This window comes from Pantoea sp. RCC30.1 (assembly GCF_058148845.1).
This window is the reverse complement of sequence record NZ_JBXUHX010000025.1, coordinates 1-57,671: the sequence shown is the minus strand read 5'-3', so window position 1 is coordinate 57,671 and position 57,671 is coordinate 1. Positions and strand designations below refer to the sequence as shown.

The 57,671-nt window shown below is 57.3% G+C and carries 50 protein-coding genes and 1 pseudogene (1 of these 51 running past the window's edge); 41 read left to right on the top strand and 10 right to left on the bottom strand.

Annotated features, from left to right (window positions below; genetic code table 11):
• The 9 genes from AC2LB6_RS18810 to AC2LB6_RS18770 all read left to right on the top strand — a co-directional run.
• A protein-coding gene (locus tag AC2LB6_RS18810; RefSeq protein WP_490094655.1) for a 2-hydroxyacid dehydrogenase crosses the window boundary here: on the top strand, positions 1-892 show its 3' portion. It extends 35 nt beyond the left edge of the window; only the last 892 of its 927 coding nucleotides appear in the window; its start codon lies beyond the left edge, outside the window; its stop codon occupies positions 890-892.
• Position 893: 1 nt separating this feature from the next.
• Positions 894-2,027: a M20 aminoacylase family protein gene (locus AC2LB6_RS18805; protein ID WP_490094654.1), complete on the top strand. Its 1,134-nt coding sequence runs from the start codon at positions 894-896 to the stop codon at positions 2,025-2,027.
• Between the two features lie 113 nt (positions 2,028-2,140).
• A complete protein-coding gene (gene gabT / locus AC2LB6_RS18800; protein ID WP_490094653.1) occupies positions 2,141-3,457 on the top strand; it encodes a 4-aminobutyrate--2-oxoglutarate transaminase in 1,317 nt (438 codons plus the stop codon).
• A gap of 166 nt (positions 3,458-3,623) precedes the next feature.
• A complete protein-coding gene (locus AC2LB6_RS18795; protein WP_090959808.1) occupies positions 3,624-4,136 on the top strand; it encodes an Lrp/AsnC family transcriptional regulator in 513 nt (170 codons plus the stop codon).
• Positions 4,137-4,380: 244 nt separating this feature from the next.
• Complete coding sequence (locus AC2LB6_RS18790; protein WP_490094652.1) at positions 4,381-4,827, top strand: GNAT family N-acetyltransferase; 447 nt, start codon at positions 4,381-4,383, stop codon at positions 4,825-4,827.
• An 18-nt stretch (positions 4,828-4,845) separates the two neighbouring features.
• Entirely contained in the window at positions 4,846-6,891 is a 2,046-nt protein-coding gene (locus AC2LB6_RS18785; RefSeq protein WP_490094651.1) for a hydantoinase/oxoprolinase family protein, read from the top strand.
• Between the two features lies 1 nt (position 6,892).
• The gene (locus AC2LB6_RS18780) at positions 6,893-8,851 is read left to right on the top strand and encodes a hydantoinase B/oxoprolinase family protein (protein ID WP_490094650.1); all 1,959 of its coding nucleotides are present in this window, start codon (positions 6,893-6,895) and stop codon (positions 8,849-8,851) included.
• Positions 8,852-8,913: 62 nt separating this feature from the next.
• Complete coding sequence (locus AC2LB6_RS18775; protein ID WP_490094649.1) at positions 8,914-10,695, top strand: thiamine pyrophosphate-requiring protein; 1,782 nt, start codon at positions 8,914-8,916, stop codon at positions 10,693-10,695.
• A gap of 95 nt (positions 10,696-10,790) precedes the next feature.
• Positions 10,791-11,633 carry an oxidoreductase gene (locus AC2LB6_RS18770; protein WP_490094648.1) on the top strand — a complete coding sequence of 281 codons (843 nt, stop codon included), beginning with the start codon at positions 10,791-10,793 and terminating at the stop codon, positions 11,631-11,633.
• A gap of 92 nt (positions 11,634-11,725) precedes the next feature.
• Here AC2LB6_RS18770 and AC2LB6_RS18765 read toward each other — a convergent pair whose 3' ends face one another.
• Positions 11,726-11,947, bottom strand: a complete 222-nt coding sequence (locus tag AC2LB6_RS18765; RefSeq protein WP_490094647.1) for a hypothetical protein — start codon at positions 11,945-11,947, stop codon at positions 11,726-11,728.
• Positions 11,934-12,308, bottom strand: a complete 375-nt coding sequence (locus tag AC2LB6_RS18760; RefSeq protein WP_490094646.1) for a hypothetical protein — start codon at positions 12,306-12,308, stop codon at positions 11,934-11,936. Before AC2LB6_RS18760 ends, AC2LB6_RS18765 begins: the two co-directional genes overlap by 14 nt.
• Positions 12,309-12,513: 205 nt before the next feature.
• On the opposite strand from AC2LB6_RS18760, the gene AC2LB6_RS18755 reads away from it, so the two are divergent.
• From AC2LB6_RS18755 to biuH, 3 genes are read left to right on the top strand one after another with little or no spacing between them, the layout of a single operon-like run.
• Positions 12,514-13,950, top strand: a complete 1,437-nt coding sequence (locus AC2LB6_RS18755) for an amidase (protein ID WP_490094645.1) — start codon at positions 12,514-12,516, stop codon at positions 13,948-13,950.
• Positions 13,947-15,263, top strand: a complete 1,317-nt coding sequence (locus tag AC2LB6_RS18750) for a purine-cytosine permease family protein (protein ID WP_490094644.1) — start codon at positions 13,947-13,949, stop codon at positions 15,261-15,263. The genes AC2LB6_RS18755 and AC2LB6_RS18750 overlap by 4 nt, the downstream gene beginning before the upstream one ends.
• Complete coding sequence (biuH, locus tag AC2LB6_RS18745; RefSeq protein WP_490094643.1) at positions 15,244-15,930, top strand: biuret amidohydrolase; 687 nt, start codon at positions 15,244-15,246, stop codon at positions 15,928-15,930. The genes AC2LB6_RS18750 and biuH overlap by 20 nt, the downstream gene beginning before the upstream one ends.
• 108 nt (positions 15,931-16,038) lie before the next feature.
• Here biuH and AC2LB6_RS18740 read toward each other — a convergent pair whose 3' ends face one another.
• Positions 16,039-18,225, bottom strand: a complete 2,187-nt coding sequence (locus tag AC2LB6_RS18740; RefSeq protein ID WP_490094642.1) for a putative bifunctional diguanylate cyclase/phosphodiesterase — start codon at positions 18,223-18,225, stop codon at positions 16,039-16,041.
• Between the two features lie 417 nt (positions 18,226-18,642).
• On the opposite strand from AC2LB6_RS18740, the gene AC2LB6_RS18735 reads away from it, so the two are divergent.
• Positions 18,643-19,734 carry a mechanosensitive ion channel family protein gene (locus AC2LB6_RS18735; RefSeq protein WP_490094641.1) on the top strand — a complete coding sequence of 364 codons (1,092 nt, stop codon included), beginning with the start codon at positions 18,643-18,645 and terminating at the stop codon, positions 19,732-19,734.
• A gap of 187 nt (positions 19,735-19,921) precedes the next feature.
• On the opposite strand, the gene AC2LB6_RS18730 is transcribed toward AC2LB6_RS18735, so the two are convergent.
• On the bottom strand, positions 19,922-20,719 hold the full coding sequence (locus tag AC2LB6_RS18730; protein ID WP_490094640.1) for a GNAT family N-acetyltransferase: 798 nt from the start codon (positions 20,717-20,719) through the stop codon (positions 19,922-19,924).
• A gap of 436 nt (positions 20,720-21,155) precedes the next feature.
• Between AC2LB6_RS18730 and AC2LB6_RS18725 the strand changes: the two genes are divergently transcribed.
• Positions 21,156-22,109 carry a VirK/YbjX family protein gene (locus AC2LB6_RS18725; protein WP_490094639.1) on the top strand — a complete coding sequence of 318 codons (954 nt, stop codon included), beginning with the start codon at positions 21,156-21,158 and terminating at the stop codon, positions 22,107-22,109.
• A gap of 95 nt (positions 22,110-22,204) precedes the next feature.
• On the opposite strand, the gene AC2LB6_RS18720 is transcribed toward AC2LB6_RS18725, so the two are convergent.
• Both AC2LB6_RS18720 and AC2LB6_RS18715 read right to left on the bottom strand, forming a co-directional pair.
• On the bottom strand, positions 22,205-22,702 hold the full coding sequence (locus tag AC2LB6_RS18720; RefSeq protein WP_490094638.1) for a P-loop nucleotide/nucleoside kinase family protein: 498 nt from the start codon (positions 22,700-22,702) through the stop codon (positions 22,205-22,207).
• A 133-nt stretch (positions 22,703-22,835) separates the two neighbouring features.
• Positions 22,836-23,465 (bottom strand): Vat family streptogramin A O-acetyltransferase, encoded by a 630-nt coding sequence (locus AC2LB6_RS18715; RefSeq protein WP_490094637.1) that lies wholly within the window; start codon positions 23,463-23,465, stop codon positions 22,836-22,838.
• 227 nt (positions 23,466-23,692) lie between these two features.
• Between AC2LB6_RS18715 and phnF the strand changes: the two genes are divergently transcribed.
• From phnF to phnE (AC2LB6_RS18645), 14 genes are all read left to right on the top strand, one after another.
• Complete coding sequence (gene phnF / locus AC2LB6_RS18710; RefSeq protein ID WP_490094661.1) at positions 23,693-24,406, top strand: phosphonate metabolism transcriptional regulator PhnF; 714 nt, start codon at positions 23,693-23,695, stop codon at positions 24,404-24,406.
• Positions 24,406-24,852: a phosphonate C-P lyase system protein PhnG gene (gene phnG, locus AC2LB6_RS18705; RefSeq protein WP_490094636.1), complete on the top strand. Its 447-nt coding sequence runs from the start codon at positions 24,406-24,408 to the stop codon at positions 24,850-24,852. Before phnF ends, phnG begins: the two co-directional genes overlap by 1 nt.
• A complete protein-coding gene (gene phnH / locus AC2LB6_RS18700; RefSeq protein ID WP_490094635.1) occupies positions 24,852-25,427 on the top strand; it encodes a phosphonate C-P lyase system protein PhnH in 576 nt (191 codons plus the stop codon). Before phnG ends, phnH begins: the two co-directional genes overlap by 1 nt.
• Positions 25,427-26,503: a carbon-phosphorus lyase complex subunit gene (locus AC2LB6_RS18695; protein WP_490094634.1), complete on the top strand. Its 1,077-nt coding sequence runs from the start codon at positions 25,427-25,429 to the stop codon at positions 26,501-26,503. Before phnH ends, AC2LB6_RS18695 begins: the two co-directional genes overlap by 1 nt.
• Complete coding sequence (locus AC2LB6_RS18690; RefSeq protein WP_010247794.1) at positions 26,496-27,344, top strand: alpha-D-ribose 1-methylphosphonate 5-phosphate C-P-lyase PhnJ; 849 nt, start codon at positions 26,496-26,498, stop codon at positions 27,342-27,344. Before AC2LB6_RS18695 ends, AC2LB6_RS18690 begins: the two co-directional genes overlap by 8 nt.
• Positions 27,334-28,095: a phosphonate C-P lyase system protein PhnK gene (gene phnK, locus AC2LB6_RS18685; RefSeq protein ID WP_490094633.1), complete on the top strand. Its 762-nt coding sequence runs from the start codon at positions 27,334-27,336 to the stop codon at positions 28,093-28,095. Before AC2LB6_RS18690 ends, phnK begins: the two co-directional genes overlap by 11 nt.
• Entirely contained in the window at positions 28,096-28,809 is a 714-nt protein-coding gene (gene phnL, locus AC2LB6_RS18680; protein WP_490094632.1) for a phosphonate C-P lyase system protein PhnL, read from the top strand.
• Positions 28,806-29,942, top strand: coding sequence for an alpha-D-ribose 1-methylphosphonate 5-triphosphate diphosphatase (phnM, locus tag AC2LB6_RS18675; RefSeq protein ID WP_490094631.1), 1,137 nt, complete (start codon positions 28,806-28,808; stop codon positions 29,940-29,942). Before phnL ends, phnM begins: the two co-directional genes overlap by 4 nt.
• Positions 29,942-30,478 (top strand): ribose 1,5-bisphosphokinase, encoded by a 537-nt coding sequence (phnN, locus tag AC2LB6_RS18670; RefSeq protein WP_490094630.1) that lies wholly within the window; start codon positions 29,942-29,944, stop codon positions 30,476-30,478. Before phnM ends, phnN begins: the two co-directional genes overlap by 1 nt.
• On the top strand, positions 30,475-31,245 hold the full coding sequence (phnP, locus tag AC2LB6_RS18665) for a phosphonate metabolism protein PhnP (protein ID WP_490094629.1): 771 nt from the start codon (positions 30,475-30,477) through the stop codon (positions 31,243-31,245). Before phnN ends, phnP begins: the two co-directional genes overlap by 4 nt.
• A gap of 79 nt (positions 31,246-31,324) precedes the next feature.
• Positions 31,325-32,155 carry a phosphonate ABC transporter ATP-binding protein gene (gene phnC, locus AC2LB6_RS18660; RefSeq protein ID WP_003852452.1) on the top strand — a complete coding sequence of 277 codons (831 nt, stop codon included), beginning with the start codon at positions 31,325-31,327 and terminating at the stop codon, positions 32,153-32,155.
• Between the two features lie 26 nt (positions 32,156-32,181).
• On the top strand, positions 32,182-33,108 hold the full coding sequence (gene phnD, locus AC2LB6_RS18655; protein ID WP_033758247.1) for a phosphonate ABC transporter substrate-binding protein: 927 nt from the start codon (positions 32,182-32,184) through the stop codon (positions 33,106-33,108).
• Positions 33,109-33,202: 94 nt separating this feature from the next.
• A complete protein-coding gene (gene phnE / locus AC2LB6_RS18650) occupies positions 33,203-34,063 on the top strand; it encodes a phosphonate ABC transporter, permease protein PhnE (protein ID WP_099257518.1) in 861 nt (286 codons plus the stop codon).
• The gene (gene phnE, locus AC2LB6_RS18645; protein WP_490094628.1) at positions 34,060-34,944 is read left to right on the top strand and encodes a phosphonate ABC transporter, permease protein PhnE; all 885 of its coding nucleotides are present in this window, start codon (positions 34,060-34,062) and stop codon (positions 34,942-34,944) included. Before phnE (AC2LB6_RS18650) ends, phnE (AC2LB6_RS18645) begins: the two co-directional genes overlap by 4 nt.
• Here the strand turns inward: phnE (AC2LB6_RS18645) and AC2LB6_RS18640 are convergent.
• Positions 34,898-37,513, bottom strand: coding sequence for an ATP-binding protein (locus AC2LB6_RS18640; RefSeq protein ID WP_490094627.1), 2,616 nt, complete (start codon positions 37,511-37,513; stop codon positions 34,898-34,900). The two genes, phnE (AC2LB6_RS18645) and AC2LB6_RS18640, sit on opposite strands and share 47 nt — an antisense overlap.
• Positions 37,514-37,660: 147 nt before the next feature.
• Here AC2LB6_RS18640 and AC2LB6_RS18635 point away from each other — a divergent pair, with 147 nt between their 5' ends.
• From AC2LB6_RS18635 to AC2LB6_RS18620, 4 genes are all read left to right on the top strand, one after another.
• On the top strand, positions 37,661-39,175 hold the full coding sequence (locus AC2LB6_RS18635) for a sugar ABC transporter ATP-binding protein (protein WP_090959890.1): 1,515 nt from the start codon (positions 37,661-37,663) through the stop codon (positions 39,173-39,175).
• Positions 39,176-39,185: 10 nt separating this feature from the next.
• The gene (locus AC2LB6_RS18630; protein ID WP_008926895.1) at positions 39,186-40,166 is read left to right on the top strand and encodes an ABC transporter permease subunit; all 981 of its coding nucleotides are present in this window, start codon (positions 39,186-39,188) and stop codon (positions 40,164-40,166) included.
• A gap of 90 nt (positions 40,167-40,256) precedes the next feature.
• Entirely contained in the window at positions 40,257-41,195 is a 939-nt protein-coding gene (locus AC2LB6_RS18625; RefSeq protein WP_090959892.1) for an ABC transporter substrate-binding protein, read from the top strand.
• Between the two features lie 43 nt (positions 41,196-41,238).
• Complete coding sequence (locus AC2LB6_RS18620) at positions 41,239-41,922, top strand: D-lyxose/D-mannose isomerase (RefSeq protein ID WP_490094626.1); 684 nt, start codon at positions 41,239-41,241, stop codon at positions 41,920-41,922.
• Between the two features lie 52 nt (positions 41,923-41,974).
• Here the strand turns inward: AC2LB6_RS18620 and AC2LB6_RS18615 are convergent, their stop codons facing one another.
• The gene (locus tag AC2LB6_RS18615) at positions 41,975-42,883 is read right to left on the bottom strand and encodes an AraC family transcriptional regulator (protein WP_490094625.1); all 909 of its coding nucleotides are present in this window, start codon (positions 42,881-42,883) and stop codon (positions 41,975-41,977) included.
• A gap of 135 nt (positions 42,884-43,018) precedes the next feature.
• Between AC2LB6_RS18615 and AC2LB6_RS18610 the strand changes: the two genes are divergently transcribed.
• Positions 43,019-43,750: an SDR family oxidoreductase gene (locus AC2LB6_RS18610; protein ID WP_490094624.1), complete on the top strand. Its 732-nt coding sequence runs from the start codon at positions 43,019-43,021 to the stop codon at positions 43,748-43,750.
• 35 nt (positions 43,751-43,785) lie between these two features.
• Here AC2LB6_RS18610 and AC2LB6_RS18605 read toward each other — a convergent pair whose 3' ends face one another.
• Entirely contained in the window at positions 43,786-44,529 is a 744-nt protein-coding gene (locus AC2LB6_RS18605) for a response regulator (RefSeq protein ID WP_490094623.1), read from the bottom strand.
• A gap of 422 nt (positions 44,530-44,951) precedes the next feature.
• Here AC2LB6_RS18605 and AC2LB6_RS18600 point away from each other — a divergent pair, with 422 nt between their 5' ends.
• From AC2LB6_RS18600 to AC2LB6_RS18585, 4 genes and pseudogenes are all read left to right on the top strand, one after another.
• The gene (locus tag AC2LB6_RS18600; protein WP_490094660.1) at positions 44,952-46,250 is read left to right on the top strand and encodes an NCS2 family permease; all 1,299 of its coding nucleotides are present in this window, start codon (positions 44,952-44,954) and stop codon (positions 46,248-46,250) included.
• A 532-nt stretch (positions 46,251-46,782) separates the two neighbouring features.
• A complete protein-coding gene (locus AC2LB6_RS18595) occupies positions 46,783-47,037 on the top strand; it encodes a hypothetical protein (RefSeq protein ID WP_490094622.1) in 255 nt (84 codons plus the stop codon).
• A gap of 685 nt (positions 47,038-47,722) precedes the next feature.
• A pseudogene (locus AC2LB6_RS18590) lies at positions 47,723-48,247 on the top strand (LysR substrate-binding domain-containing protein); the annotation flags it as partial.
• Positions 48,248-48,806: 559 nt separating this feature from the next.
• Positions 48,807-50,351, top strand: a complete 1,545-nt coding sequence (locus tag AC2LB6_RS18585) for a methyl-accepting chemotaxis protein (protein WP_490094621.1) — start codon at positions 48,807-48,809, stop codon at positions 50,349-50,351.
• Between the two features lie 162 nt (positions 50,352-50,513).
• Here AC2LB6_RS18585 and AC2LB6_RS18580 read toward each other — a convergent pair whose 3' ends face one another.
• The gene (locus tag AC2LB6_RS18580; RefSeq protein WP_490094620.1) at positions 50,514-51,968 is read right to left on the bottom strand and encodes an AMP nucleosidase; all 1,455 of its coding nucleotides are present in this window, start codon (positions 51,966-51,968) and stop codon (positions 50,514-50,516) included.
• Between the two features lie 465 nt (positions 51,969-52,433).
• Between AC2LB6_RS18580 and AC2LB6_RS18575 the strand changes: the two genes are divergently transcribed.
• The 4 genes from AC2LB6_RS18575 to AC2LB6_RS18560 all read left to right on the top strand — a co-directional run bounded on the left by AC2LB6_RS18575 (position 52,434) and on the right by AC2LB6_RS18560 (position 57,543).
• Positions 52,434-53,843, top strand: a complete 1,410-nt coding sequence (locus AC2LB6_RS18575) for an EmmdR/YeeO family multidrug/toxin efflux MATE transporter (RefSeq protein ID WP_490094619.1) — start codon at positions 52,434-52,436, stop codon at positions 53,841-53,843.
• A 195-nt stretch (positions 53,844-54,038) separates the two neighbouring features.
• The gene (locus AC2LB6_RS18570) at positions 54,039-55,151 is read left to right on the top strand and encodes a lactonase family protein (protein ID WP_490094618.1); all 1,113 of its coding nucleotides are present in this window, start codon (positions 54,039-54,041) and stop codon (positions 55,149-55,151) included.
• A gap of 150 nt (positions 55,152-55,301) precedes the next feature.
• On the top strand, positions 55,302-55,457 hold the full coding sequence (locus tag AC2LB6_RS18565) for a hypothetical protein (protein ID WP_490094617.1): 156 nt from the start codon (positions 55,302-55,304) through the stop codon (positions 55,455-55,457).
• Between the two features lie 418 nt (positions 55,458-55,875).
• Entirely contained in the window at positions 55,876-57,543 is a 1,668-nt protein-coding gene (locus AC2LB6_RS18560; protein WP_490094616.1) for a ShlB/FhaC/HecB family hemolysin secretion/activation protein, read from the top strand.
• The last annotated feature ends 128 nt before the right edge of the window (positions 57,544-57,671 follow it).

Here is a 57,671-nt window from a genome sequence, read left to right as displayed (position 1 = left end):
CCGAATCTGGCAGCGCTGGCTGGCAGAGCATGCGCCTGACATTCAGCTGCATATCTGGCCTGAAACCGGCGATCCAGAGCAGGTTGAGGCGCTGGTTGCCTGGCAGCCTCCCGAAGGCATTCCGGCGCTGTTTCCCCGGCTAAAACTGCTGTTCTCGGTGGGTGCGGGAGCCGATCAGTTTGACTTCAGTGCGCTGCCGCCCGATCTGCCGGTGATCAGAATGATCGAGCCAAGCCTGACGCAGGGTATGGTGGAATATGTCACCTTCGCAGTGCTCGGTCTGCATCGCGACATGCCGCGCTATTTCCAGCAGCAGCGCCAGCAGCAGTGGCTGGCCCATGCGGCATTACCGGCCGCGCAGCGTCGGGTAGGTGTGATGGGCTTGGGCGAACTGGGACAGGCTGCGTTAGCGCAGCTGGTGGCGCTGGGCTTTGACTGCGCAGGCTGGAGCCGCACACCACGCCAGATTCCCGACGTCCGCTGCTGGCACGGTGACGACCAACTTGAGGCGTTTCTGGCGCACAGCGAGATTCTGGTCTGCCTGCTGCCGCTGACTGACACTACACAGGGTTTGCTGAATAAGCCGCTATTCAGCCAGCTGCCACAGGGCGCGGCGCTGGTGCAGGCCGGGCGCGGCCCGCAACTGAATCATGACGATCTGCTCGACGCGCTGGAGAGTGGTCAGCTCCGTGCTGCCGTGATCGATGTTACCGATCCGGAGCCGTTACCGGCTGGTCATCCGTTCTGGCACCATCCCGCCATCTGGCTCACACCGCACATCGCCAGTCAGACACAGAATGAGAGCGCCATTGCGGCACTGCTGGAAAACCTGCGGCGCTACCAGCGTGGCGAGCCGCTGCACGGTGAGATTGACCGTTCGCGAGGATATTAAGATGGAACATTTAGTGGCACTGCGCCGCGATCTGCATGCGCACCCTGAGCTGGGTTTTCAGGAGCAGCGCACCAGCGACATCGTGGCGAATTTCCTGCAACAGCTGGGCATTGAAGTGCATCGCGGTATCGGTAAAACCGGCGTGGTCGGGATACTGAAGAAGGGCAGCAGTGAACGCATGATCGGTCTGCGCGCCGATATGGATGCGCTGCCGATGCAGGATCAGAGCGGCACCAACTGGCAAAGCCGGGCAGAGCAGGTGAGTCACGCCTGCGGCCACGACGGTCACACCGTAATGCTGCTGGGGGCCGCCGAAATACTGGCGCGCGATGTCAGCTTTGACGGCCGCGTCTGTTTTATCTTCCAGCCCGCCGAAGAGGGGCTGGCAGGCGCAAAAGCGATGATCGATGACGGCCTCTTCAGCCGCTTCCCCTGCGAAGCAGTCTACGCCATTCATAACTGGCCCGAACTGCCGCTCGGGCAGGTACAGACCCGGCCCGGCGCCATCATGGCGGCGGCTGACCGCTTTGATATCCGGGTGCTGGGCGGAGGCGGTCACGCCGCACAGCCTCACCTGACTCACGATACGCTGCTGGCGACCAGTGAGCTGGTGGTGCAGCTGAATACTCTGGTCTCCCGCGCCCTGGATCCGTGTGAAACGGCACTGCTCACCGTCACCCGGATGCAGGGCGGTTTTTCGCACAACATGATCCCGGCAGAGGCGAACATCACCGGCACGGTGCGCACTTTCAGCCCGGCGGCGCAGGATACGATTGAAAGGCGGCTGCGCCAGATGGCCGGGCACATCACCGCTGCCCATGGCCTGCGCGCAGAAGTGAACTATCTGCGTTACTACCCGGCAACGATTAACAGCGCGGCGGAAGCACAGTTTTGCCTGGAGGCGTTGAAGCAGGCGGGCATCCCGGCTGACGCCGCGCCCAGGCCCGCGCTGACCTCGGAAGATTTTGCTTTTATGCTGCAGGCGCGGCCCGGTGCCTATCTGTGGCTGGGATCGGCACCCTGCAAGCCGCTGCACCATGCCGCTTACGACTTCAACGATGCGCTGATCCCGCATGGGGTTAACGTTTTTGCCACGCTGATTCGTCAGGCGCTGGCAGAGAAATTTCCCTGCTGAATGCAGCGGGATTTTGACAGGAAATGCCGCTGCCCGGGCAATTACGGCAGCGTGAGAAACCAGCAGGTTGCGATACTTGAGCCAACCGAACGATACGTGGATGAGGGTTTAAAATGCAGAATGTCATGGCAGAGCAGCAAGCATATTCCGATAACAGCCTGTTACTGGATGCACGCGAGCAGAATGTGCCGCGCGGTGTCGTTACCGCCCATCCGCTGGTGATCGAACGCGCCAGAGGCAGTGAAGTATGGGACGTTGAGGGCAATCGCTATCTCGACTTTGTGGGCGGCATCGGCGTGCTGAATGTCGGCCACAATCACCCCGCGGTAGTCAATGCGGTGACCCGCCAGCTCGGTCTGGTGTCTCACGCCTGCTTCCAGGTCGTGGCTTATCCGGGCTATATCGAGCTGGCGCAGCGGCTGAACAAACTGGTCGGTGGCGATGAGGCGTATAAAAGCGTCTTCTTCACCAGCGGTGCCGAAGCGGTGGAAAATGCGGTGAAGATTGCCCGCTCACACACCCAGCGCCCCGGCATCATCGCTTTTGATGGGGCATTTCATGGCCGCACCCTGCTGGGCGTCACCCTGACCGGTATGTCCGCGCCTTACAAACAGAACTTTGGCCCGTTCCCTGGCGATATCTACCGTCTGCCATTCCCGAACCCGCTGCACGGTATCACCGAAGCGGACTGTCTGAAGGCGATGGATCAGCTTTTTGCGGTGCAGATCCTGCCGGAGCGTGTGGCGGCGATTATTATCGAGCCGGTCCAGGGCGATGGCGGCTTCCTGCCCGCCGGTCCCGCCTTTATGCAGGCGCTGCGCCGCATCACCAGCCAGCACGGCATTGTGCTGATCTGTGATGAAGTGCAGTCCGGCTTCGGACGTACCGGTACGATGTTTGCCTTCCAGCAGCTGGGGATCAAACCGGATTTAATCACCCTGGCGAAAAGCCTGGGCGGCGGTCTGCCGATTTCCGGCGTGGTCGGCCGTGCGGAGATCATGGATGCGCCAACGCCCGGCGGATTAGGCGGCACCTACGGCGGCAACGCGCTGGGCTGTGCGGCGGCGCTGGCGGTACTGGATCTGTTTGAGCATGAGAACCTGCTGCAGCGCGCCTGTCAGCTCGGTGAACAGCTCAATGCCCGTTTGCGACAGCTGGCGGAAAAATATGCCTGCATCGGTGATGTGCGCGGCGTGGGCTTCATGCAGGCCGTGGAGATTCTCGACTTCGAAACGGGCCGTCCTGATGCGGTGCTGACCCAGAAGATCCTCGACAGCGCCTGTCAGGAAGGATTGCTGCTGATCAAATGCGGCCTGCATCGCAACACCATCCGTTTCCTGGCCCCGCTGGTGACCACCGACTCACAGCTGGAAGAGGCGCTTCATATCTTCGATATTGCGCTGGCCCGCGCCACTGGCCGGTTGGGTTAAAACTGTATTCCTCATTGATTTTGTTAGGGTAATTTTAAAATCTCCCGCTGGTATAACCACTGCGAAGCGCTGGCGCGTTTACGGTAAAGCGTGTTATATCTTCGGGAGGTTCTGAACATTTGATTAAGCGCCTGGCCCAACAGGCTCTGACAATGAGGGGGGTGCTATGAACGGCTTAATGAAACTCGACCGCATCGACATCAACATCCTGGTGCAACTCCAGAAAGATGGCCGTATCAGCAACGTTAACCTCGCCGACGCCGTAGGCCTCTCGCCCAGTCCCTGTCTGCAACGGGTCAAACGTCTTGAACAGGCCGGTTTTATCACCGGTTATGAAGCGCACATTAATCTCACCCGCATTACCGATTCGGTGACCGTCTTTACCGAAGTCACCCTTTCAGGTCATCGCCGGGAAGACTTTATGAAATTCGAAAGTGCGATGCGCGATGTCGATGAACTGATGGAGTGCCATCTGATCACCGGCGGCTATGACTATCTGCTGCGCTTTATTACCCGCAGTATTGAACATTACCAGGAAGTGATTGAGAAGATGCTCGATGCGCAGATCGGCATCGACAAGTACTTCAGCTATATCGTGATTAAATCCCCAATTATGAAAAGCAGCGTGCCGTTGCGATCGTTGATCAGCAAGCACAACTCAGTCGAATTCGGCGCATAGCAGGCGGTCACCCTCTTTCACTTCCACTGGAGAGAGGGCCGTTACCGCTATCCCGCTTTGTCACTGCCTTCTAAAAGCGTTATCCCTCTGCTTCGTTTACCGCTTCAATATGCCCAATCCCCCTCAGCATAAAATTTTTTTCCGCTGAAAAATTCAGCTGCTGCAGCCGGTTTTGTGGCGCGCTACAGTCTCAACTGGCGCACGAACCCTTTTACACTGATTTCAACCGATACAAGGAGTTGTCATGGACTCATTACAGATTGCTGACCAGCAGTGGCAGCGCGATGCGTTCACCGTTTCTACCCGCCGCCAGCAGCTCGACCTTAACTGGATCCACATCCAGCTGGCGGAGAAGTCCTACTGGGCCAAAGGTCAGCCCCAGGCCAAAACCGTGCGGGCGATTGCCGGTTCGTTGCCGTTTGGCCTCTATCACCAGCAGAGACAGATTGGCTTTGCGCGACTCATCACCGACTACACCCGCTTTGGCTGGCTCTGCGACGTGATGATTGATGAAAACTGGCGTGGTCACGGGCTGGGCAGCTGGCTGGCGACCTGCGTCCGTGAACACCCGGAGCTGCAAACGGTGCATCGCTGGATGCTCTCAACCCAGGATGCCCATCAGGTCTACCAGCGGCTCGGCTGGTGTGTGGTACAGCATCCCGAGATGCTGATGGAATTCCCCCCTTCCTGACACTGGAGTTAACCCGATATGCGATACCGCGTTGGCGTGGATATTGGCGGATCCTTTACCGATTTCGCCGTGCTCGATCAGCAAACGAACCAGATCCACACCCTGAAAGTCCTGTCGCGCCCGGACAAGCCAGGCAGCGAAATCGTAACCGGGCTGGCGCAGTTTCAGCAGCATCAGGGCATCGATCCCGCAGAAATTGGCTACTTCACCCACGGCACTACGGTAGGCATTAACGCGGTGATCCAGCGGCGCGGCGTGCGGCTGGCCCTGTTCGCCACGGAGGGCTTCTGCGATGTGCTGGAGCTGGCCCGGCTTAAAATCCCGCATATCCATGACCTTTTCTCGCGGCGTGCCGCTCCGCTGATCACCCGCGACAGGGTGTTTGCTATTCGTGAACGCAGCGACGCCCACGGCAACGTGCTGCAACCGGTGGATCGGCAGAGCGTGCTCGACGCCATTGAGCAGGCACGTGCCGCAGGCTGTCAGGGCATTGTGGTGTCGCTACTGCACAGTTATCGCAACCGGCACAATGAAGCGGCGGTGAAAGCAATCATTGATGAGGTGGCGCCTGAATTGCTGACCTCCTGTTCATCCGATATCTGGCCGATTATCCGCGAATATGAACGCACCATCACCGCCACCATCAACGCCTATGTGCAGCCGATGGTGATCCATTACCTGGAGTCCTTTGAGCAGGCACTGAAACGGCTTGGCGTGAGGCCGCCGCCGCGCATCACCAAATCCAACGGCGGGGTGATGGGGGTTGACCAGGCGAAACGCGAATGCGTGCAGATGGTGCTCTCCGGCACCGCGTCCGGCGTGATCGGGGCCAGTTACCTCGCCAGCGCCTGCGGTTTTGACAAAATCCTCAGCCTGGATATCGGCGGCACCAGCGCCGACGTGGCGGTGATCATCGACGGCAAAGTGGCGCAGGGCAATGGCGAAATCATCGGGGATTTCCCGATTTTTATTCCTTCTGTCGCCGTTACCTCGGTGGGTCAGGGCGGCGGCTCGCTGGCGTGGATCGATGGTCAGGGCGTATTGCAGATGGGGCCGGACAGCGCCGGATCGCTGCCGGGGCCGGTCTGCTTCCAGCGCGGTGGCACACAGCCGACTGCCACCGATGCCTTTGCCGCCTGCGGCATGATGGGCCACGGTGCGCTGGGTTATAATGCGGTCACCGTGGATGTCGCCGCTGCCTGTGCGGCCTGGCAGCCACTGGCCAATGCGCTCGATATTTCGGTAGAGGAGACCGCCGAGACCGCTATCCAGTTGGCGATTTCCAGCATGTACAGCGACACCAGTGGACTGCTGTCGCGCTTTGGACTCGATCCGCGTGAATTCTGGTTCCTCGCTTTTGGCGGAGCGGGCCCGATGATGGGCTGTTTTCTCGCCCGCGAGCTGAACATGAAAGGGGTGATTGTGCCACCGACGCCGGGCGTGCTCTCCGCGCTGGGCGGGCTGGTAGCGGATATCCGCAATGACTTTATCCGCACGCTTTACGGCGATCTGACGCCTGCGCTGGCCGACACCTTAGCCAGTGAAGCCGAAGCATTACAGCAGTGCGCCTGCGGCTGGCTGACGCAGGAGCACGGCAGCGACATGCCATACAGCCTGCAGTTCAGTGCAGATATGCGCTATCGCGGCCAGTCGTTTGAGATCGACGTGCCGCTGGAGGCGAGCTGGCTGACGCAGGCGGATTTCACTGCGCTGCATGACGCCTTTGATCGGCAGCACCAGCAACTGTTTGGTCACTGCGATCCGGAGGCACCAGTGCAGCTGATCAACCTGCGGCTGGTCATCGCCTCACCGACGCCGAAACCGGTGATCAACCCGCTGGCACCCGCTACGGAACCGGTGCCGGTACTGAAGCAGACCAGGGCGTGGATCGACGGCGGCTGGCATCAGGTGGATTTAGTCCTGCGTTCGGTGCTGCGCGCCGGACATCAGCTCAGCGGCCCGGTCATCATCGCTCAGGATGACTGCACCACCTGTGTGCCGCCCGGCATGGGCGTCACGGTCGATTCTTTCGGTAATCTGCTGATCACGGCGAGCGAGGCATAACATGGCGATTGATGGACGTAACTTACAGATTCTGGCGAACTACTGCGCCGCCGCTGCCGATGCGATGGCCTTTACCCTGATGCGCACCGCGCACTCTACCTTTGTTAAAGAGACGGAAGATTTCTCCTGCCAGATTGTCAGCCGCAGCGGGCTGGCATTTGCCTCGCCGCGCAGCTTCGGCGCACCCTGGTACAGCGGCATCGACTATGCGCCGGTGCTGGCGCTGATTGATGAGTATGCCGACGGCGATATCTGCATCACCAACGACGCTTATGCCGGCAACGTTGCGACCCATTCGCCCGACATCCACATCTGGAAACCGGTGTTCCACGAGGGCGAAATCGTCTGCTTCGTGGTCGGTCATATTCATAACACCGACGTCGGCGGCGCGGTGCCTGCCTCGCTGTCGCGCTCGCTGACCGATATTGTGCAGGAGGGGATCCGCATTCCGCCGCTGAAGATCATGCGTCAGGGTCAGCTTAACGAAGAGGTCGCCAGCATCATGCGGCTCAACGTGCGGGTGCCGGATCAGAACTGGGGCGATTTCAAAGCCCAGCTGGCCTCGGTGAACGTCGGCGAGCGCAAAATCCACGACATCATTGCCCGCTTTGGCATCGATGATTTCTTGCAGGGCGTCGAAGGCATTCTCGATTACGCCGAAGCGCAGGCGCGCAGCATTATCAAAACCATTCCCGACGGGGAATACTTTTATGCCGACTACGCCGATGAAGATGGCGAGGGCGGTTATCCCTGCCGCATCGCCATTACGCTGCGGGTGCAGGGCGATCAGCTGGAACTGGACTATACCGGCAGCGACCCGCAGCTGGCTTCGTCGCTGAATATGCCGACCGGCGGACGTGAGCGGCATCCGCTGGCGCTGGTGGGCGTCACCTATGTGCTCTCAACCCTTGATCGCACTCTGCTGCTTAACGCCGGTACGCTGCGGCCGACGCGGGCAATCCTGCCGCCTGGCACCGTGATGAACTGTGAAGCGCCCGCAGCGGTGGGGATGCGCTCGCTGACCTGTGCGCTGTCGCAGATTGCCACCATCGGCGTCTTCTCGCTGGCGATGCCGGACCGTCTGCCCGCAAATTCACCGGGCGGTAACTCAATCATGAACATCCGTACCCAGACACAGAACCGCAGCGTGGTCGCCTCGCTGGGGCCGGTGGGCGGCGGCGCGGGCGGCACGCCGCGTCACGACGGGCCCGATGGCTCTGGCGGGCTGTCCGCCTTCCTGAAAAACACCCCGATTGAGATCAACGAAGCGGAAGTGCCGATCCGTTTTCACCGCTATGGACTGGCGCAGGACAGCGCCGGAGCCGGTCGCTATCGCGGCGGTTTAGCCACCGAAATGGCATTTGAGATTTTCTCGCCCAATACCACCATTACCGCGCGCAACCGTAACCGATCGGTGTTTGCCTCGGCGGGCGTCGTCGGCGGCCAGAGTGGGGCGCTCTCTTACTTCCGTACCCGGCGCGACGGTGAGGTCATCAATCACGGTAACACTGATGTGATCCACTGCCTGCCGGGTGACGTGGTCGAAGTGCGCGGACCCGGCGCGGGCGGTTATGGCCTGCCGACACAGCGCGATGCCGATGCGGTGATGCAGGATGTGCGCTGCGGTTATCTCAGCGTCGCGGCAGCCAGGACGCAGTATGGCGTGGTGGTGGTTGATCACCACGTGGATCGGGCAGCAACGGAGCACCTGCGCACCACGATGCCGCAGCAGGCTGCGCACCATTTTGAGCACGGCGAAGCACGGAGTCGCTTCGAAACGCTCTGGACGCCACAGCGTTATCAGTTACTTACCGCCTTTCTGGCAAGCGCGCCGGTGAGCTGGCGTCACTTCCTGAAAACCCAGGTATTCCGGGCGGTGGCAGAGATAGGCGAAACGGCGGATATGGCACAAATATTCAGTGATTTGCGTCAGCGATACCCGGCAATGGCGAACAATTAACGGCGATTGCGCATCGTCTACTACGCTTTAAGTCTGCATGGACTACAAGGGGAAACGCGACGATGAGCATGAAAACCAGTGATTTTTTTGTCCAGCGCCTGAAAGAGTGGGGCGTCACACGCATCTATGGCTATCCGGGAGATGGCATCAACGGGGTGCTGGGCGCCATTCAGCGTGCTAACGCCAAAGGCGACGGCATCGAATTTATTCAGGTACGCCACGAAGAGATGGCGGCCTTTATGGCGGCAGGACACGCCAAATTCACCGGTGAGCTGGGCGTCTGCCTCTCTACCGGCGGGCCCGGCGCGACCCATCTGCTGACCGGACTCTATGATGCCAAAATGGATCATGCTCCGGTGCTGGCGATTGCCGGACAGGCGGAAGCGACCGCGCGCGGCTCCAGTTATCAGCAGGAGATGAACCTGGATCGCATCTTCTCGGACGTTGCCAACTTCGTTCAGGAAGCTTCGAGTTCAACCCAGGTTCGCCATCTGCTCGACCGGGGCGTGCGCATCGCCAAAGCGCAAAACGGCGTGGCGGTGATCATCATCCCTAAAGATATTCAGGATGAAGAGTGGCAGCCACCGCAGCATCTGCACGGCTTTACCCATTCCGGCAGCGGCTATCAGCGTCCTAAAGTCATTCCTTATGAAGCAGATCTGCAACGCGCCGCCGAGGTACTTAACGCCGGTAAAAAAGTGGCAATTCTGATCGGTGCGGGCGCACGCAACGCCGCCGTGGAAGTGGTACAGGTCGCCAATGTGCTGGGCGCGGGCGTGGCAAAAGCACTGTTGGGCAAAGATGTGCTGCCGGACGACGCGCCTTTTGTCACTGGCTCGATTGGCCTGCTCGGCACCAAACCTTCATCCGATTTAATGCAGAACTGCGACACCCTGCTGATGATCGGCAGCGGCTTCCCGTGGACGGAATTCCTGCCGGAAGAGGGCAAGGCGCGTGCTGTGCAGATTGATATCGATCCTGCCATGCTTGGCCTGCGCTATCCCAGCGAAGTGAATCTGCATGGCGATGCGGCTGAAACCCTTCGCGCGCTGCTGCCGTTGCTGGAGCATAAAGAGGATCGCAGCTGGCAGGAGGATATCGCGGTTCAGGTGCGGGACTGGTGGACGCTGATGGAAGAGCGTGCGATGGCTCCGGCTAATCCGGTCAATCCGCAGCGGGTGGTGTGGGAAATGTCACCTCAGCTACCGGACAACGCCATTGTCACTTCAGATTCTGGTTCCTGTGCTAACTGGTTCGCCCGCGACTATCGGGTAAAACAGGGTCAGCGCGCTTCGCTCTCCGGCGGTCTGGCCTGTATGGGCGCGGCGGTGCCTTATGCGATTGCTGCAAAATTTGCTCACCCGGAAAAACCGGTAGTAGCGCTGGTGGGTGACGGTGCGATGCAGATGAACAATATGGCAGAGCTGATCACCATCCAGAAATACTGGCAGCAGTGGGCCGATCCACGCCTGATCGTCTGCGTGTTCAACAACCAGGATCTCAATCAGGTCACATGGGAGCAGCGGGTCATGGAAGGGAATCCCCGCTTTGACGCCTCGCAGCAACTGCCGGATGTGAAGTATGCTGAGTTTGCGCAGTCGCTGGGGATGGTCGGTATTTTTGTCGATAATCCTGACGATCTGGCGGCGGCCTGGCAGCGTGCGCTCAGCGCCGATCGCCCGGTATTGCTGGAGGTGAAAACCGATCCGGAAGTTGCCCCGTTACCGCCGCACATCACCTTTAAACAGGCGAAAGCCTTTATGGCGTCGATGGTGAAAGGCGATCGCGGCGCGGCACAGATCATCAGCGACACCGCCAGCCAGCTGTTCAATAAAAAGCATTAAGGGCTAAGTGGGGCAGCCGCGCCTCGCTAACCTTAAATCCCGGATGCACTCGCGTCCGGGTCTCCAGTCACTTCATCATCAACGGGAGTCTTACCATGACTGCTCACTCCAGCCCTGTCTGGTTAATATCGGGATGTTCGACCGGATTTGGTCGTGAACTGGCGCAGCAGACCATCGCGCGTGGTTTTAAGGTCGTCGTGACGGCACGTGATACATCTTCCATTGCCGATCTGGTTGAGGGACACGATAACGCGCTGGCAGTAGCGCTGGATGTCACCCACCAGGCGAGCATCGACCAGGCCGTCAAAGCGGCACTCGACACGTTCGGCACCATCGATGTGCTGGTAAACAACGCCGGTTACGGCTATCAAAGCTCGGTGGAAGAGGGTGTGGAAAGCGAAATCCGCGCGCAGTTTGATGCCAACGTTTTTGGCCTGTTTGCCCTGACCCGCGCCGTGCTGCCCGCGATGAGAAAGGCGCGCAGCGGCCACGTCATCAACATTACCTCGGTGGCAGGCTTAATTGGCTTTGCCAGCTCAGGCTACTACTCTGCCAGCAAACATGCGGTGGAAGGCTGGTCAGATTCGCTGGCGCTGGAAGCGGGGCCGCTGGGCATTCGCGTTACCTGTGTCGAGCCAGGTCCGTTCCGCACCGACTGGGCCGGACGCTCACTGCACCAGACGCCGAGTACCCTGCCGGAATATGCAGATACTGCTGCTGCGCGGATGAAAGCGACGTCCGAATACAGCGGCACTCAAAAGGGCGATCCGGCGCGGGCCGCCAGGGCAATGATTGCCATCACCGAACATGACAACCCGCCACGCCATCTGGTGATGGGTGCCTGGGGCCATGATGCCGTAACCAGTAAGCTTAAAGAGCGGTTGGCTGAGATCGAAGCGTGGAAACAGGCGTCGGTGGAGACGGATTTTCCGGAGTAGAGGTGAATGCACTGTGTTGGGCGGGAAGCCGTCTACGGGTAAGTCTGAAGCCATAAAAAATTCATCAGGCCCGTTTATCGGGCCTTTAAGTGCTAATCCCGAATCTTATCTTCCTGCATTTCGCGCGCATTCAGCTCTTTAAGCTTGCGGCGTAACAGGGCAGATGACGAGCATTTTTTCGCCTGCGCTAGCTGGGCTTTAATGGCGGGCAGATCGGGCCTGGCCAGCCATTCAGCGACCAATAGTGCCCTTAACTCCCTGTTCTCGGCATCAGCCGCATCTGTGGTACCATTGTGTTTATCATAAAACGACATAGCAAGCTCTCCCTGTAGTCACTACTTTATAAGCCCGGAAACAGTCCGGGATTAAAGGTTGTGGCGCTTTCTTCGGCAACCCTGTCCGGCGATTGTAGCGTAGTTCATTTTTTAACCCAAGCAAAGCGTCGTAGATCTCCTCAAGGGGTGTCGGACGATTGCGGTCAACGATCTCTCCAGACGCAGCCTGGAAAACAAAACCGCCGATAGAAAAACTTTCAAGGTGTGCCATTAACGCCAGAAAGACGCTTTTCAAAACGACAGCACTGCCTAACCCGGCGAGGCTGATATGGCGGAAATCACCCAGGCACTCCATACCATCGAACACGTCAAAACAGACCTCAGCCAGGCCGTTAACCATTCAGCTATTACGCCCCCTTATCGCGCAGCCCTGCGCCATCATCGTGCTGAAAAAATAAACAGCAGCCCGCCTCCGACATCATAAGAATTCGATCTTGTATCCCAGCCCGTATTCCATCTGGCATCCCTGTCTCAGACCGTCCGGTTACTCGCTATCTGGCACGCTTCATGCACTAGCTGACAGGTACACTTTGGTGAGGTAACCCATGTTTGACTCCTTATTAGACGAAGATGCCACCACGATGGCTGCACTGATCCGTAGCGGGGGAGTCTCGGCCTGCGAGCTGACCGGGGCGGCGCTGGCGCGGATGGAGCTGCGGGAACCGGCGATACAGGCCTTTTGTACCCCGACGCCGGAACGGGCGATGGAACAGGCCAGAGCCGTCGATGCCCGCCGGGCGCGCGGAGAGACACTGGGCGCTTTAGCGGGCGTACCGCTGGCGGTAAAAGATTTAATCTGCACCGCGAACGTCAGAACGACCTCTGGTTCGGCGGCGTACAAAGACTTCGTGCCGGAAGATGACGACATCACGGTGGAACGGTTGTTGGCCGCCGACGCTATTCTGCTGGGCAAGACCACTGCGCCGGAGTTTGGCTACAGCGGCGTCGGGCACAATCCGCTGTTCCCGTCGCCGGGTAACCCCTGGAATCTGGCGATGACGCCCGGCGGTTCCAGCGCCGGATCAGGTGCTGCAGTGGCGGCGCGGCTCTGTCCGATTGCGCTGGGCAGCGACGGCGGCGGTTCTGTACGCATTCCGGCGGCGCACTGCGGTATTTTTGGCTTCAAGGCGTCAATGGGCCGGGTGCCGCTGTGGCCTGGCTGTCGTGATGAACGTTATCCCGGCGTGTCGAGCTGGGAGTCGCTGGAGCATATCGGGCCGATGACGCGCAGCGTACGCGATGCCGCTCTGATGATGTCACTGATGGCGGGGCCGGATATGCGCGACCGCCACTCGATCCCCTGCAGCGACGTTGACTGGCTGGGCGCAACGCAACATTTGCCTGGCAAACTCCGCATCGCCTTCAGCGCAGATTTTGGCTATGTGGCCGTTGACCCGGAAGTACGGGCGGTGGTCAGCGCAGCGGTGAAGCGTTTCGCCGCTGAAATCGGTGCGGAACTGGAGCTGGCCGATCCCGGTTTCCCCGATCCGGCCGCCGCCTTTGGCGCGCTGGTGGCGATGGAGAGCGACCTCACTGGCATGCGCCAGATGATGGCAAAGCAGGGCAGTGAGATGTCGCCGCATCTGGTCGCCATGCTGCAGCGTGACTGGCGGGCGGAAAACTTCACCGATGCCATCGCCACCCGCAAAGCGGTCAGCAACAGCCTGTGGCGCTTTATGCAGCGCTTTGATCTGCTGATCACCCCCACGCTGGCAGTACCGCCGTTTCCGCTGGGGATGCAGGGACCGGAGATCATCGATGGCCGTATGGTCCGCAACGATCACTGGCTCTCGTTCTGTTACCCGTTCAACTTCACCGGTCAGCCCGCCGCGTCTGTGCCCGCCGGTTTCACCGCCAGCGGCTTGCCCATCGGTCTGCAGATTGTCGGACGTCATCTTGATGATGCTTTAGTGCTGGCTGCCAGTGCCGCTTTCGAGCGCATTCAGCCGTGGAATCACCTTCAACCCGGAATCGCCCAATGAAAAACTCTGATACACCTGCGCTGGAGCAGGAGTTTGAACATGAGCCGGTGCCATTGTCGCATCGCCACTCAACCCGCTCCGTCTCGGCGGTCTGGTTTGGATTTCCGATGATCCTCACCAATGCGCTGTTTGGCGGCATCATCACCTGGCATCTGGGTTTCTGGCCCGCGCTGATCGCCATTCTGCTGGGCAACCTGGTGCTGTTCGCCTATGTCGGCGCGCTGAGCTGGTACGCTGGTAACAGCGGGATGAATTTCGCCCTGCAGGCCAGACGCACCTTTGGCAGCAAAGGCTACATCCTGGTCTCAGGTTTTCTTTCGACGGTGGTGATCGGCTGGTATGCCTTCCAGACCGGCCTCACCGGCACGGTGATTAATCAGACCTTTGGCTGGAATGCGCTGGCGGTGACGGCCTTTGCCATGATCCTCTACACCGGCATCACGTTCCTGGGCGTGCGGGCGCTGTCGGTGCTGGGGATGATTGCCGCGCCACTGTTTGTGGTGCTGGGGATTGTGGCACTGTGGCTGATCAGCAAACAGCACGACTTCTCGGTGGTGACGCAGTGGAAGGGCAGCGCCAGCGCCGCCGGTGCCATGAGCATGGGCACCGCAGTCACCATGGTGGTGGCTGGTTTTGCTGACTCCGGGACCATGACCGCGGACTTTACCCGCTGGTCGAAGAATGGCCGTTCGGCGGTGATCGCCGCGTTCTCTGCCTTCCCGGTCGCCAATGTGATCTCCTATCTGTTTGGCGTGGTGATCGTGGCCGTGGGCGCGGCTGTTGATCCGTTAGCCAACGGCGGGAACTTCCTGCCGATGCTGATGGGGCACAGCGCCTTTCTGTCAGTGGTGGCCTGTCTGTTCGTCTTTATCAATCTGGGATCGGTCTGCACTCACTGTCTCTACAACGGCGCAGTAGGCTTCAGTCATCTTTTCAGCAGCAAAATGCGGCTCTGGACGCTGATCCTCGGGGCCATCGGCGGCGTACTGGCGCTGGCGGGCGTCTGGTCTTACTTCCTGGAGTGGCTTAGCCTGCTGGGGATTGTGGTGCCGCCGTTTGGTGCCGTGATGATTGTGGATTTGATCTTTATGGCCCGTATCAGCGAGCAGCGTCCGGCGCAGCGTTTCCGTGGCACCGCGTTTGCCGCCTGGGCGATTGGCAGCCTGTGTGCGGTGATCGCCCATGTGGCTTTCCCGCAGTTCGGTGAAGCAGTGATTGGTCTGGTGACCGCCGCCATCAGCTACAGCGTGATCAGCAGAATGCGCATGCCGCGCCCGGTAATGGAGAACAGCAATGTCCGACTACAGCGTTAATTCAACTCCCTACGTGTGGCCGTTTGACGGCACTTTTACGCCGGCTGACACCGCGCTGATCGTGATTGATATGCAGACCGACTTCTGTGGCGTCGGCGGTTATGTAGACAGCATGGGATATGACGTGAGCCTGACCCGTGCGCCCATTGCCCCGCTGCAGCAGGTGCTGGCAGCGATGCGCGCCCGGCAATTTCCGATTATCCATACCCGCGAAGGACATCGGCCCGACCTCAGCGATCTGCCCGCTAACAAACGCTGGCGCTCGCGACGCATGAACGCCGGGATTGGCGATGTCGGACCGTGCGGCCGTATTCTGGTGCGCGGCGAACCGGGCTGGGAGATTATCCCGGAGCTGGCACCTTTGCCGGGCGAAGTGGTGATCGATAAGCCGGGTAAGGGTTCGTTTTATGCCACCGATCTGGAGCTGATTTTGCGCAGTCGCGGCATCCGTAACCTGATCCTCACCGGCATTACCACCGATGTCTGCGTCCACACCACGCTGCGCGAAGCCAACGATCGCGGCTTTGAATGCCTGGTGCTGTCCGATTGCTGTGCCGCGACAGAGCGGCGGCATCATGAGGCGGCGCTGAGCATGATCCATATGCAGGGCGGTATCTTTGGCGCGGTCGCCACATCTGCCGCGCTGCTGGATAGCCTGGGGGGTTAATTTCCCGCGACGACGGATGAAGGGCGATGTTGATCTTCTGATCTCAGGTGCATCACGCGGCCGGAAAGCCTGAGCACCAGGTTGCGCTCAGGCTTTGCACATCAGCGATCACTTTTGCTGCGCGTTGTCTGGCGCAATAGTTTTCATCAGCGCCGCGAGCTGATCGGCGGGCACCGCCTGACTGAACAGATAGCCCTGCAGTTGATTACAGCCCGCATCTGCCAGCGCAGACATCTGCCCTGGCGTCTCGACGCCTTCTGCTGTCACCATCAGGCCCATGGCATGGCCCAGTTTCACCACCGATTCAACAATCGCCACTGAATTTTCCGCCACGCCCAGCGACTGGGTAAATGAGCGGTCAATTTTGATTTTATCCACCGGAAAGTTGCTGAGATAGTTAAGGCTGGAGTAGCCGGTGCCAAAGTCATCCAGCGCAATCCGGAAGCCCGCATCACGCAGCTCCACAATAATGGCACGTGCTTCACGTTCATCCTCGATTAACACCCCTTCGGTGATCTCCAGTTCCAGGCGCTTCGGATCGCCGCCGTTCTGACTGACAATCGCCATCACCCGCTCAACAAAGCCGGTAGAGCGGAACTGCACCGGCGAGACGTTGACCGCGACCAGCAGCGCCGGGAAACGCTGCTGAGTGGCACAGGCCTCCGCCAGCACCCATTCGCCCAGTGGAATTATCAGACCGGTCTCTTCTGCAATCGCGATAAATTCACTCGGTGCAATCAGGCCGCTCGTAGGATGGTGCCAGCGCAGCAGCGCCTCTATGCCGACCATCTGCTGGCCGCCCACATCCATCAGCGGCTGATACCACACCTCCAGCTCCTGACGGGTATGCAGCGCCGTTCGCAAATCCTCGGCAATGGTCTGCCGGGTTCGCACCGACTCATCCATCGCCCGTTCAAACTGACGAAACCGGCCGCGTCCGCCGCTTTTGGCTTCATACAGCGCGATATCTGCTTTGCGCATCAGCTCCAGCCGGTCGATGCCATCCCGCGGTGCCAGCGCCAGCCCAATGCTGGCACCACTCCAGACATCATTGCCGAACAGGGTAAAAGGCTGAGCCAGTTCGTCAATGATGCGCTGCGCCAGGCTATTCACCTGATCAATGTTATCGACCTCCGGCATCACCACGATAAATTCATCGCCGCCGATGCGTCCCACGGTATCGCTGGCCCGCACGATACGGCTCAGGCGCTGCGCCACCGCGATGATCAGCTCATCGCCAGCGTGATGACCGTGGGTATCGTTAACGGCCTTAAAGCGGTCCAGGTCGATGAGCAGCAGCGCCACACGCTGATCGTGGCGTGTCGCCAGGGCCAGCGCCTGGGTTAAGCGGTCTTCAACCAGGGCGCGGTTTGGCAGGCCGGTCAGCACATCATGAAACGCGAGATGCTGTGCCTGAGCTTCCGACGCGCCAAGCCTGAGCATTGATTGCGAGAGGTTAACCGACGAGTTCCAGAGTCGCCGCACCATATAAAGGCAGAGCAGGGATATCGCCAGCACCGCCAGCCCGGTAGACGGCCCGATGGTACGCAACATCTGCGCACCCGGACGGGAAGGGATCCAGTTCAGGTAGCCGACGGCTTCGCCCGCCTGCGCGATCAGCAGATAACGCGCATCGGTGCCCTGCTGAGGCGTGCCGTCAGAGAAGTGCAGTCCCTGCAACTGATTGCGTTCCGCCAGTCCCGCCAGGTAGCCGTCATCGAGAAATTTCAGGCTCACCAGCCGGTAGTGCGGCTGGTCGTCGCTGTCACGCTGAATATTACCCACGGCCAGCGCAGCGGCACGGTTCGTCACACGTGCATAATCGGCGTTATCCTGACGCGCCAGATCTTTCACCATCGGGCTTTTAAGCACCTCTCCAATCAGCGGGTCGCTGTCAGCGGCGGAGACCGGCTGGCCTTCACGCCAGACTCTGACGATCTGGTTTTGCGGGTCCAGCACCATAATCAGCTGATGGCCGAACATCTCATACAGCCACTGCCCGATATTTTCATCCAGCCACCTGCCGCTGTTGCCCTCCGCCAGATGCTGCTCAAAAGGTCCCCAGCGCGACAGGCTGTGCAACTGGCGCAGATGCTCATTCAGACTCTGTGAAAAAGAGGCTTCAATCATCCGCTGCTGTTGATGCCGGGCCTCAGTATTGGTGAGTGAGGTGCCGACAAAGAGCGCGGCGCCTGCACCCACAAACGTCAGCAGTAAGATAGCCACCAGCGGCACCAGTACTTCACGCAGGAAACTGCGACGAAAATCAGAGGAAAGTTTAAGGGTGTTAATCATATTGTTGTTTTTCTCAGCAGCAGGGGAACAGTTTAAAAATTAGCAGATTGCAAAAAAACATCCACGCAAAGCGTTATGCTTAGTGATGATGACAATCTTTTTTATTGCCGGAAGGACAGGGAAGGCAAAAAAATGGGGAGCGGAAAAATGAACGTTTTGTATCAGATATTTTAATGATGTTGGCAGGCTGGACGGTGGCATTAGGGCCGATATTCTGCACCGTTATGAGTAGCCGTAAGGCTGGCGCGCGAAAGCCTCTGTGGCCGCGTCACCGCGCATTTTCTGTTAACTCCGCCGCTATGGTTCATACTCATGTGCGCTGATTGTGTTACGAACGGATAGCCGTGAAGACAACGGTTACTGAGTTTGTCACTTATCTGACAGCCTGAGGTTGTCAGCTTACTATAAGGGAAAATAATGCCATTGTTATTCGGTGAGTTATCTGGTTTCCCGTCATGGGTGCCTGTTGTATTACTCGTCTCGCTCTCATTTGTGCTGGGATTCCTGGCCCGCCTTATCCTGCTCCGGTTCATCCGCTACTGGCAGATTCGCGACAGAAAGCTGTTCAAATCCCTTGAGAAGCATCTTAGCGGCTCCATGTTCTTCTTCGTGCCGTTATTAATGATCAATGTCGGTATTAACTACATCGATTTCCACCCTGAATCTCTCTCTTTAATCACTAATATCATCAATGTCTTTATTATTATGTCATTTTGCTCGGTCTTAATCCGGCTGACCAACGTGGCGCAGGATATGCTGTATATCCGCTATGACATCAATATTTCCAATAACCTTCGTGCGCGTAAAATCCGCACGCAGATTATTTATGTCAAAAAAGTGGTTATTGTTATCCTGGTTCTGTTCTGTGTTTCTCTGATTCTGTTGAGTTTCCCCGGCGTCCGGAAATTCGGCACCACCATTCTGGCGGGTGCCGGTGTCGCCGGTATCATTATTGGTTTTGCCCTGCAGAAGTCGCTGGTCAATCTGTTTGCCGGTATTCAGATCGCTTTCACGCAGCCCATAAAAATTGATGATGCGGTCGTGGTGGAAAAGGAGTGGGGCTGGATTGAGGAGATCAACCTGACCTATGTAGTGGTTCGCATCTGGGATCTGCGTCGGCTGGTGTTGCCGATCACCTACTTTACCGAAAATCCGTTTCAGAACTGGACGCGCAATAATGCTCAGATTTTGGGCTCGGTCTTTCTCTACGTGGATTACTCCATGCCGCTGGAGCCGCTGCGCAAGCATTTTGAAAAGGTGCTGAGTGAAACCAGGCTCTGGGATCAGGAAACGTCTGTGCTTCAGGTGACTGACACCACCGAGAAAACCATGACCATCAGGATGCTGATGACCGCGCAGAACTCCCCGATAGCCTTTGATTTGCGCTGCTACGTCCGGGAAAAGATGATTGAGTTTATTCAGCAGAATTACCCGGAAAGCCTGCCGCAGGTGAGGGCGTCACTGACCAATATAGAGAGGGAATCGCCTGGCCGGTCAGAGGTGAATTAGGCATTTTTCTGCAACGAAAAAGAGCGGAATGCAGATTCGGTATAGTGTGGCATCACCATGACGGCTGCCGTTTCGCTCTTTACTCAGCATGCTGACGTTTAAACGCCAGGCTGTCCAGTGCAGGGGGCCTGAATCTGCCTCATGACTGCAGTCGGGATAGGCGTAAAGGCATCCTGCAGGACAGGTTTCAGATAAAGGGTTTACCGGTTGCGACAGCATCAGCCCATCTTAGTTTGTAATTCCAGCGTTCATCCATTGCGCCAATTGACAGCCTCATCGCCTTATTTTTCTTTTCGCAAAACTCCCGCGCCGCATGAATATTTTTCCACATCAGTACACTACCGGGACTCAGAGAGGAGAAGCGCGTATCTACCCCGCCATTTGGCACGTCAAAATAGATAAAATGGTCACTTTCAGCATAAAAGATAAGATCTATAGCGCAGGGTTCATCATTCATGAAGAGCACGTGTCCAAAGATCATGTGTCGCAGATGATGGATGATATCTGTCATGTCCCTGGCGTCATAACAACGTACCGTTTCCCTGAATCGGGCTTTAAATAGGGTAATATAAAAGCTGGCAATTTCTTCATCAGTAAAGCATGCCTGGTCTACACATTTTCCTCCGGCTCTGAGAAAACGATTATATTCATTCCTCCTGTTTTTTTCATTTTTAGCCGAAAACTTATCTCTCACTATGCAAATTTTATTTTTTCTGGCAACCGTAAAGTTAACATTAAAAAAATTATCCCTTTGTTGTGGGGAAATTCGGTTGGAGTGATCCGGAAGCGCTACTTTACATGCAGGAGAGAGCGGCAACATGACCTCATCGTAAGAAAGAGGGAATCTTTTCCAGGCATTAATACCGATCTCTTTATCATTGAGCAAAGGGTAGGCGCCAATGATTTGGCCATTTTTTACGGTATGGAAGTACGCAACCTTATCTTTTTTTCTGCTCCCCGCAAAATTGATGACATCAGGGTGCATATTCACGCTCCCGCCAAACTTACTGTAACAGTAACGGTAGGTATCTTCATCCGATATAACCCAGCCGTAAAGTGTTCTTTTTAATTTTCTTAGCATGCTATCTATCTAAATCAACAACAGGTACAGACTTTATAGCAACCAATTATCAATTTTTTATCAAGGAAAGGGGTTTGTTGATATCAGAATAATAAAAGACATTTGAATATGAATTGATGAGGTAATGGTAATGGTAATATTTGTGGTGTTATTTCCTGCTCTTGATGGTTCATTGATGATCAATTGACACAACATTGATTAATGTCATGCATAGTCCTTAACGCTCTCATCAGCAGAGAGTCACTGCAATCATGAAAGTAGAAGGGTGATCTCTCCGGTTTTATTTTATCTGTGCAAAGCGTTCAGAAAAAATTGCCCTATAAATTTTAAAGGTTCAACGATGACGCAGATTATACATGACAGGTTCAGCAACAACATTCCTCTGACGCCCCTGGGCCTTTATCTCTCGCTTTCGCGCGGTGTTTTAATACCCCACGAATTCTGGATGTCTGCCCGCTTCAGAAGAAAGTTTTTTTTGCGCGGCCTTATTATGCCTGTGCTGACTTACCGTCTTTTGAAGATGCTTACACAGCATCCTGCATATGAAAGGATGCTTCTGACTCAGCCAAGACTTCCCTGTCGTATCCATCGTCCCTATCTCAATAATAAGATGAGCCGCAGTGAGAGGTTGGCTGCCCTGGTTCATCACTATCAAAGACTTCCTGAACTTTTGGGTAGCAGACTGTTTAACACTCACCTTAGCGCTTCGGGCATCACCCTCGCCACGCTTGTCGGTAAAGATAATCAGCCCTATGTTCTCAGGTTCCTCTCTACACATAAACTGGACCGTGAGGGCGAAGCCACCCTTATTCTGAGTGATACCGCCGGACAGATGCTGTCGGAAATCACGTTTACCTTGTGTCGGCGTGTTAATGAAAATGCACTTTTTATTGGCGGGTTACAGGGACCCAACACTGCGGACGCTCAGAACAGAATCCAACAGGCGACAAAAAGTTTTCACGGTTTGTTTCCGAAGCGGATAGTGCTGGAGGCCTTATTACGACTGGCACAACTTTTAGGCATTGAAAACGTCTATGCCGTCGCTAACACTTCCCACGTTTATCACTCTCTACGATATACCAACCGGAAAAAACATATGCACGCTGACTATGATTCTTTGTGGGAAATCGTAGGGGGAGTTCGAACCCCTGATGGCTGTTATCAGCTTCCTCTGAAGAGTAGCCGTAAACGTCCTGAGGAGGTTGCCAGCAAAAAAAGGTCAGAATATCGACGTCGCTTTGAACTTCTGGACGAAGTTAACCGGCAAATAGCTGCGTTTTTGTTACCGGACTGATCGAAACGCTACGCTATGAGATGGCGGGGAAATAGACTCCGCGTTTTTTCAAAACGTTCATTGCCGCCAATTGTGCGGGCTAAAGTCACTCAGTACTAAAAGCTCACTCTGAGAATCTCATCCACGCACGCAGCAGGCGATAATTCTGCGGTATCCAGTTGCAGATGTTTTCTGTCCCACGGTTCATAAACACGATCCACGACGGCCTGCCAGTCAGGCACTTTTAAACCGGGGATATCTGAGATTCTGTTCTCAACTCGCGCACGATGCTGTTCCGGATCCGAACAGAGGATTTCAATTTCCAGGAAGGGAACACCTGATGAGAGTGCGATATCACGAAAATGATCACGCACCAGGTTAAGATCATTCACCGAGTCAGTAACAACAGGCGATCCCAGTCTGAGATTGTCCCGCGCCAGCGCATAAAGGACGAAATAGCCTTCAGGGCCAATGTCTTTTGAAGCCGCTGTTCCATTACGCAGAGCCTGTTCGACCGTATCGACGCGTAAATACACCGCTTTTAATTTTTCAGATAACATTTTAGCGATGGTGCTTTTTCCGCAACCCGGAAGGCCACTAAAAATGAAGAGCATAACGACTCCTGATTTAACCCGCGCGCCAGCGGTAAGCAGACGCGTTTTCATATCCGTGTGCGCAAAATGATTCGAACGCATTATGGCTAAGTGTCACCCTTTGCAAGCAGCGAACGCTGATGATTCTGACCGGCTAGTCATCTGGCAATGCTTTAACATCCGCAGCGATAATTGCTGGCAGGTGTCGGGTGATTTTTTCAACCGGCCAGTCCCACCAGGCCAACTTCTCGAGTGTCGATATGATTTCATCGCTGAAACGCCGCCTGATAAACCTGGCCGGATTGCCACCCACTATCGTATAAGCCGGGACATCCGACGTCACGACAGAGCGTGACGAGATGATCGCGCCGTTGCCGATTTTAATGCCTGGCATAATCAGCGCCTGATAACCCATCCATACGTCATTACCAATTACCGTATCGCCTTTATAGGGCATGTCGCCGGCCTGAGGCTGGCCTGCTTCCCAGCCGTTTCCGAAGATGTAAAACGGAAAAGTGGATAAACCCGCCATGCTATGGTTAGCCCCGTTCATAATGAACTGAACGCCTTTTGCGATAGCGCAAAATTTGCCAATGATGAGTTTGTCACCAATGAAGGGGAAATGATAAAGGACGTTGCGCTCGAAGTTTTCTGAGTCTTCGGGGTCATCATAATAAGTAAAATCACCGATGATGATGTTGGGGTTTTTCACCGTGTTTTTGATAAAACAAACTTGTGGGAAGCCTTCCATTGGATGGGAATTAGCCGGATCCGGTCCGTACATAGTCTCTCCTTAACGTGCGGTATTCGTTCCAGTGTACACCATGCACCCGGTCCTTTACGCACAGGCCCAATGCACGCCGGCTTAATGTGACCCCCTGACTCATCCCACATTCACCTCTCCTTCACCCCCCCGTCACGGTTCTGTCATCTGCTTCCCTCAGGCTAACACCATCCCGCAGCGTCTTATCACTGCGTTCCCACTCAGTAACCCGTGAGGATTTCATCGTGATGGAGTTATCCAGACATCCGACCACTGTCTATCAGGCTGTTGCCGCACAACTGGAGCAGGCGCTGAAAGAGCGCTACCGCTGCGGCGACTATCTTCCTTCCGAGCAACAGCTGGCCGATCACTATGAGGTGAATCGCCACACGCTGCGTCGGGCGGTGGATGAGCTGGTGCACAAAGGGCTGCTGCAGCGCCGTCACGGCGTTGGCATCCTGGTTTTGATGCGCCCTTATGACTATCCGCTGCATGCTCAGGCGCGATTCAGCCAGAACCTGCTGGAGCAGGGCAGTCACCCGACCAGCGAACGGCTGCTGGCAGTGCTGCGTCCGGCCAGCAACGACGTCGCCACTGCGCTGGGCGTCAAGGAGGGCGACAACGTCATTCATCTGCGCACCCTGCGTCGCGCCAACGGCGTGCCGCTCTGCCTGATCAACCATTTTCTCGCCGACCTCAGCTGGTGGCCACAGCTTCAGCAATTTAACAGCGGATCGCTGCACGACTTCTTAGTGGACCACACCGGCAAACAGCTGGTGCGCACCCAGACGCGTATCAGCACCCGCCGGGCGCAGGCGAAGGAGTGTCGGCAGCTGGATATCGCCCTGCATTCGCCGCTGCTCTGCGTACGGACGCTGAACAAAACCCGTGATGGCGCGGTGGCAGAATACTCCGTCAGCCTGACGCGCGGCGACATGATCGAACTGACTCTGGAGCACTAATGGAACAGCAAACGGATCGCCAGCGCTGGCTCTCGGTGCTGGCGCACAGCAGCGCCGCCTTGCTTGAGACGCACTGGCAGGCGCTTAACCTCCAGCCCGCTTTTACCCTGATCCGTCCGGCAGAGATCGGCCTGACGCGGCTACAGGCGCGGATGGGGGCCACAGGCAAACGCTTTGTAATGGGTGATGCCACGGTGACACGCGCGGTGGTGCAGCTGGGGGACGGCACCCTGGGTTACAGCTATTTGCTGGGGCGCGACAAAGCCCATGCGGAGCGCTGCGCTCTGCTGGATGCGCTGTTGCAGCAGCCGGAAACCCGGCCACTGCTGGAAGAGAAGATTATTACCCCGCTGGCGGCGTGGCGCGAGGAGCAGCAACAGCTGCGCGCCCGTGAAATCGCCAGCAGCAAAGTAGATTTCTTTACGCTGGTTCGCGGAGATAACTGATGACTTTACTGGCAAGTTTTAACCATCCGGTCGCGGATGCACAGCGCGCGTTTCGCCGCATTCTGAAAGCGATGAGCGAGCCGGGCGTGATGGTCTCGCTGCCGCTGCAGCAGGGCTGGGGCGCACTGTCACCGGCGGCCACAGCATTGCTGCTGACGCTGGTCGATCAGGAAAGTCCGGTCTGGCTGGATGCGCAAATCGACAATGAACAGCTGCGCAACAATCTGCGCTTTCATACCGGTGCGCCAATCACCACGCAGCAGGATGCGCCTTTTGCCCTGAGCCATGCGGCAGCGCAGCCCGATCCGACGCAGTTCGCGGCGGGTGACAATATGTCGCCGGAAAAAAGCACCACGTTGATCATCGAAGTGCCGTCGCTGAATGGCGGCCTGACTCTGCGTCTCTCCGGCCCTGGTCTGCGGGAAACCCGCGCCATTGCGCCACAGCTGCCGGAAAGCGTACTGGAATATCTGCGCACTCGTCCGCATCCCTTCCCGCAAGGCGTAGATCTTATCTTCACCTGTGGCGAAACGATCATGGCCGTGCCGCGCACCACCGTTGTGGAGGTGTGCTGATGTATGTCGCGGTGAAAGGGGGCGAAAAAGCCATCTCGAATGCCCATCAGCTGCAGGCCGATCTGCGACGCGGCGACAGGACAATAGCCGAACTCGGCTGCGACCAGGTGGCGCAACAGCTGGGGCTGGCGGTGGATCGGGTGATGACTGAGGGCGGGATATACGATCCGGAACTGGCGGCGCTGGCGATCAAGCAGGCCAGCGGCGATCTGGTCGAGGCGATCTTTCTGCTGCGCGCCTATCGCACCACGCTGCCACGCCTGGCGCAGAGCACGCCGCTGGCGACCGGTTCGATGCGCATCGAACGCCGCATCTCTGCGGTCTATAAAGATCTGCCGGGCGGCCAGGTGCTGGGGCCTACCTATGACTACAGCCACCGTCTGCTCGACTTTACCCTGCTGGCCAATGGCGAAACGCCTGCTGCGCCGCGTGACGATCGCCCGGTGCCAGACCAGTGTCCGCACATGTTCAGCATGATGAGCGAGGAAGGGCTGGCCACCGCCGAGAGTGATGACGGCAGCGAGCCGGTTGATATCACCCGTGAGCCGATGAGTTTTCCCGCCTCACGCGCCGCGCGCCTGCAACAGCTGGTGCGCGGTGACGAAGGTTTTCTGCTGGCGCTCGGCTACTCGACCCAGCGCGGCTATGGCCGCACCCACCCCTTTGCCGGTGAGATCCGCACCGGCTATCTCAGCGTCAGCATCTGTCCCGAAGAACTGGGTTTTGAGCTGGAGATTGGGGAACTGCTGCTGACCGAATGTGAAATGGTCAACGGCGTCGCTCACAGTGATGACGCCGCGCCGCAGTTTACCCGAGGCTACGGGTTGGTGTTTGGCCGTGCCGAACGCAAGGCGATGGCGATGGCGCTGGTGGATCGGGCGCTGCAAAGCCGCGAGCAGAATGAGCGCGTAACCAGCCCGGCGCAGGACGAAGAGTTTGTGCTGTCGCACGCCGACAACGTCGAAGCCGCGGGCTTTGTCTCGCACCTTAAGCTGCCGCACTACGTCGATTTTCAGGCCGAGCTGGCGCTGCTGAAACAGCTGCAGCACGATTATCAGGAGCGCAACCATGGCTGAACTCACCGGCTATAACAACGGCTATCTCGACGAGCAGACCAAACGCACCATTCGTCGCGCCATCCTTAAAGCGGTGGCGATCCCCGGCTATCAGGTGCCGTTCGCCGGACGCGAGATGCCAATGCCCTACGGCTGGGGCACCGGCGGCATTCAGATTACCGCCAGCGTGATTGGCGATCAGGATGTGCTCAAGGTGATCGATCAGGGCGCAGATGACACCACCAATGCGGTGTCGATCCGCCAGTTTTTTAAGCGGGTCAGCAATGCTGCGACCACCGAGCGCACCGCCGATGCCACGCTGATTCAGACCCGCCACCGCATCCCGGAAACGCCGCTGGAAGAGGATCAGATCCTGATTTTCCAGGTGCCGATCCCGGAGCCGCTGCGTTTTATCGAGCCGCGCGAAACCGAGACCCGGACCATGCATGCGCTGGAAGAGTACGGCATCATGCAGGTGAAGCTGTATGAAGATATCGCCCGCTATGGCCATATCGCCACCACTTACGCCTATCCGGTCCGGGTCAACGACCGCTACGTGATGGATCCGTCGCCCATCCCCAAATTCGACAACCCGAAGATGCACATGATGCCCGCGCTGCAGCTGTTTGGGGCCGGGCGTGAAAAGCGCATCTACGCCTTACCGCCTTACACCCGCGTGGAGAGCCTCGACTTCGATGATCACCCCTTCACCGTACAGCAGTGGGATGAACCCTGCGCGTTATGCGGCTCGCGCCACAGCTACCTCGATGAGGTGGTGATGGACGATCAGGGAACGCGGATGTTTGTCTGCTCCGACACCGACTTTTGCCATCAGCAGCAGGAACAGCAACATGCACAGTGAACAGCCGCTGCTTGCGGTGAACCAGCTCACCCATCTTTATGCGCCGGGCAAAGGGTTTGAGCAGGTCAGTTTCGATCTCTATCCCGGTGAAGTGCTGGGCATTGTCGGCGAGTCCGGCTCCGGTAAAACCACGCTGCTGCAGAGCCTGTCGGCGCGTCTGGCGCCGCAGCAGGGCAGCATTCTCTATCAGAACCGTGACCTCTGGCAGATGAGTGAAAGCGACCGCCGTCGCCTGCTGCGCACCGAGTGGGGCGTGGTGCATCAGCATCCGATGGACGGACTGCGTTCGCAGGTCAGCGCGGGTGGCAACATCGGTGAAAGACTGATGGCGACCGGCCAGCGCCATTATGGCGACATCCGCGCTGAGGCGAGCCGCTGGCTGCAGGCGGTAGAGATTGATACCGGGCGCATCGACGATCTGCCGACCACCTTTTCCGGCGGGATGCAGCAGCGTCTGCAGATTGCCCGCAACCTGGTAACGCAGCCGCAGCTGATGTTTATGGATGAGCCGACCGGCGGGCTGGATGTTTCGGTGCAGGCGCGACTGCTGGATCTGCTGCGAACGCTGGTGCGCGAGCTGAATCTGGCAGTGGTGATTGTCACCCACGATCTCGGCGTGGCGCGACTGCTGGCGCATCGCCTGCTGGTGATGAAACAGGGGCGGGTGGTGGAGAGCGGTCTGACTGACCGTGTGCTGGACGATCCTCATCATCCTTACACTCAACTGCTGGTCTCTTCGGTGCTCAATTAAATGACGACTATCACTCCGCGCCTGCGGGTCGAGAATCTGTGTAAAACCTTTGTGCTGCACAATCAGAACGGCACGGCGCTGCCCGTGCTGCACAATGCCAGCCTGACGGTAGGCGAGGGCGAATGCGTGGTGCTGCACGGTCACTCCGGCAGTGGCAAATCCACGCTGCTGCGTGCGCTTTACGGCAACTATCAGCCCGACAGCGGCCACATCCGCGTTGCACATCAGGGCGAGTGGATCGACATGGCGCAGGCCGCCGCCCGGCAGATTATTGCCCTGCGTCGCGACACGCTGGGGTGGGTCAGCCAGTTTCTGAGGGTGATCCCGCGCGTGCCGACGCTGGAGATTGTGATGCAGCCGCTGCTGGAGCGCGGCGTCGATCGCGAATTCTGCGAAGCGCGGGCCGCCGAACTGCTGACCCGGCTGAATGTGCCGCAGCGTCTCTGGTCGCTGGCTCCGTCTACGTTTTCCGGCGGTGAGCAGCAGCGCGTGAATATCGCACGTGGCTTTATCGCCGACTATCCGGTGCTGCTGCTGGATGAACCCACCGCCTCGCTCGACAACGTCAACAGCGAGGCGGTAGTGAGCTTAATTGAACAGGCGCGTGCCCGTGGTGCCGCCATCGTCGGTATTTTTCACGATCGGGCGGTGCGCGAGCGGGTAGCCGACCGGCTGCACCTGATGCACCCGATCGAGACAGGAGCGCAGGCATGATCATCAATAACGTCAGACTGGTGCTGGAAAACGAAGTGGTAACCGGATCGCTGGAGTTTCGCGATGAGCGCATCAGCAGCTTCAGCGAAACCACCAGCCAGCAGCCGGGTGCGCTGGATGGCGAAGGTGCCTGGCTGCTGCCGGGGCTGGTGGAGCTGCACACCGATAACCTCGACAAATTTTTCACGCCACGACCGAAAGTGGACTGGCCCGCACACTCCGCGATGAGCAGCCACGATGCGCTGATGGTCTCCAGCGGCATTACGACGGTGCTGGACGCGATTGGCGTCGGCGATGTGCGCGATGGCGGGCACCGGCTGGATAACCTCAGCAAGATGATCGACGCCATCCGCGACAGCAACCGCAAAGGGCTCAACCGGGCCGAGCATCTGTTGCATCTGCGTTGTGAACTGCCGCATCCCACCACCGCGCCGCTGTTTGAAGCACTGATGGGCACGCCAGAGCTGGCGCTGGTGTCGCTGATGGACCATTCGCCGGGACAGCGCCAGTACGCGTCGCTGACGAAATATCGCGAATATTATCAGGGTAAATATCAGCTCAATGACGCCGAGATGGATCAGTTCGAGCATGACCAGCTCACCCTTGCGGCAGAGTGGTCGCAGCCCAATCGTCAGGCGATTGCCGGACTGTGCCGGGAACATGGCATTGCCATTGCCAGCCACGATGACGCCACGGCGGCGCACGTGGAAGAGTCCCATGCGGCAGGCAGTCGCATCGCGGAGTTTCCGACCACGCTGGAGGCAGCGCGTGCCTCACGCTATCGCAACATGCAGGTGCTAATGGGCGCGCCCAACATTGTGCGCGGCGGCTCACACTCTGGCAACGTCGCTGCCTGGGAACTGGCGTCACACGGCCTGCTGAATATTCTGTCGTCTGATTACTACCCGGCCAGCCTGCTGGATGCGGCGTTCCGGCTGGCGGATGACGAGCGCAACAGCCTGGGCATGGCGCAGGCCATCGCGCTGGTGACCTGTAATCCGGCCCGCGCGTTAGGGCTGTTCGATCGCGGCGTCATCGCCGAAGGCTGCCGCGCTGACCTGGTGCTGGCGCACACCGCACATGGCTACCCGCACGTGCGGCACGTCTGGAGCAAAGGCCGGCAGGTGTACTGATGGCGTGGCTGATCTGGCTCACCGGTCCCTCCGGCTCAGGCAAGGATAGCCTGCTGGATGCGCTGCGGGCGTCACCGCCGCCACGGCTGTTGATCGCCCATCGCTACATCACCCGCGCCGCCGATGCGGGCGGTGAGAACCATGTGTCGCTGACCGAGGCGGAGTTTGCGCGCCGCGCCACGCTGGGTCTGTTTGCAGTGAGCTGGGAGGCGCATGGTTTCCGCTATGGTATTGGCTGTGAGACGGAGCAGTGGCTGCTGCGCGGACAAAATGTGGTGGTGAACGGTTCACGGCTGCATCTGGCCCAGGCGCAGGCTCGTTTCGGATCGCAGTTGCTGCCGGTCTGTCTGCAGGTGTCGCCCGCCGTGCTGGCGGCGCGGCTGCGTCAGCGCGGACGGGAAGATGAGGCGGAGATCGCCCGGCGGCTGGCGCGCGCCGCCCAGCCTCAGCCCGATGGTTGCCTGATCCTCAACAACGACGGCGCGCTGGCGGATACTGTCTGCCAGCTGCGTCAGATACTGGAGGCGCATCAATGAAACTCACTTTTCTGGGTACCGGCGGCGTTACTGCGGCACCGCTGCCGGGCTGCGACTGTCGCGCCTGTCAGCGGGCGCAGCGCAACAGCGCCCATGCGCGTGCGCCCTGCAGCGCGCTGATTGAGTTCGGCCATGAGCGAATCCTGCTGGATGCCGGTCTGCCGCTGCTGGCAGCACGCTTTGCGCCCGGCACGCTGACGCGCATTCTGCTGACCCACTATCACATGGATCATGTGCAGGGCCTGTTTGCGCTGCGCTGGGGAGTGGGCGCACCGATTCCGGTCTGGGGACCGCCCGATCCACGTGGCTGTGACGATCTCTACAAACATCCCGGCCTGCTCGATTTCCGTCCCGCCTTAACCCCCTTCGTGGCGCACGCCTTCGGTGAACTGCAGATTACGCCGCTGCCGCTGCAGCACTCGAAGCTGACGCACGGCTATCTGTTTGACTGGCACGACACCCGGTTCGCCTGGCTGTGCGACACCTGCGGACTGCCGCATGATACCGCCGACTTCCTGCGCGGCCAGCCGCTGGATCAACTGGTGATTGACTGTAACGATCCGCCCCGCAAAGGGCCGGGCAATCACAATGATCTGACCCAGGCGCTGGCGATAGCAGAGATGCTCCAGCCGCGTCAGACGTGGCTTACCCACCTCAGTCATGAAATGGATAACTGGTTAGCTGAAAACCCGTTGCCGGAGGGTGTGCTGCCTGCCCGTGACGGCCAGACACTGCTGTGTGGCGCGCACTGGCCTGTCACGGTTTGATCATCTCGCTGTCATCTCGTGTTCATCGCGTCACGCCTTAATAACCGGCAGAACGCAATCAGCGATGACGGAGAACACCATGGCACAGGCACTTCTGAAAACGGTGGTCGATAACGATCTGCCACCGGCCAGCCTCAGCGGACAAAAAGTGTTGTCGGTGCAGAAACTGAGCAAAGCCTACGGCGACACGCAGGTGCTGGATCAGGTCAGTTTCGACCTGCACGCCGGTGAGCTGGTGGCGGTGATTGGCCGCTCTGGCGCGGGTAAATCGACGCTGCTGCACATGCTCAACGGCACGATTAACGCCACCTCCGGCGCGATTATTAGTCTGCATCAGGGCGAAGCGGATCGTAACGTGGTCACGCTCAACAGTCGCCAGCTGCGCGAATGGCGAAGCCAGTGCGGCATGATCTTTCAGGACTTCTGTCTGGTGCCGCGCCTCGACGTACTGACCAACGTGCTGCTGGGCCGTCTGAGCCAGACCAGCACGCTGAAGTCCTTCTTTAAAATTTTCTCTGACCAGGACCGTGCGCACGCCATCGAACTGCTGCAGTGGATGAACATGCTGCCGCAGGCGCTTCAGCGGGCGGAAAACCTCTCTGGCGGACAGATGCAGCGCGTGGCGATCTGCCGCGCCCTGATGCAGAACCCCAAAATCCTGCTGGCCGATGAGCCGGTGGCCTCGCTGGACCCTAAAAATACCAAACGCATCATGGATGTGCTGCGTCAGGTCAGCGAGCAGGGCATCAGCGTAATGGTCAACCTCCACTCGATTGAGCTGGTGAAAAGCTACTGCACCCGGGTGATTGGCATCCAGCGCGGCGTGGTGCTGTTTGACGGACATCCTTCCCGACTCACCGACAGCCTGCTACACCAGCTGTACGGTGATGAACTTAACCAAATCCATTAACGTCCACAGCAAGAGAATAATTCCGAATGAAACTGACTTCTTTAGCACTTCTGACCAGTGTCATGGCGTTTGGTGTCAGCGCAGCGGATGCGCCGAAACAGCTTAATCTGGGGATTCTGGGCGGGCAGAACGCCACCCAGCAGATTGGCGATAATCAGTGTGTGAAGACCTTCTTTGATAAAGAGCTGGGTGTGGATACCCAGATGCGCAACGCCTCAGACTACTCCGGCGTGATTCAGGGCCTGCTGGGCGGCAAGATCGATATGGTGCTGAGCATGTCACCGGCCTCGTTTGCGTCGGTCTACATTCAGGACCCGAAAGCGGTGGATGTGGTCGGCATTGTAGTGGATGACAAAGATCAGTCACGCGGCTATCACTCTGTCGTCATCGTCAAAGCGGACAGCCCATACAAAAAACTGGAAGACCTGAAAGGCAAATCATTCGGTATGGCGGATCCCGACTCGACGTCCGGCTTCCTGATGCCAAACCAGGCGTTTAAGAAGATGTTCGGCGGCTCGGTGGATGACAAATATAACAACACTTTCTCCAGCGTCACCTTCTCTGGTGGCCATGAGCAGGACATTCTGGGCGTGCTGAACAACCAGTTCGATGGCGCAGTCACCTGGACCTCCCTGGTCGGTGACTACAACAGCGGCTACACCTCTGGCGCGTTTGGCCGTCTGATCCGCATGGACCATCCGGACCTGATGAAGCAGATCCGCATCATCTGGCAGTCACCGCTGATCCCTAACGGCCCGGTGCTGGTCAGCAATAAACTGCCCGCTGACTTCAAAGCGAAAGTGGTGTCGGCAATTAAAAAGCTGGATAAGGAAGATCACGCCTGCTTCGTGAAAGCGGTAGGCGGCGAGCAGCATATCGGTCAGGCGACGGTCGCCGATTATCAGAGCATTATCGATATGAAGCGCGATCTGATGAAAGGCAGCCGCGGCTAAATCCGACTCTTCCTTACCTTCTCCGCTCAGGCGGGGAAAGCGGGACGCGGCAAACTCGCCTGCGTCCCGCTGCTTTAGCGCCGGAGATCCCCCTTTGACCGAATTCGAACACTACTATCAACGCATCCGCCGCCAGCAGAAACGTGACACGCTGCTCTGGTCACTGCTGCTGGTGGCGCTCTATCTGGCGGCTGGCAGGGTAGCAGAGTTTAATCTGCTTACCGTCTGGCAGTCGCTGCCGCACTTCTTCGACTATCTGCATGAAATCCTGCCGGTGCTGCATCTGCCGCTGTTGTTTGCCGACGGCAAGACCGAAGGCTCGCTGGCCTGGTGGGGCTACCGCCTGCCAATCCAGCTGCCGCTGATCTGGGAAACGCTGCAGCTGGCGCTGGCCTCGACACTGGTCGCGGTGGCCCTGGCGGCAGTGCTGGCCTTTTTCGCTGCCGATAATACCCAGACGCCGGTCAGCGTGCGGATGACGATTCGCGCCTTTGTCGCTTTTCTGCGCACCATGCCAGAGCTGGCGTGGGCGGTGATGTTTGTGATGGCCTTTGGCATCGGGGCAATCCCCGGTTTTCTGGCGCTGGCGCTGCACACCGTGGGCAGCCTGACCAAGCTGTTTTACGAGGCGATTGAGTCGGCGTCAGATAAGCCGGTACGCGGCCTGGCCGCCTGCGGAGCCAGCAAACTGCAGCGGATGCGCTTCGCTTTCTGGCCACAGGTTAAGCCGGTCTTTCTCTCTTACAGCTTTATGCGGCTGGAAATTAACTTCCGCTCCTCAACCATCCTTGGGCTGGTCGGTGCGGGCGGCATCGGCCAGGAGCTGATGACCAATATCAAACTGGACCGCTACGATCAGGTCAGTATCACGTTGCTGCTGATCCTGATTGTGGTGTCGCTGCTGGATACGCTATCCGGCCAGCTGCGTCGCCGTGTGACAGGAGATCGGACATGATAAGCCACGTACCTGATGTCGCGCTGCTCAGGCAGCAGCATCGTGAACTGTTCGCCGCGCAGCCGCGCTATCTGCGTCGCATAGGGCTGATGACGCTGGCGGTGCTGCTCTATTACCTCTTTTTCTTCTCGGTATTTGGCCTGGAGTGGTCGCGCCTGCTGATGGGCTGCCAGCAGTTGGGGCGCTATTTCCTGCGGATGTTTGTCTGGCATGATTTCGTGAACTGGCCGTTTAGCTACTATTTTTCGCAGGTCGGGATCACCCTGGGGATTGTGTTTGCCGGGACGCTGACCGCCTCGCTGCTGGCGCTGCCGCTGTCGTTTCTGGCGGCGCGCAATGTGATGCACGATCGCGCCGCCAAACCGCTGGCGTTTCTGATGCGGCGACTGTTCGATCTATTACGCGGCATCGATATGGCGATCTGGGGGCTGATATTCGTCCGTGCGGTGGGCATGGGGCCGCTGGCCGGGGTGCTGGCGATTATCCTGCAGGATGTTGGCCTGCTCGGCAAACTTTACGCCGAAGGGCACGAAGCGGTGGAGCGCTCTCCGGGTCGCGGACTGGGTGCCGTTGGAGCCAACAGCCTGCAGAAACACCGGTTCGGCATCTTCACCCAGTCATTCCCGCAGTTTCTGGCTCTGAGCCTTTACCAGATCGAGTCCAATACCCGCTCGGCAGCGGTGCTGGGCTTTGTCGGTGCGGGCGGCGTCGGCCTGGTCTACGCCGAGAACATGCGCCTGTGGAACTGGGATGTGGTGATGTTCCTGACGCTGATTCTGGTGGTGGTGGTTATGGTCATGGATGTCATCTCCAGCCGCCTGCGTAAGCGCTACATCAGTGGGAAACCGGTTCCGTTGTGGCAGCCTGCTGCGCGCGATTAAGCCGTTCGCTGCGCTGCCAGGCGCGATGAAGCGCCTGCACCAGCTGTGCCTGCTGCCAGGGTTTCGCCAGCCGTTCGCACAGCGGAAGCGTTACCGGCTGGTGGCGCAGATCCTGACCGCTGATGAGCAACGTCGCCAGCTGCGGCCAGTTCTGCTGCGCCTGGCGGATCACCTCCGCACCGTTAATCTCGCCGGGCAGCATCAGGTCGCTGATCAGCAGGTCGATATCCGGTGTCTGGCGCAACAGCGCCAGTGCCGCTTCACCGTCGCCACACTCCAGCGTCAGATAACCCAGCTGGTGCAGATGCTCACACAGGGTCTGGCGCACCGCCGGTTCATCATCCAGCACCAGCACCAGCCGGTTACTGGCCGCCTCAATGTCCGCCTCATTGGGCGCAGGCGATGGCGGGGCGATCAGTGCGGCGACGGCGGCTTCCGGCGCGCGTGGCAACAGCAGCCGCACTGTGGTGCCCTGGCCCGGCGCGGTTTCCAGTTCGATCTGACCGCCTGACTGACGCACAAAGCCGTAAACCATCGACAGGCCCAGTCCGCTGCCGCTGCCGGTCGCTTTGGTGGTGAAAAAGGGCTCGAAAACCTGCTCACGCACTTCAGCTGACATGCCGCAGCCATGGTCAATCACCTCAATTGTGACCCGGTCACGTTTTTCATCCCCTTCCAGGCGGCGCTGATTCCAGATGCGCAGCCGGATTTCGCCGCTTTGCTGATGCATTGCATCGCGCGCATTCACCACCAGATTCATCAGCGCGTTCTCCAGCTGGCTGGCATCAATCCAGGCGGGCCAGCCGGGACGCTGTGCGTCAATAATCAACTGCTGTCCAGGTAGCAGCGAGTGCTGCAGCAGTCCCTGCAGGTTATCCACCAGCGTCACCACTGACACCGCGCGCGGATAGAGTGCCTGCTTGCGTGAAAAAGCCAGTAGTCGCTGCGTCAGCTGGGCGGCGCGATCGGCTGCCTGCCGTGCCCGTTCAATCCGGGTGGCCAGAGGGCCGGGCATCAGCTGGCCTTCGGTCAGCGCCAGACTGCCGATAATGACCGCCAGCAGGTTGTTGAAGTCGTGCGCCAGTCCGCCGGTCAGCTGACCGACCGCCTTCATCTTCTGGCTGTGCTGCAGCGCCTCCTCAAGCGTTTTACGCGAGGTCCGGTCCAGAACGGTATTGACCATGCCGCGCCGCGGAATCGGGCTGAAGCGCAGTTCCAGCGTGCGGCCATCGGCCAGCCGGATCTCCTGCTGTTCACCGGGATCGTGCAGATCGACTGCCAGCGGTGCCAGCAGCTGCTGATAGTGGACGCCGCGATGCAGCTCACGCGGCGCAATGCCGAGCAGCTCCGCATACTGAGCATTCCACACTACCAGCTGTCCGCTGTTATCGAACAGGGCAAAGCCGTCACGCATCGCCAGGAACGTGGACTCCAGCTGGTTGCTCTTCTCTTTCAGCAGCCGCGAGGTGTGGGCCAGCGAGGCGGTATTGCGGGCAAAGACGTTAAAGGCCCGTGCCAGTTCGCCAAGCTCGTCACGCCGTTGCAGCCCCGGCACGCTGACGTTTTGCTCGCCCTGCGCCAGCCGCGTCATGGCGCCAGCAATGGCCGTCAGGCTCGACCCGAGATTGCGGTAGATATAGATCCCGGCGTACCCGGTGATCGCCAGCGCCAGCAGCACAAACAGGGCGATAAAGCCGATGATGGAGTCGAGTTCGTGGTGGGTGGCCTGGGTGCGCGCCTCACTTTGCAGCGCGACCTGCTGCACCGACGCATTGATATCGTCGTTCAGCATCGCCACCAGCGCTTTAACCCGGTAGGTGGCGTAGGCGATCGCCAGGTCGCTCTGTTCCAGCGCCTCCGCCAGCGGCAGCAGGCGCTGCTGGGTGGCCAGCAGTCGCTGCACGTTCTCGCCGGTGACGCCGGTCAGCGGCACAGTGCGCCACTGCGTCATCACCTGCTGGAGCTGCTCAATGACGGCGATGGGCGAGGGCGTGCGGATGGCGATGGTGATTAGCCGTTCGGTCTGCTCGCGCAATGCGGCATCCGGCAGTGTCCGCTGTTCCCGCTGCACCAGCTGGTCGATGTGACTGAGCAGAATCTGCGCCTGCCACAGGTCGCTCAGCATGTTGTTGCGCTGCAGATGCCGCTGATGACTGTTCAGCAGCAGGCTGTTAATCGTCTGTTCCAGCATCAGGCTGCGGGCGCGGATCCGGGCGATGCGCTCAGGCTGACGGGCTGCCAGCGGCGCGCTGGCCAGCAGGCTCAGCGACTGCTGCAACGCCTGCTGATTCTGTTGCAGCCGCTGTGATTCGCTCTGATACTCCAGCGCCCCGACCACCTGTGACAGCCGCACGGCCGCCGTCGCCACATTGGCGGTATCGCGCGCCAGTGCCAGGCTGCCGTTCATATCCGCCAGCGTCTGCGCCTGCGCCTGCTCCTGAATTGCCCCGGCATGACGAAAGCCGATGATCGCCACCACGCTTACCATCAGCGTGACCGACACCACCAGCAGATTGAACATCAACAGGCGTCCACGCGCCCCGGCCTGCCACGGATAACTGCGCTGCATCCCACGACCTCTTAATCACTGCAACGATGCGCCGAGTATAGGAGCGCGATGTCGGGCGTTTATGACAAATATGAACGGCCACTGACATTTTCCGTTTATCTGACGTTGCTTTACTGGCGGCTATCCACAGTCCGCAGGAGCGAGGCGATGACAGCCACACCGATACTGGAAATGCGGGGAATTACCCGGCGCTTCGGCAATTTTTATGCCCTGAAGGGCGTTGACCTCACGGTTTATCCCGGTGAGGTTCATGCGCTGATGGGAGAGAACGGCGCGGGTAAAAGTACACTGATGAAGATTCTGGCCGGTGCCTATACCGCCAGCAGCGGGGAAATTTTAATTGAAGGTAAGCCGTACGCCCTCAAAGGGCCGAAAGAGGCGCTGGCCGCCGGGATTACCCTGATTTATCAGGAGATCAACCTGGCACCCAACCTGACGGTGGCGGAGAACATTTTTCTCGGCAGCGAAATCGCGCCAGGCGGGCTGGTGAAGCGGCGGCAGATGGCCGAAGAGGCGCAGCGGGTTATTGATCGGCTTGGCGCGCAGTTCAGCGCCTGGGACCTCGTCAGCCGTCTGAGCATCGCCGAGCAGCAGCAGGTGGAGATCGCCCGCGCACTGCAACGTAACAGCCGGATTCTGGTGATGGATGAGCCGACCGCCGCGCTCTCCAACCGCGAAACCGAACAGCTGTTCGCGCTGATCAAACGGTTGCGCAGCGAAGGCATGGCGATCATCTACATCAGCCATCGCATGGCGGAGGTCTATGAGCTGTCGGATCGCGTCAGCGTACTGCGTGACGGCGAGTATGTGGGCAGCCTGACACGCGATCAGCTCAACGCCAGCGAACTGGTGCGGATGATGGTTGGACGGCCGCTCAGCGACCTGTTTAACAAAGACCGCGGGATCCCTTCAGGCGACATCCGGCTGGCGGTGAATCACCTGACCGACGGCGGCAAAGTGCATCCCAGCAGTCTGGAAGTGCGAGCCGGAGAGATTGTTGGCCTGGCCGGTCTGGTCGGAGCCGGTCGCAGCGAACTGGCGCAGCTGATCTTCGGTGTACACAAGCCGAAAGAGGGCGAGATCTGGATCGACGGTGAGAAGGTCACCATTCATTCACCGCGTGATGCGATTGCGCGCGGTATCGGCTTCCTCACCGAGAACCGCAAAGAGCAGGGGCTGTTTCTGGAGATGGCCGCGCAGGAGAACATTGTCATGGCGACGCTGGAGCGTGATGCCAGTTACGGCATGCTCAACCGCCGCAAAGGGCAGACCATCGCCAATGAGGCGATCGCCTCACTCAATATTCGTGTTCCCCACGCTCAGGTCCGGGCGGGCGGTCTGTCGGGCGGCAACCAGCAGAAGCTGCTGATCTCACGCTGGGTAGCGATTGGCCCGCGCATCCTGATTCTCGATGAGCCGACGCGCGGCGTCGATGTCGGCGCTAAAAGCGAGATCTACCGCATGATGCAGGAGATGGCGCGGCAGGGCGTGGCGATTTTGATGATCTCCAGCGAACTGCCGGAAGTGGTCGGGATGAGCGACCGCGTTTACGTGATGCACGAAGGCACCATCGTCGGTGAGCTGGAGGGCAGCCACATCAGTCAGGAAAATATTATGACGCTGGCAACCGGTGCGCACAGCGCGTCAGCAGGCGAAATCTAAGGAGACCACCATGACACAACTGGCCCGCACCAAAGCGCCGACGCTGAAACGCGCCCTGATGGGCGATCTGCTGCAAACGGTGGGTATCCTGCCGATTCTGATCCTGATCGTGGCGGTATTTGGTTTCGTCACGCCGAACTTCTTTACTGAAGCAAACCTGCTCAACATCACCCGTCAGGCATCGATCAATATTGTGCTGGCGGCGGGCATGACCTTTGTGATTCTTACCGGCGGTATCGACCTGTCAGTGGGGTCGATGCTGGGCACCACGGCGGTAGTGGCGCTGGTGGCGTCGCTGGATCCGATGCTCGCCTCCCTGACCATTCCGATGGCGCTGGGCGCGGGTCTGGTGATGGGGCTGTTTAACGGCATCCTGGTCGCCTGGGCCGGATTGCCCCCCTTTATCGTCACGCTCGGCACCTACACCGCGCTGCGCGGAGCCGCTTATCTGCTGGCGAACGGCACCACGGTGATCAACTCCGATATCAACTTTGAGTGGATCGGCAACGGCTATCTCGGGCCGGTGCCGTGGCTGATTGTGATTGCCTTTGCGGTGATTGCTATCTGCTGGTTCATCCTCCGTCGCACCACGCTGGGCGTTCATATCTACGCGGTCGGCGGCAATATTCAGGCTGCGCGTCTTACCGGGATCAAGGTTGGTGTCGTGCTGCTGTTTGTCTACGGCATGAGCGGTCTGCTGTCGGGGCTGGCCGGTCTGATGAGCGCCTCGCGACTCTACAGCGCTAACGGCAACCTCGGCGTCGGCTATGAGCTGGATGCGATTGCAGCGGTGATCCTCGGCGGCACCAGTTTTGTCGGCGGCATCGGCACCATCACCGGCACGCTGATTGGCGCACTGATTATCGCCACATTGAATAACGGTATGACGCTGATGGGTGTCTCCTATTTCTGGCAGCTGGTGATCAAGGGCGCGGTGATCATCATCGCGGTCCTGATCGACAAATATCGTACCCGTCATCATGTGAGTTGAGACTTAAAAGGGCGGAGACGGGATATCGCCTCCGCCACCAATAAAACGCCATTAAGCGGTTGGCACCTTGAAAACAGCAGGAGAAGGTCTATGCGTTTTAATCCGATTGTAACCGGGCTGCTGGCGGCAACGCTGTTCAGCACCGGCCTGGCTCAGGCAAAAGAACTCAAATCTATCGGCGTCACGGTCGGCGATCTGGCTAACCCCTTCTTCGTGCAGATCACCAAAGGCGCTGAGATGAAGGCGCGCCAGCTGGCGGGCGATAAGGTTAATGTGACGCTGGTCTCCAGCGGCTACGATCTCGGTCAGCAGGTCGGCCAGATTGATAACTTTATTGCGGCGAAAGTCGACATGATTATCCTCAACGCCGCCGACTCTAAAGGGATCGCCCCGGCGGTGAAGCGTGCGCGTGACGCCGGTATCGTGGTGGTGGCGGTCGACGTGGCAGCCGATGGTGCGAATGCGACCATCACCTCCGATAACACCGAGGCGGGCGCGATGGCCTGTAAATATATTTCTGACCGCCTGAAGAACAAAGGCAACGTGGTGATCATCAACGGACCGCCAGTCTCAGCCGTGCAGAACCGTGTTGAAGGCTGTATGAACGAGCTGAAAACCCATCCGGACATCAAGTTGCTCTCCTCCAACCAGAACGCCAAAGGCAGTCGTGAAGGCGGACTGGAAGTCATGACCGGTCTGCTCTCGGCAAACCCGAAAATTGATGCGGTGTTTGCCATCAACGACCCGACAGCGATTGGTGCCGATTTAGCGGCGAAACAGGCGCAGCGTAGTGAGTTCTTTATCGTGGGCGTCGATGGATCGCCAGACGGGGAAGAGGCACTGAAGCGTAAAAATTCGCTGTTTGTCGCAACACCAGCCCAGGACCCGCAGGTCATGGCGGCCAAAGCGGTCGAGATTGGCTATGACATTCTGCAGGGTAAACCGGCACCGGACAAACCGGTGCTGATCCCGGTGAAACTGATCGATCGTAATAATATCGGCAGCTACCAGGGCTGGACGGTGAAATAAGCGTTAATGCGGCACCTTCGGGTGCCGCTTTCAGGAGGCCACCATGCAACGCTCAGAGGTTAACGACTACCTGCAACATACGCGCGAGTTCTTCCGGCAGCAGGATGTCCATCTGCCGCCGTGGGCCGATTACGGCGTGAGCCAGTGGCGTGCCCAGGATCGTGAGGTGGCGCAGGAGATTCTGGCGCTGCGGCTGGGCTGGGATCTCACCAGTTTTGGCACGGCGGATTTTATGCAGACCGGGCTGACGCTGTTTACTCTGCGCAACGGCTCGCCAGGCGGGCAGCCATGGCACAAACCCTACGCCGAGAAGATTATGCACGTGCGTGAAGGGCAGTTGACACCGATGCACTATCATCCGCGCAAGATGGAAGACATCATCAATCGTGGCGGCGGCAACCTGATTGTTGAACTGCATAACCGCGACGGCGACGGGCTGGCCGACTCGCCGGTGGCGGTGTCGCTGGATGGCCTGCGTCAGACCCATGCCGCCGGAACACAGTTGCGGCTCTCTCCAGGTGAAAGCGTGACGCTGCAGGCGGGCGTCTGGCACAGTTTCTGGGGCGAAAACGGCTTCGGTGACGTGCTGGTGGGCGAAGTGTCGATGCCCAATGATGACGAAAACGACAATGTATTTTTGACGCCGCTGGCCCGTTTCAACCCGCTGGATGAGGATGAAGCGCCACGCTGGCTGCTGTGTAATGACTATTCGAACGGCTTTTTCTGAGCTGTCTTCTCAGGAAAATACAGGCTCGCCGTCGTTAGATCGGCAGGCCGCATTAACCACGCGCTCCGATCCTCTCTAATGGTTCAGCGCCGGTCAGCCTGAGTTTTCTGATGCTGCGGGCGGGCGGCTCACCGAACAGCCGCGCATATTCGCGGGTAAATTGCGTCAGACTCTCATAACCCACATCCGCCGCGACGGCAGCGACATTACCGGGCCGCAGCGCCAGCGCGTTGCGCGCCGCGTAAAGCCGCAGATGTTTCTGATACTGCAACGGGGAAAGTCCGGTGCTGGCACGGAAGCCACGATGAAAAGCCGACAGGCTCATGCCTGCAATCGCCGCCAGCGCCTCAATGCGAAATGCGGTGGCATAGTGCGTGCGGAGCCAGGCCAGTGCCTTTCTGATCTTCGCGAAATGCCCGTTCACTTCCGCCGCCTGACGCAGCACGCCGCCCTGAGGACCCTGTAGTAGCCGATAAAGAATCTCGCGCTCCACTAACGGTGCCATCACTCCGATTTCATCCGGCTTTGCCAGCAGGCGCATCATCCGCAGCCAGGCATCCGTCAGCGCATCATCCACCCTGGTGACTGAAATGCCATTCTTCGTCACAGGAAGATCGGTAACGGGCATCTGATGCAGCAGATCGCTAAGGGCCGTAAAATCGACCGTCAGACGCAGGGCCAGATAAGGCGAAGCTTCGCTGGCAACCGTGATTTCGCCGGTGGCGGGCAGGTCGAACGAGGCGGTAAACATCTCTCCGGCGGAATAGCGGATAGAGCGGTCGCCCACCTGCAGCCTTTTTTCTCCCTGCAGGATCAGGCTGACAAAGGGCGGATAGATTTCAGGCGGCAGGGCCATCGGCTGGCTGACGCGATACAGATCCACGCGCGGAATCGCCGTCGCAGTGAGTTCATTCGCCGCGCACGCCAGCACTTCATCTCTTAACGCATCAAAGCCATTCATGTCACGTGTCTCCGGCGGTTACCGCGCCTGAAGGGAGAAAAGCAGGAATGGGCAAATTTTAGGCAGAATTGCAGCCGCCGCGCAACCCGCTGCAGATTATTCTCGTTTCCTGACCGTTTTGCAGGAAAACGTTAAATGAGAATTGAAGAAGCAGTGATCATGATTACCGGTGCATCGTCGGGGATTGGTGAGGCCACGGCGCGAGCGGCGCTGCAGGCGGGTGCGCGGGTTATCTTACTGGCACGGCGCAAACAGCGCATTGATGCCCTGGCTGAGATGTCCGTAAATGCGCTGGCGGTAGCCTGCGATGTCACGCAGGCTGACCAGATTGAAAATGCCGTCAGAATCGGGATGGCACGCTTTGGCCGGATTGATGTGCTCATCAACAATGCCGGGCAGGGGTTGTATGCGGCGATTGATGAGATTGATGCGGCGGAATTCAGGGCGCTGCTCGACCTTAACCTGATTGCCCCGCTGATGATGATGCAGGCGGTGATCCCGCAGATGCGGCGGCAGGGCACTGGCAGCATTATCAACGTCAGTTCCGGGGCGACGCTGGCAACCTATGCGGGATCGGCGGCCTACACCAGTTCCAAGGCGGGGCTGAATATGCTCTCTGGTGTGGCACGGCTGGATCTGGCTGAAGCCGGGATTACAGTCTCTGTTGTTTATCCGTTTATGACTGCCTCGGAATTTTATCAGTCGGTGAAATCGGGACAGGACGTGGCGACTGAGCAGTTGCAGCAAAGCGTAGCGTTCGCTCATACCCCTGAACGCGTGGCCGAAACGATTCTCGCTGTCATCCGGAGCGGGGAAGCGCAGGTGGATCTGGTGCCGCGCGCATATGGCGGGAGTGACGAGGGGTAAGAGTGGGCCGCTGTTCGCTGGCCCGGCGGGGTGATTCAGGCGATCTGGCTGGTGCGCGGCGCGGTTTCGGGTTTCATCACGTCAGCCGAAAAGACATAGCCCAGACCGCGAATAGTGCGGATCAGGTCGGGCTGATGTGGATTGATTTCGATTTTGCGGCGCAGGCGCATGATCAGCACGTCGATGGTGCGGTCAAACACGTCCAGGCTTTCGCTGTGGGTCAGCTCCAGCAGCTGATCGCGGGTGAGTACTTTGCGGGCATGGCGCACCAGCGCGCGGAGCAGGCTATATTCCCCCTGCGTCAGCGGCACCAGCTCGCGCTGCGGATTAAACAGCTGGCAGCGGCCATCGTCCAGTTGCCAGCCGCTAAAGCGCCAGGCCTCCTGTTCAGAATCGGGCTGTGCAATGCGTCCACTGCGACGCAGGGCCGCCCGGGCGCGCGCCACTACCACGCGGGGATTAAAGGGTTTGGCGATGTAGTCGTCTGCGCCCATCTCCAGACCCACCACCATCTCCGCCTCCGAACCCATCCCGGTCAGCATAATCACCAGCACGTCCGGTCGCTGCCGCTGAAGCTGCTGCAACACCAGTAACCCGTTGGTATCGGGCAGCATCATATCCAGCATCACCAGCGAGATTTCCGGGTGTTCGCTGAGCATCGATAGCGCCTCGCGTCCCTGATGACAGCTGTAAACCGTTAACAGATGTTCACTTAACGCATCCTGCAGGACGTCGCAGACAGCAGGATCATCATCCACCACCAAAATCGCTGGCTTCATGGCGCGGCCTCAATGTTACGAAAGAGTTAATTCTGGAGTCTACACAGGCCATAAAAGGTTGCTGAGGCAGCGTGCTGAAACGTGACCAGCTTCGCCTGTGAGATTGCTGAAGCGTGCGCTGGCGCAGAGTTTTTGGGCGTTGCCCGCGTGCCGCAGGAAAACGATTGCGCGGGATCGGTGCATTGCACCATAATCGCGCCTCGTTTTGGTTCGGAATGTTCTTAGGCGTGTCCAGCGCTGCCAGGTAATCGATTGCGTCGGTAGATGGCATGGCAATTGCTTTGGGCAGTGGGTCAGTCAGGGATTTCAGGCGGTTCTGGCACGCAAGTATGCAGCGGCTGGTATCCATGTCCCTAAACAGAATAAATCAGCATGCAAACCCCTTTGGCAAGAGAGACTGATGTCTCCTGTATCGAGAGATGATGATGTTAGAAAAACTATTCAAACTCAAAGCGCATAACACCACGGTTCGTACCGAGATTATCGCCGGGATCACGACCTTCCTGGCGATGGCTTATATTCTGTTTGTGAACCCGAGCATTCTGGGCGCTACCGGCATGGACAAGGGCGCGGTGTTTGTCGCCACCTGTCTGGCGGCGGCGATTGGCTGCGTGCTGATGGGACTGATTGCTAACTACCCGATTGCGCTGGCACCAGGCATGGGGCTGAATGCTTTCTTCACCTACACCGTTGTGCTGCACATGGGCTACACGTGGCAGATTGCGCTGGGCGCGGTGTTTCTCTCGGCGGTGATTTTCTTCGCGATGTCGCTGTTTAAGATCCGTGAGTGGATTATTGCCAGTATCCCGCTGCCGTTGCGCGCCGGAATTGGTGCCGGTATCGGGCTGTTCCTGGCGATTATTGCGCTGGAAGGGGCGGGCATCGTGGTTGATAACCCGGCGACGCTGGTGGGTATTGGCGATCTGACCAAACCGGGTCCGCTGCTGGCGATGCTCGGCTTTGTGGTGATCGTCGTACTGGAAGCGCGTCGCGTAACCGGCGCGGTGCTGATCGGCATTCTGCTGGTGACTTTTATCTCCATGGGCATTGGCCTGTCGCCGTTTGCCGGCGTCTTCTCTGCGCCGCCGTCGATTGCACCTACCTTCTTGCAGCTGGATATCGCCGGGGCATTTAACGTAGGCCTGATCAGCGTGATTTTTGCCTTCCTGTTTGTTGATGTGTTTGATAACACCGGCACACTGCTGGGCGTGACCAAACGCGCTGGTCTGGCGGATGAGCAGGGCAACGTGCCGAAGATGGGCCGTGCGCTGATTGCCGACAGTGCGGCTGCGCTGTTTGGTTCACTGCTCGGCACCTCGACCACGACCAGTTATGTCGAGTCCGCGGCGGGCGTGAGTGCGGGTGGACGTACCGGACTGACCGCGATTGTGGTGGGTGTGCTATTCCTGCTGGCGCTGTTTTTCTCGCCGCTGGCCTCCAGCGTGCCGGTTTATGCCACTGCGCCTGCGCTGCTGTTTGTGGCCGTGCTGATGGCATCCGGTCTTGCTGATATTGACTGGACAGATATCACTACCGCTGCGCCGGTCACCGTGACTGCGCTGACCATGCCGCTGACTTATTCGATCGCTAACGGCATCGCGTTTGGTTTTATTACCTGGACGCTGGTGAAACTGCTGAGCGGTCGTGTGAAAGAGGTGAATGCGGCGCTGGTGATTCTGTCGATTCTGTTTGTGATTAAGCTGGGATGGTTGAGTGCTTAGTTGTTGCCTGGCGGCAGGGTTGGTTTCGCTTTACAGCGGGCTGGCGCTGAGCGGGTTACGCTTTGCAGCGGGCTGGCGCTGAGAAGGTTACGCCCGCCAGGCGGTGGGGAGTTTCAGATCGCCCGTGCAGGCGGACGCGTCAAGGGGCGGACGCCCGCCCCTTAACAATCCCGGCGCCGGCTGCCTGCGCGCCCCGCTGCGCGGGGTCCCTTCGTCACGCCCTGCGGCCGACGGACCGTCCGGACTCGCCATCCCTGGCTCGCGCCGTCCTTTCGCCGACGTCCTGTCGGCTCATCCTGGCCTCCGGTTGTTCCTCAGCGCTTCGGACGCCTCGGGGGAACCCCTGCCGGTGGGATTGTTGCCCGGTTCGGGGATGCAGGCCGCTGAAAGCGGGGAAGGACTGGACTGGTTTCGTTGCTATGAGCAGGTTTCGTTCGCCAGGCGATGGGGCAGGCAGGCGGTGTCTGATACCTTGCTAAGGGTTGCAATAGAATGCATATGGCGGAAATGTAGTGGTCATTAAATATCCCTGGTGAAGGATATTGAAGTTATCGGCTACCTTTCAGAAAAAAATAAGCGCAACCGCACCACATTAAACCTGACAGACATCAAATTTTTAAGATGTCAGTACATTTCAGACTCCGCCCAGGAGCACCACCCTGCAGACCTCAACCTCCCTCTGCTCAGTGAATTAACCCGACTGACTTCTTTTCTGATTGAACAAAATGTTCACCAGCCATTAGCGCCCGGCGGCTTAAATAAAAATAACGGCAGACAACGAAAATGATTAATCAGCAATTCTACTGACATCAGGACCCGCTGACGATGGAAAGGTTTCATCCACTTATGAGGGAAGGTTTTGTAATAAACGCACCTGCTACAAACGCCATTGCAGTGCAATGTCTTCACCAGTGAGGTGCCTGAGTTCTCGATTTATCAACGAGGTCTGCTTAACTGCAATTACCACGGCGTGCAGCTGATTAGAATGATGTTTTCCCATCATGTTTTTGTAAAAAAAAGGTGGTGATTTTACGGAATAATTTTATGGATTAATTTTTTTAAGGCAGCAATTTATTTAAATTAATAAAATCAAGGGTATCCAGGTTATGAGTTCTGTTTCAGCACTGAAAATGCTTTTAACAGTGTGCCAGGGCTTTCCGGCGCCCAAAATGACATTAATTACATAACTGTTCTTACCAGGAAAATTGCCGATAAATTATAAGCCAGGCGGTGAAACCTGAACATCATGCTGAAGGGGGGAGGGTATTACTTAAGCATGCACGATATATTCTGGCCAATGTTGATGATGTATTGAATGAAGTACAATGCTTCAGGCGAGGTGAAAGCAACGAAATAAATTTAGGATTTGCAGGCGGAACCTATTTCAAACGGGGTATTACCGCACGCCTTTGCCAGTTTACGCGTACTCATACTGAACTACTGCTGAAGTCCGTTCTCGCGGGCATACGCCTGACCTTATCAGGAAACTCCTTGAGGGAAGTGTGGACGCTGCATTCATTAGTCCGCTAACGGATACGCTGGATGGCGTAGAGCTTACACCGATTGTGCAGGAGTCTTTGGCTGTTGTATTGCCGATAAATCATCGGCTTGCTATTTCTGGCGGCGCTATTTCACTGGAGATGCTCGCCACGGAGCCTTTTGTTCTCTGCGAGAGAAACAACATTGGGACAATGTTCGATATCCTTATGGCTGCCTGTCATCAGGCAGGCTTTACGCTCATTCGCGGGCAGTATGCACTTCAGATCGAGTCTATCATACCGATGGTAAGTGCCGGTTTTGGCATCTCGATTGTTCCTGATTCTCTGCGAAATGATTTGCATAGCAGGGTCGTTCTCTTACCTGTCGAAGGCCAGAGACTCAATACTGCCGTCCTGCTCGCAACCCGGTATCGTGATACCTCTCCGGCAATCGGGAAATTTGTGACTTCGATTACGAATGATAGTGCAGGCGCTGATGAAAAAAGAAAGCCGGTTTGAGAGGGTTGAATGACGGTTAGCGTCAGCATGAAATCATCACTTACAGACCTAAGATAACATGAAAAAACGTAACCTTTTGTCCGGTTTTTTCTATTTTAAATCAAACTATTTCTGAGGTTATTTGTAATTTTACGTTATGTGTGTATCACAGAGTTTGGTCTGCTGTTGAAGATATAATAAAAGATTGAAGATGAAATTGTCATTAATATTATTTTGGGGTTTTTATGCGCGGGCAGAACATCCAGATTTTAGTCGCTTTATTGACGGTGCCTGCAACAGTTTAATGAAACTTTTATGATACGCACCATGGGTATCAAAACGTGGAGGGTAACGCAATCACAAGTTCAGGTAATGTAAAACATAAGATATTGGATGATTTTTAATACAAAAAGTAGCGGTCTCTGGTAAATCTGATATGCCTGAAAAATTTATGATTTATTGTGGCGTTTTAAAGGTGGAAATTAATTCTGTCCAACATTACTTATGCAATAAATATTTACTGAAGTAAAAAGCATATATGCCGATAGAACTATATCGCCACCCCTTTCAAGGAACTATAATGAAAATATCAACACGCCTCGGCTCTGGATTTGGTACGTTAATAATCTTTTTTTCCATATGCATCGTTGTCGCTATTCACTCTTTATATCAGGCTAAAAGTACACTTGAGTCTGTTGTTCAGGGGGATATGAAAAAAAATAAATTAATCAATGAGCTCACTCTGGCCCAGCGCGATATGGCGATAACCGTAAGGAATTTATCACTATTTTCAGATCAGACTCTTATCCAGGAGCAGTCTGATCGCCTGGTTAAACTAAAGGCTAAATTTGCATCCAGCAGGGATCAACTGAAAACGATGATCAGCCAATCTGGTGATACTGCCGAATATAAAGCCTTTGAGAAGATCAGTGACAGCGAGAAAAATGCCCTGGACGCCTTCAGTAACACCGTTCCGCTGGCACTGGCTAAAAACAGTGAAATCACCGTTAAGTATCTGTTGGAAAAAGTCAGACCCGCTCAGGTTCCGTTGCTTGAAGGTCTTTCTCTTATGAGTGAAATCCTGGCAAAGCAGTCGGATGACTCAGTGAATCAAAACGCGAAAAATACCGAAAGAGCCTACATCATCCTGGTGACGCTTTTAGTTGCGGCTATTTTGTTCGGCACAGGCACCAGCGTCTATCTTATTCGTAAACTCATGAGCGAGCTTGGCGATGAGCCGAGTACAGCGCGGAAGCTTGCTTATGCGATCACCAATGGAGATCTGACCACACCGGTTATGCTGAAGAAAAATGACACTCTCAGTCTCATGGCCTCTTTAAACAGTATGCAGGTTCGGTTACGGGATATCGTTTCAGAGATTAAATCAGGCTCTTCTTCAGTCGCCCTTTCTGCGAATGAGATTTCTGAAGGTAATAATGAGCTTGCATCCCGCACTGAGCAGCAGGCCGCTGCATTGCAGGAAACGGCTGCGAGTATGGAACAGCTAACCGCTACTGTTCAAAATAACAGCAAAACAGCCAGGGAAACAGCCAACTCAGCAAGAGATACCGCCTCAATTGCCAAAAGGGGTGAAACGGACGTCAAACTGATGTCAGATACGATGAGTGATATTTCTAAGAGCGCTTCTAAAGTCAGAGATATCACTGCCGTCATTGAAAGTATCGCCTTCCAGACAAATATTCTTGCCCTGAACGCAGCCGTTGAAGCGGCGCGAGCGGGAGAGACAGGAAGGGGCTTTGCTGTCGTCGCGTCTGAAGTCAGAACGCTTGCACAACGGAGTGCGACTGCTGCTAAAGATATTAAAACATTAATAGAACAGGCTGTCGGACAGGTGGAGTGCGGTGTCACTGTTGCCAGTGATACGGGTTTGAGTATTCTCAAGGTCGTGCATCTGGTGGATGAACTGGCTGAATCAATGGACGCTATTGCGCTGTCGTCGGCTGAACAGATGCAGGGGATTTCTCAGGTGAGCATTGCAGTTAGTCAGATGGATGGGGTGACGCAAAATAACTCTGCTCTGGTCGAAGAGTCATCAAGTGCTTCTCAGTCTCTCTCTGAGCAAGCGCAGTCTCTCAGGCTGATTGTTGAAACCTTTAAAGTGTAATACCGACACCTAAATGAGTTTTGGCTCTTTGGTGAGGGATGAAGATTGACCTTTATAATTTCTGATCAAATAGTGTTCAACATCACAGGCTATGTGCTTTGAATCTATTTAACACAACCTGAGACGGGTGCTGCCAAATGGCAGCACCCGTTCTGTTCATGCTTATCTGAAAGGCGGCTCATTAAAGGTCCGCAGCTTCCGTGAATGCAGCTTATCGCCTTCGGCGCGCAGCAGCTCAACCGCGTGGATACCAATCTGCAGATGCTCTGAAATCGCCCCCTCATAGAAGCGGTTCGCCTGACCCGGCAGCTTGATCTCGCCGTGCAGCGGCTTGTCTGAAACGCACAGCAGCGTGCCGTAGGGCACACGGAAGCGATAACCCTGCGCGGCAATGGTGGCGCTCTCCATATCGACCGCGACTGCGCGACTCAGGTTAAAGCGCAGGGCCGACGCGGAGTAGCGTAACTCCCAGTTACGGTCGTCCGTGGTCACCACAGTACCGGTACGTAGCCGTTGTTTGACCTCTTCGCCTGGCATGCCGCTCACGGCTTTTGTGGCGTCGTAGAGCGCGCGCTGCACTTCGGCAATGCTTGGCACCGGGATGTCTGGCGGGAGCACGCTGTCGAGCACATGATCGTCACGGAGATAAGCATGGGCCAGCACGTAATCACCAATCCGCTGGCTCTCACGCAGACCGCCACAGTGACCAATCATCAGCCAGGCGTGGGGGCGCATCACCGCCAGATGATCGCAGATGGTTTTAGCATTCGACGGGCCGACACCGATATTAATCAGCGTAATACCGCGACGATTCGGCGAAGTGAGATGCCAGGCCGGCATCTGGTGCTTCTTCCACGCCAGGTCAGACAGCATCGATTCGCTGTCGGCGGTGTTGGCGGTCAGCACCACATCACCGGCGCAGGCAAGGCTGTCGTAAGGGGTGCTGGGATCGCGCACCTGCTCGATCGCCCAGCGCACAAACTCATCAACATAACGGGTGTAGTTGGTGAACAGCACAAACGGCTGGAAGTGCTCTATGCTGGTGCCGGTGTAGTGACGCAGGCGGGCCAGCGAGAAGTCGGTACGCAGCGCGTCAAAGTGTGACAGTGGGAATTTGGCATCGGCGTGGAACAGGCCGTCGGCGGTCTCATCGCCAATCTGCGACAGTTCGGTGGTCGGGAAGTGGCGCGCAATACCCGCGCTCATGGTGCGATCCAGCGACAGATCGGAGCCGTCAATCACGTAAGGATAGGGGATCTCCTGGCTGGACGGCCCCACGTCGATCTCCAGCTGATATTCCTTCTCCAGCATCTGAAGCTGTTCCGAAATGTAGTGACGCAGCAACGCCGGACGGGTAACCGTGGTGCTGTAGCTGCCGGTGTGGGTGAAGCGTCCCCAGGCTCGCGTGCGGTTCTGCTGTGGACCCTCGCCGTGCCAGGTGATGCGTAGCTCCGGGTAGACAAACAGTCCCTTTGCGCGATCGGCCTCGTCGGGCAGTGTGCCGTTTTCGGTAAAAGCTTTGATCGCCGCGCGCAGCGCATCAATGGCACCGTCGTACAGGCGTTCAAGTTGATCCAGCGCCTGCTGGCTGGTCAGGTTTTTCCGTAGTGTCGGCATGGTTTCTCCTTCCATTTTTTTCCGCAATTTGCCCCAAGCTTAGCGGGTTTGTTGCAGAGATTGGTGAAGAATCTGTGATCGCCTTTTTTTTGCACTAACGACGCGGAGAATCTGAGCAATGCGGATTCGGGAGAGAATCCGGCGCAGTGAAATTAATTAAGAGAATCTTTACTATTTCAGAAGATAAATCGCTACATTCAGATGCGATTCAGATGACCAGAGAGTGGCAAAGCAGGCAGCAGCAAAGCATTAACATCCGATCATAACGTCACGGAAATAATCAGGTTTGCTACAGCGGGCGGGGCAGTGAGGCAGATTGTGCCGTAACGGGATTAAAAAGTTTGTAACCATGATTAATTTGCACCGGAAAGACTTTGCATATTTCTCTGCCCCCTATCATCATTAGATCTCCTGTCCAGTCTCTTCTGATTTGGTAATCCTTTGCAAAATCCTGGCGTAGCAGTGATGCAGGCGATTAAGCGCACGGCGTGGTACCCGAAACGCCGCTCGTATCGCACGCTCTACTGGCGTGAAATATCGCCATTAGCAGTGCCTATCTTCTTCGAGAACGCCTGTGTGCTGTTGATGGGCGTACTGAGCACCTTCCTGGTCAGCTGGCTGGGTAAAGAGGCGATGGCGGGCGTCGGTCTGGCCGACAGCTTCAACATGGTGATCATCTCGTTCTTTGCTGCCATCGATCTCGGTACCACGGTGGTGGTGGCGTTCAGCCTGGCAAAACGTAACGGCAAGCGCGCTCGCGCCGCCACGCGTCAGTCGCTGGCCATGATGACGATACTCGCCTTTGTGCTGGTGATCGCCATTGAGTTCTGGGGCCATCTTATCGTCGATGCGATAGCCGGTGCCGCCGATCCTAAAGTTAAAGCGCTGGCGCTGAGCTATCTGCAGACCTCTGCCTGGAGCTATCCGGCTGCCGCCATCACGCTGATTGGTAGCGGGGCGCTGCGCGGTGCAGGCAACACTAAGATTCCGATGCTGATTAACGGCGGCATGAACATCCTCAACATCATCATCAGTAGCGTGCTGATTTATGGCTGCTTCTCGTGGGAGGGTTTAGGGTTTATCGGTGCCGGACTTGGACTGACCATCACCCGGTACATCGGGGCGATTGCGGTGATTTACGTGCTGATGATCGGCTTTAACGCCTCGCTGAAAATCACGCTGTCGAGCTATTTCCGGCGCTGGAACAGCAGCATTCTGATGGAAGTGTTAGGGATAGGCGTGCCTGCCAGTATCGAGTCGGTGCTGTTCAACGGCGGTAAACTGCTGACCCAGGTGTTTGTTGCCGGGATGGGCACCAGTGAGATTGCGGGTAACTTTATCGCTTTCTCGGTTGCGTCGCTGATTAACCTGCCGGGCAATGCGCTGGGTTCCGCATCTACTATTATTACCGGCACCCGTCTGGGCAGAAATCAGGTGTTTCAGGCGGAGCGTCAGGTGCGGCATGTCTTCTGGCTGGCGACCTTGTGTCTGAGCGCGATAGCGCTGCTGACAGTGCCACTGGCCGGGTTGCTGGCGCGCTTCTATACCAGCGATCCGGAGGTCATTAACGTGACGAAGCATCTGCTCTGGCTTAACGCGCTGTTTATGCCACTGTGGGCCGCATCCTGGGTGCTTCCCGCCGGCCTCAAGGGCGCACGCGACGCGCGTTACACCATGTATGTTTCGATGTTCAGCATGTGGTGTGCGCGCGTGGTGGTCGGTTACGTGCTCGGCATTATGCTGGGGATGGGCGTCACCGGCGTCTGGCTGGGGATGTTCCTCGACTGGACGGTGCGAGGCATCTTCTTCTGGTGGCGTCTCAACAGCGGCAAATGGCTTAACCGCTATCGGAAAATGATCGCCAAAACCGGTTAACATACTGCTTACGCCTTCCCTGATCCTGGGGGAAGGCGTTAAATCTCATTCCCGCCCCAAAAAAATAACATCTCCGTCACATCTCCAGACTTCCGGTCATAAATTCAGTCAGTTGCACAAAGCCAGCCTCATCGGACAGGGTTAGCGTAATGCCTGCTGCGCACTGACGCAGACACTACTTATCAAGGTGACCCTATGATCCGTCTCAAAACGGCGCTGGCACTCCTGCCGCTGCTGTGTAGCTGCCCGCTGTGGGCGACAACCTTTGTCTATGTGTCTAATGCTGAATCCGGCACCGTTTCACGCTATCAGCTCAGTGAGGCGAACGGCAGCCTGCAATGGCGGGGCGATACGCCTGCCGGAAAAAAAATCATGCCGCTGGCAGCCAGCCCGGATGGTAAACATCTCTATGGCGCGCTGCGCAGTCCGCCTTATTCGATCATCAGCTGGCGTGTCACCGGCCCGCACGGTGATTTGCAGAAAATGGCGGTAACGCCGGTCGCGGCCAGCTTTCCGTGGATCACCACCGACAGGAGTGGGCGCTATCTGCTGGCCGCCTCCTATGACAGTGATATCGTCACCAGCAACCGGATTGATGATAAAGGGATTGTGACCGCGCAGGTCACGGGCGAGGTGAAAACCGGGCCACATGCCCATTCGGTGATTACCGACGTCAGCAATCATTCACTCTACGTCGGCAACCTTGGCGCGGATCGGGTGCTGCAATATACCTTTGCCAGTGACGGGGCCATTACGCCGCTGGGGAACGGTTTTGTTCAGGGCGAGAAGAACAGCGGTGCGCGGCATTCGGTGATCTCGCCGGATAATCGTTTTCTCTATAACCTCGCGGAGATGAGCGGCACCATCACGCAGTTCCGGCGCGCGGCAGATGGCTCGCTGACGGAGCTGAAACGCTGGCCGAATGCGGTGGCGAAGAAATATAACCTGCAACATGGTGAGCAGCGCCCGGCGGGCTACAGCGATCCGACGCCGCGCATCTGGGCGGCGGACATCAAAATCACGCCGGATGGGCAGTTTATTTACTTAACTGAGCGCACCTCCAGCACCGTCAGCGGCTACCGGGTTGATAAACAGTCGGGTGAGTTAACACTCATCGGCAGCTGGCCAGTTGAAAAACAGCCGCGCAGTATTGCTATTGATGCGCAGGGAAAATGGCTGATTGTCAGCGGAGAGAAGAGTGCGGTGATTGGCAGCTACGCTATCGATTCCGCCAGCGGTGAACTCAAACGGGTCGCTGAAGCGCCAGCCGGTAAAGGCGCGAACTGGGTGACGCTGATAACGCAGTAAACAGCCTCTGGGAAGCGGTGTTTAGCGGTAGCAAATCAAGCGGCAGGGCGCGATATGCCATTTCTGATATAAGCAGCGCAGATATTTTTGGTTCAGATCGGGCGTGTAAGCGGGTTTACTCAGGGCATCAACTGATGCGGAGAGCCTGAGATGAAACAGAAACTGATAGCCTGGTTTGAACAGCTGCTGAACGGCCCTGCGGGTGATGCGCATAGCCATGACATTAACGTGGAACTGCTGCTGCCGCTGAGTCAGCTGTATGGACTGGAATATTATCCGGCAGTGCATCGCTACCATGAAAAATAATGGTTGTTGTGTTTTGTCTGGTTAAAAGGCCCGCTAATTTGCGGGCCTTTTTGCGTCTGGGGTTTGGAGGTGTGCATCTTTTTAGTCTCCAGGCCTTGCGACTAAAAACAGTCACTTCATCGATTTATATCCCGCTTACTACCTCAACGTTGTTATATGAATGAGTAATCCTGCGCGGATAATTATTTACAACTGCCTGTTTTTAAATTCATTTCCTTAACACTCCTAAAATCCCCTATGTAAAGAAAGTGGCCAGGCAGTTGTAAATTTGGCTTAGAAAAATTTTTATCACCGCTAATTTCACTTTTTTTAAAAGAGAATTGTTATTTCAAGTCAATAAGGAACTTCCGATTGTTAAGGTGGTAATCTGCGCGCCTGTGCTTACACAAAACTTACAATAAGCGTTGTTAATCCTTCGATGAGAATGCCTGAAACAGGGAAGTGGCTGGTTTTCGGAGCCAGTTTGTTTATCAGTAATGTCATGGCTGCGCCAGTCACACCGGGCGACCTTGACGCTATTCAAAATCAGCAGCAGCAACGGTTGCAACAGGATCAGCAGCAGCGTGACGCCTTAACGCAGGCGCATCAGGTTGAGCTGCAAAAAACCGGGGTAGCGCCCGTCAGCGGTCCCTGTTTTGATATTCGCCAGATTATCCTGCAACAGGCGACGTTAATCACGCCGGATAAGCAGGCGAAACTCGTCGCGCCTTATAGCAATCAGTGCCTCAGTCTGGATCGTATTAATCAGCTGGTACGCGCCATTTCAGAATGGTATGTCCAGCGTGGATATATCACCAGCCGCGCTTTCCTGACAGAACAGAACCTCTCTCACGGCGTTTTGATTATCACCGTGCTGGAGGGAAGGCTGGAAGAGATTCGTTTGCAGGGAGCCAGTTCACGTCAGTTGAACATGGCATTCCCAACCGGTGCCGGTCGCATTTTAAATTTACGCGATATTGAACAGGGTATGGAGCAGATAAACCGGCTCCGTACCACACCGGTTCAGATTGAAATCATCCCGTCGGCTAAGCCGGGTTATTCCATTGTCAATCTGACCAGCAAACCTGAATTTCCTCTGACGCTGGGGCTGAATATGGACAACAGCGGCCAGCGAAGCACCGGCATTGGTCAGCTTTCTGCCTCGCTGGTGGGTAACGACCTGCTGGGTGTTGCCGATCGCTGGTTTATCAGCGGTGGTCGCAGCAGCGCTTTCAGCGACTGGCGCGATGCGCAAAATTTCCAGGCCGGCGTCAGCGTGCCTTATGGCTATGGGCTGCTGGATTACAGCTATAGCTGGAGCAACTATCACAGCCGCTTTAACGCCAATAATTTCGACTGGTATAGCTTCGGCGATAACATCTCTAACCGCCTCAGCGGCTCGTGGGTGCTATTCCGCAACGGGGAAATCAAAACCGGCGTTCAGGTTGGGCTGAACCATTACGTCAGCCATAACTGGCTGAACCAGACGCTGCTTCAAAGCAGCAGCCGCAAACTGACCAGTCTGCAGATCGGCTTTAACCATACGCAAAAAGTCGCAGGCGGGGTTGCCACGCTTAACCCGATGCTGAGCCGTGGGATGCCGTGGTTCGATGCAGAAAGCGACAGCGGTAAAAGCGACGATTTGCCCAAAGCTGAATTCCGCAAATGGAGTGTCAGCAGCAGCTATCAGCGGCCGGTTACTCAGAAAATGTGGTGGCTCAGCAGCTTTTACGCCCAGTGGTCGCCCGATCGTCTGTATGGCAGCGAACGCCTGACGATAGGGGGTGAGAGCTCGGTTCGCGGTTACAAAGAACAATACCTTTCCGGCGATGTTGGCGGCTACCTGCGCAACGAACTCAATTACACGCTGTTTACCCTGCCAGCCATTGGCGTGGTCAGTACCACGCTGGCACTGGATGGTGGCTGGTTGCAGAGCGACAAACAGGATCGCTATGCAGCTGGCACGCTGTGGGGCAGTTCGCTGGGGCTTGGCACCCGGAACGCGCACGTCTCTACCCAGCTGTCGCTGGGTATCCCTGTCAGCTATCCCAATTATCTTGCGCCTGATCGCCTCAGCGTTTACGCGCGTGTTGGACTCGTTTTTTAAAAAAAGGCACCGATTATGGATGATCAATTAAAGCTTTCACTGTCGCGTCGTCTGCTGAGCTATCTCATCTGCTCGCTGATCGCGTTTCAGCCACTGCTGCCCGCCTTTTCTGCGGCGATAGCCCCCGT

Bases quoted from the DNA above. Each gene is read 5' to 3' on its own strand.
- AC2LB6_RS18570 (WP_490094618.1), top strand. From the start codon at position 54,039: ATGATCCGTCTCAAAACGGCGCTGGCACTCCTGCCGCTGCTGTGTAGC.
- phnH (WP_490094635.1), top strand. From the start codon at position 24,852: ATGACTTTACTGGCAAGTTTTAACCATCCGGTCGCGGATGCACAGCGC.
- AC2LB6_RS18785 (WP_490094651.1), top strand. From the start codon at position 4,846: ATGCGATACCGCGTTGGCGTGGATATTGGCGGATCCTTTACCGATTTC.
- AC2LB6_RS18775 (WP_490094649.1), top strand. From the start codon at position 8,914: ATGAGCATGAAAACCAGTGATTTTTTTGTCCAGCGCCTGAAAGAGTGG.
- AC2LB6_RS18730 (WP_490094640.1), bottom strand. From the start codon at position 20,719: ATGCACCCTGATGTCATCAATTTTGCGGGGAGCAGAAAAAAAGATAAG.
- phnK (WP_490094633.1), top strand. From the start codon at position 27,334: ATGCACAGTGAACAGCCGCTGCTTGCGGTGAACCAGCTCACCCATCTT.
- AC2LB6_RS18770 (WP_490094648.1), top strand. From the start codon at position 10,791: ATGACTGCTCACTCCAGCCCTGTCTGGTTAATATCGGGATGTTCGACC.
- AC2LB6_RS18720 (WP_490094638.1), bottom strand. From the start codon at position 22,702: ATGCTCTTCATTTTTAGTGGCCTTCCGGGTTGCGGAAAAAGCACCATC.
- AC2LB6_RS18765 (WP_490094647.1), bottom strand. From the start codon at position 11,947: ATGTCGTTTTATGATAAACACAATGGTACCACAGATGCGGCTGATGCC.
- phnE (WP_490094628.1), top strand. From the start codon at position 34,060: ATGATAAGCCACGTACCTGATGTCGCGCTGCTCAGGCAGCAGCATCGT.
- gabT (WP_490094653.1), top strand. From the start codon at position 2,141: ATGCAGAATGTCATGGCAGAGCAGCAAGCATATTCCGATAACAGCCTG.
- AC2LB6_RS18585 (WP_490094621.1), top strand. From the start codon at position 48,807: ATGAAAATATCAACACGCCTCGGCTCTGGATTTGGTACGTTAATAATC.
- AC2LB6_RS18615 (WP_490094625.1), bottom strand. From the start codon at position 42,883: ATGAATGGCTTTGATGCGTTAAGAGATGAAGTGCTGGCGTGCGCGGCG.
- biuH (WP_490094643.1), top strand. From the start codon at position 15,244: ATGTCCGACTACAGCGTTAATTCAACTCCCTACGTGTGGCCGTTTGAC.
- AC2LB6_RS18560 (WP_490094616.1), top strand. From the start codon at position 55,876: ATGAGAATGCCTGAAACAGGGAAGTGGCTGGTTTTCGGAGCCAGTTTG.
- AC2LB6_RS18630 (WP_008926895.1), top strand. From the start codon at position 39,186: ATGACACAACTGGCCCGCACCAAAGCGCCGACGCTGAAACGCGCCCTG.
- AC2LB6_RS18795 (WP_090959808.1), top strand. From the start codon at position 3,624: ATGAACGGCTTAATGAAACTCGACCGCATCGACATCAACATCCTGGTG.
- phnG (WP_490094636.1), top strand. From the start codon at position 24,406: ATGGAACAGCAAACGGATCGCCAGCGCTGGCTCTCGGTGCTGGCGCAC.
- AC2LB6_RS18640 (WP_490094627.1), bottom strand. From the start codon at position 37,513: ATGCAGCGCAGTTATCCGTGGCAGGCCGGGGCGCGTGGACGCCTGTTG.
- AC2LB6_RS18740 (WP_490094642.1), bottom strand. From the start codon at position 18,225: ATGATTAACACCCTTAAACTTTCCTCTGATTTTCGTCGCAGTTTCCTG.
- phnF (WP_490094661.1), top strand. From the start codon at position 23,693: ATGGAGTTATCCAGACATCCGACCACTGTCTATCAGGCTGTTGCCGCA.
- AC2LB6_RS18715 (WP_490094637.1), bottom strand. From the start codon at position 23,465: ATGTACGGACCGGATCCGGCTAATTCCCATCCAATGGAAGGCTTCCCA.
- phnL (WP_490094632.1), top strand. From the start codon at position 28,096: ATGACGACTATCACTCCGCGCCTGCGGGTCGAGAATCTGTGTAAAACC.
- AC2LB6_RS18750 (WP_490094644.1), top strand. From the start codon at position 13,947: ATGAAAAACTCTGATACACCTGCGCTGGAGCAGGAGTTTGAACATGAG.
- phnD (WP_033758247.1), top strand. From the start codon at position 32,182: ATGAAACTGACTTCTTTAGCACTTCTGACCAGTGTCATGGCGTTTGGT.
- phnM (WP_490094631.1), top strand. From the start codon at position 28,806: ATGATCATCAATAACGTCAGACTGGTGCTGGAAAACGAAGTGGTAACC.
- AC2LB6_RS18755 (WP_490094645.1), top strand. From the start codon at position 12,514: ATGTTTGACTCCTTATTAGACGAAGATGCCACCACGATGGCTGCACTG.
- AC2LB6_RS18625 (WP_090959892.1), top strand. From the start codon at position 40,257: ATGCGTTTTAATCCGATTGTAACCGGGCTGCTGGCGGCAACGCTGTTC.
- phnN (WP_490094630.1), top strand. From the start codon at position 29,942: ATGGCGTGGCTGATCTGGCTCACCGGTCCCTCCGGCTCAGGCAAGGAT.
- phnC (WP_003852452.1), top strand. From the start codon at position 31,325: ATGGCACAGGCACTTCTGAAAACGGTGGTCGATAACGATCTGCCACCG.
- AC2LB6_RS18580 (WP_490094620.1), bottom strand. From the start codon at position 51,968: ATGCCGACACTACGGAAAAACCTGACCAGCCAGCAGGCGCTGGATCAA.
- AC2LB6_RS18575 (WP_490094619.1), top strand. From the start codon at position 52,434: ATGCAGGCGATTAAGCGCACGGCGTGGTACCCGAAACGCCGCTCGTAT.
- AC2LB6_RS18780 (WP_490094650.1), top strand. From the start codon at position 6,893: ATGGCGATTGATGGACGTAACTTACAGATTCTGGCGAACTACTGCGCC.
- AC2LB6_RS18790 (WP_490094652.1), top strand. From the start codon at position 4,381: ATGGACTCATTACAGATTGCTGACCAGCAGTGGCAGCGCGATGCGTTC.
- AC2LB6_RS18735 (WP_490094641.1), top strand. From the start codon at position 18,643: ATGCCATTGTTATTCGGTGAGTTATCTGGTTTCCCGTCATGGGTGCCT.
- AC2LB6_RS18600 (WP_490094660.1), top strand. From the start codon at position 44,952: ATGATGTTAGAAAAACTATTCAAACTCAAAGCGCATAACACCACGGTT.
- AC2LB6_RS18725 (WP_490094639.1), top strand. From the start codon at position 21,156: ATGACGCAGATTATACATGACAGGTTCAGCAACAACATTCCTCTGACG.
- AC2LB6_RS18635 (WP_090959890.1), top strand. From the start codon at position 37,661: ATGACAGCCACACCGATACTGGAAATGCGGGGAATTACCCGGCGCTTC.
- AC2LB6_RS18610 (WP_490094624.1), top strand. From the start codon at position 43,019: ATGAGAATTGAAGAAGCAGTGATCATGATTACCGGTGCATCGTCGGGG.
- AC2LB6_RS18695 (WP_490094634.1), top strand. From the start codon at position 25,427: ATGTATGTCGCGGTGAAAGGGGGCGAAAAAGCCATCTCGAATGCCCAT.
- AC2LB6_RS18620 (WP_490094626.1), top strand. From the start codon at position 41,239: ATGCAACGCTCAGAGGTTAACGACTACCTGCAACATACGCGCGAGTTC.
- AC2LB6_RS18565 (WP_490094617.1), top strand. From the start codon at position 55,302: ATGAAACAGAAACTGATAGCCTGGTTTGAACAGCTGCTGAACGGCCCT.
- AC2LB6_RS18760 (WP_490094646.1), bottom strand. From the start codon at position 12,308: ATGGTTAACGGCCTGGCTGAGGTCTGTTTTGACGTGTTCGATGGTATG.
- AC2LB6_RS18690 (WP_010247794.1), top strand. From the start codon at position 26,496: ATGGCTGAACTCACCGGCTATAACAACGGCTATCTCGACGAGCAGACC.
- AC2LB6_RS18805 (WP_490094654.1), top strand. From the start codon at position 894: ATGGAACATTTAGTGGCACTGCGCCGCGATCTGCATGCGCACCCTGAG.
- AC2LB6_RS18605 (WP_490094623.1), bottom strand. From the start codon at position 44,529: ATGAAGCCAGCGATTTTGGTGGTGGATGATGATCCTGCTGTCTGCGAC.
- phnP (WP_490094629.1), top strand. From the start codon at position 30,475: ATGAAACTCACTTTTCTGGGTACCGGCGGCGTTACTGCGGCACCGCTG.